Here is a 55,780-nt window from a genome sequence, read left to right on the forward strand (position 1 = left end):
CGGGCCGACGGTGCGGTGCACGCCGTCGAAGCGGAAGTCGTAGCCGGCCACGCTCTCGCTCTGGCCCGGCGTGAGGCGCACGTCGTGGGTGACGCTGAGCGACTCGGACAGCAGCACGCCGATCACGAACACGCCCACGCCGAGGTGCGCCAGCAACATGCCGGCCATCTCGGCGGGATAGCGACGACCGCGCGGCATTTCACGCCAGCGCTTCAGCGCGTACAGCAGCACGCCCACGGCGATCCACACCGCCGATGCCACGCCCACGATGGCTTTCAGTTGCCCCTGCACGAAGAACGCCGCCACGATGGCGCAAGCCACCGCGGCGATGCCGGCGCGCAACATCACCTGCTTCAGCACGCCGCCATCGGCCTTGCCCCAGTGCAGGAACGGCCCGAGTGGCAGCAGCGCCACCACCGGCGCCATCAGCAGTGGGAACAGCAAGCCGAAGTAGGGCGGCCCCACCGAGATGCGGCCGAGATGCAGCGCATCGCCGATCAGCGGGAACAGCGTGCCCAGCAGCACCATCGCCGACGCCGTGGCCAGCAGCAGGTTGCCGATCAGCAGCGCCGTTTCGCGCGAAACGACATTGAACGGCTTGCCGCCGGCCACCTTGGGCGCACGCAGCGCATAGAGCAGCAGTGAGCCACCCACCACGATGGTGAGGAAGGCCAGAATGAACACGCCACGGCGCGGATCGGAGGCGAACGCGTGCACCGAAGTGAGCACGCCCGAGCGCACCAGGAAGGTGCCCAGCAGCGACAGCGAGAACGCGAAGATCGACAGCAGCAGCGTCCACGCGCGCAGGCCGCCGCGCTTCTCGGTGATCGCCTGAGCATGGATCAGCGCCGCGCCGACCAGCCACGGCATGAAGCTGGCGTTCTCCACTGGGTCCCAGAACCACCAGCCGCCCCAGCCCAGCTCGGCGTAGGCCCACCAGCTGCCGGCCACGATGCCGAGGGTGAGGAAGCCCCACGCCGCGTTCGTCCACGGCCGTGCCCAGCGCACCCACGCCTGCTCCACTTCGCCACCGAGCAGGGCCGCGATGGAGAACGCGAACGCCACCGAGAAACCCACATAGCCCATGTAGAGCACGGGCGGGTGGAAGGTCATGCCCGGGTCCTGCAGCACCGGATTGAGGTCGCCGCCGTCGGCCGGCATCGGCAGCAAGCGCACGAACGGATCGGAGGTGAACAGGATGAAGGCGAGGAAGCCGATCGCGATCAAACCCATCACGCCGATCACGCGCGCGGCGAACGCTTCGGGCAGGCGATGGCTGAGCGCGGCCAGCGCCACCGTCCACAGGTTGAGGATCAGGATCCACAGCAGTAATGAGCCTTCGTGCGCGCCCCAGACCGCGGCGATGCGGTAGTACCAGGGCAGCGCGAGGTTGGAGTTGTCGGCCACGTACTGCACCGAGAAATCGAAATGCAGGAAGGCGTACACGAGGATGCCGAACGCCATCGCCACGAACACCGCCTGGCCGGCCGCGGCCGGGCGCGCCACTGCCATCAGCGCGCGGTTGCCGCGCCATGCACCGACCAGCGGCAACACGCCCTGCGCGATGGCGAGCAGGAAGGCGAGCACCAGTGCGAGCTGACCGAGTTCGGGCGTCATGGGCTCTTGTCCTGCGCGGCGGCTTCCTTCACCTTCGCGTCTGCATGCGCCTTGGCCATCGCCTCCTTCAGTTCCTTCGGCATGTAGGTTTCGTCGTGCTTGGCCAGCACTTCGGTGGCGACGAAGCGCGCGCCGTCCATGTGCCCGGTGGCGATCACCGACTGGTTGTCGCGGAACAGGTCGGGCAGGATGCCGGTGTATTCCACCGGCATGGCGCCGCCGGCATCGACCACGGTGAAAGTGACCTGCAGCGAGTCCTTGCTGCGCTGGATCGAGCCGGCCTTGACCATGCCGCCGAGGCGGAAGGTCTTGTACTGCGTAGCCTGCCCCGACTGCACCTGGCTGGGCGTGAACAGGTAGTTCATGTTCTGCTGCAAGGCGTACACAACCAGGCTGACCGCCAGCATGGCGGCAACCGCGATCACGATCACGAGGGTGAGCCTGCGCTTGCGGGTGGGGTTCATCGGCATGCAGTGGTCCGGCGAGGTCAGGGCGCAGGCGTGGAAGAAGGAGAGCGGCGTTCGCGTGCGACCTGCCGCGCCAGCCGGCCGCGCAGTTCGCGCAGGATGCGGCGGCGGCGCAGCCGCGGCGCCACGTTGTCGGCGATCAGCACGACGAAGAACACGGCGTAGGCAGGCCATACATAGCCTGCGTAACCACCCATCCTGAAGAAAGCGGCGGCTTCGCCGCTCAGGGCGAAGAAGTGCGAGAGCGTGCTCATCGGGCTGCCTCTGCTTGCGCGATCTCGCGCACCCAGTCCTTGCCGGACTCCAGCGCAAGGATGTCGGTGCGCGCGCGCCGGCACAGGCTGGCGGCGTAATAGCACTTGGTGGCCAGCGTCATCGCCAGCAGCGGCCACAGCATCTCCCACGGCATCTTGGAGTGGCCGAAGATACTCACCGTGCTGCCCTGGTGCAGCGTGTTCCACCACACCACCGAGTAGTGCACGATGGGCACGTTAATCACGCCGATGATGGCGAGGAAGCTCGCCGCCCGCGCGCCCTGGCGGCGATCCTCGAAGGCGTGGTACAGCCCGATCACGCCGAGGTAGAGGAACAGCAGCACCAGTTCCGAGGTGAGCCGCGCGTCCCAGGTCCACCACGTGCCCCACATCGGCTTGCCCCACAGCGAACCGGTGGCCAGGGTGATGAAGGCGAAGGCCGCGCCGATCGGCGCCGATTCCATCGCCACCACCTCGGCCAGCTTCAATCGCCATACCAGGGCGATGAAACCGGATACGCCCATCACGGCGTAGACGAACATGCTCATCCACGCGCTGGGCACGTGGATGAAGATGATCCGGTAGGCGTCGCCCTGCTGGTAGTCAGGCGGCGCCAGCACCAGGCCACCGTAGAGCCCGATCACGCCGAACAGCAGCGCCAGCCCCATCGCCCACGGCCGCACCGCGCCGGCGAAGCGGTAGAACGTCGGCGGCGAGCCGAGCTTGTGCAACCAGAGTGGAATCCACTTCGCCATGTCACGAGTCCAGCGCAATGCGTAAGGCCGCCGCGCACGCCAGCGGCGCCAGCACCACGGCGAGGATGAGTGCGGCGGTCAGCCACGCGACCGGAGCGAACCACGGAAGCCCCTCTTGGGCGGCTGTCACCGCGCCGGCCGCGAAGATCACCACCGGCACGCACAGCGGCAGCAACATCAGTGCCAGCAGCATACCAGAGCGCCGCGTGCCGGCCGTCAGCGCCACCAGCACCGCGCCGAGCAGGCTGAGCAGCGGCGTCGCCAGCAGCAGCGCCAGCAGCAGCGCCGGCATCGCCGCCGCGGGCAGGTGCAGCATGCCGGCCAGCAAGGGTGCGATCACGATCAGCGGCAACGCCGTGGTGATCCAGTGCGCGAGGATCTTCATCCCCAGCATCAGCGCCAGCGGCTGTGGCGCCAGCACCAGTTGCTCCAGCGAGCCGTCCTCGATGTCGCTGGCGAACATCGCGTCCAGCGCCAACAGCATCGCCAGCAGCACCGTCACCAGCACCACGCCGCCAGCGATCCGCTGCAGCAACGCCAAGTCCGGCCCCAGCGCAAACGGAAACAGCACCACCACGATCACCGCGTACAGCACCGGCATCGCCAGATCCCCGCGCCGCCGCCAGGCCAGCATGAGGTCGCGGCGAAGCATGGCGGCGCAAGCGCGAGGAAGCGGGGCATTCATGGCGTAATCCCCGGCGATACCGCAGCCCGTATCACCTCAGTTCCCAGATACGGCGCGGCGTGGCTGGTGTGCAGGACGTCTCGTCGGGCGTAGTTCCCATCTCCTCGGCACCGCCTGCTTGTAGTTCCGGCGTATTGAACCAGTCCATTTCTCTTGGCTACTTCTCTTGACTCCGGGTATCCTGCCCGTCGCCCTTCGGGCCGGCTTCGCCGTTCGCCACCGCGCCCAGCGGTGGCGTGGGCCAGCAAAGAGAAGTAACTCGAGCGCCGGCAGGCGGCCGAAAGACCGCCGCAGGCGAGCCAAGATGCGAAAGCGAAAGGTCGTCGCGAGCACCCGCCTCTAACCCTAACCCTCTCCCCAAAGGGGACAGGGGATTTGCTCGCGCGACCGAGGTTGCGCACCTGCTTGCGGCAGACAATTGAACGTTCGTCGCAAGCGACTCCACGAGCGACTACATGCGATGTTCCACGAACACGCTTACCCATGCATGCGTATCCGCTGCGGCTCCCCGCCATGAAACCCCGCCACCCCATGGCTGCTCGCCAATGCCGCGCCCCCCTCGGCGACGTGCCGCTCCAGCAGCCGATTGACCAATGCAATGCCCTGCCGGTCGAGATTCGCGTAAGGCTCGTCAAGCAGCCACAGCGCCGCTGGTTGCAGCAGCAGGCGCGCCAGCGCGGCACGCTTCTTCTGCCCCGCGGAAAGACGCCGCACCGGCTCGTCCTCGTAACCGCGCAGGCCCACTTCACCCAGCGCCGCATCCGGCGTGACGCCGGCGCGGCAACCGTGCAAGCCGGCGGCGAAGGCCAGGTTCTCGCGTGGGCTCAACTCGTGCTTCTGACCCAGCTGGTGGCCCAGGAAAAGGATCTCGTTCGCGCAGGCGTCGCGTTGCAGCGGTGCGCCGCGCCAGCGCAATTCCCCTTCGCTGACGTGCAGCAGGCCGGCCAGCAGGCGCAGCAAGGTGGTCTTGCCGCTGCCGTTGTCGCCCTCGATCAGCGCCAGCTCGCCCGCGTGCAGGCGGAAATCCAGCGGCGCGAACACCGGCTCGTCCTGGCGGTGGAAGCTCAGGCGATGCGCTTCGAGCAGGGGCGTGGCGGCGGAGGATGCGGTCATCTGCCGCATTCTCCGCAATGGCTGGCGAGCTTGTCCATGCGGCGGACTGCCGCCGTAAAGCCGTTCAACCCAGCATGCGCAATTCGGCGGGACCGTCGGCCTCGCCGTGCACGTAGGACAGTTGCGCGTGTTCGCGCATCAACGCGTCCAGCGTGCGCAGATCCGCACCGATCACGAACAGGCTGGGCTCGCTCCAGCCGGTCTGGCCCACGCCGATGGCGGGGTAGACGGCGACCTGCGGCAGCTTGTCCAGGGCATCGACCAGCGCCTGCTGCGCGGCGAGGTTTTCCGCCTGCGGGCGGCGGCGCGCCTGCGGATTCCATGCCGTGATGAAACCCCACGGCTGCCCGCCGACGACGGCCGCCAGTTCGGCCGGCAGCGGCAGGTCGATACGGATCGCCGCCCAGCGCACCGTGTCGAGCACCACGTGGTAGGTGGTGTTGCGGAAGTCTTCGAGCAGGAACTCATTCATGGCGTAGTTGCGCGGGCAGGGGCGTAAGCCGAGCTTGCAGCATGCGCGCCGCCGCGTCGAGGTCGACGGCGTTCGCATCCGGTGCCTCGCGCAGGATTTCCTCCAGCAGCGCATCCTGCATGCGGCCGCGTTCCAGCGCGTAGCTGTAAGGCAGGTGCGTGAAGGTGACCATGCGATAGCGCGCCATGAAGTGCTGCGGCGCGCGTTCGGCCAGCTTCGCGCCCAGTGCGCGCCTGGCCAGGTAATGCGGATCGGCCACCGAGTCGCGCATCTCCACGTAGTTTTCCAGTGCCATCGCGGCGATCGCGTTGGCGTTGGGTTGGCGGATGCGCTGGAACTCGGCGAACACGTCTGTGCTGTCGCCAGGCGCGGCGGCGAGCAGTTCGGTCAGCGTCACCGTGTCCTCGAAGCCGCAGTTCATGCCCTGGCCGTGGAACGGCACGATGGCATGTGCGGCGTCGCCGATGAGCAGGGCGCGTCCGTCCAGGTGCCAGCGGTCGAGGTGCAGCGTGGAGAGTGTGCCCACCGGGTGTTCCGCGTAATCCGCGTCGAAGCGGGGAATCAGCGGCAGCAGATCGGGGAAGTCCGTGGCGAAGAACGCGCGCGCCGCTGTGGCATCGGGCTGGGTGGCAAAGCTTGGGTGCGCGCCGTGTGCCGGCAGGAACAGCGTTACGGTGAAACTGCCTTCGGCGTTCGGCAGCGCGATGCACATGTAGCCGCCTCGCGGCCAGATGTGCAGCGCGTGCGGTTCGATCGCGAAGCGCCCTGCGCCGCCGGCTTGCTGTACCAACGCGGCGGGCAAGGTGTCGGCGGCGGGAATTTCCAGTTCCTTGTAGCCATGGCCGAGGGGCTCGATGCGCTCACCCAGAGGTGCATAGGTGTTCATCGCCGTGCGCAGCGCGGAGCCTGCGCCATCGGCCCCGATCAGCAGGTCGACACCGTGCTCGCGTTTGATACCCGCCTCGTCGGCGAGCCGGATGCGGCGGCCGTCGAAATCCGCGTCCACCAGCGACTGGCCGAAGTGGAAGTGCACGCCGGACGCCTCGGCGGCATCCAGCAGCAGCATGTTCAGCGCGCCGCGCGACACCGACCAGATCACCTCGCTGTCGTCCACACCGTAGCGCTGCAGTCCGCTCGCCCCATCCTGTGCATGCACCATGCGTCCGCGCATCATCACGGCGCGCTCCAGCACCGTGTCGGCCAGCCCCGCCGTACGCAACGCTTGCAGGCCGCGCTCGGCCAGGGCGAGGTTGATCGAACGACCGCCAAGAAATCCTGCGAGACGCGGATCAGGCCGCTTCTCGAACACCTCCACCGCAAAGCCGTGCTTTGCTAGTTGCCGAGCCTGCAGCGCGCCCACCAGGCCGCCGCCGATCAGGGTGATGCGAGGACGTTGCGTCATGTCGCGTTCCGGATGAAGGATCGCGACACTGTTCCGCAAGCGGCGGGGGACTGCAATACGCGGCGCCTCAGCGCCTGCTCGAAGCCTCCGCGCTGCGGCCGCGGCAAAGCGACCGAAGGGCCGGGCTGTTTGCCCGCGTGCCTGCGTCAGCACTTGGACGTGGACGGACGTCCACTCCTCGATTCCTCAAGAATCCATCCATGGACTCTCCCCGCATGCCTTCGTTCTTCCTCGGCCCGCAGGCACAGAGCTCCCGGCGCGGGCCACGCAGAAGCTTTGAGCAGGCGCCTAAAAGCTCATGAAGTACCCGCCGTTCACCGGCAGGTTGACGCCGGTGAGGTAGCCGGCGTCGTCGGCGGTGAGGAAGGTCACGGCACGGGCGATGTCGGCCGGCTGGCCCAGCCGGCCCACCGGGATGCCGGCGATGATCTGGGCGCGGATCTCTGCGGGCACGGCAGCCACCATCGGCGTGTCGCAGTAGCCGGGCGAGACGGTGTTGACGGTGACGCCCTTGCGCGCGGTTTCCCGCGCCAGCGCCATGCTGAAGCCGTGCACGCCGGCCTTGGCGGCGGAGTAGTTGACCTGGCCGAACTGGCCGGTCTGGCCGTTCACCGAACTGATGTTGACGATGCGGCCGAAGCCGCGCGCGGTCATGCCTTCCACCACGGCGTGGCTGGTGTTGAACACGCCGTCGAGGTTCACGCGCATCAGGTCGTGCCACTGCGCGGGCGTCATCTTGCGCAGGCTGGCGTCGCGGGTGATACCGGCGGCGTTGACCAGGATGTCCACGCCGCCGTGCTCGCGCTCGTGGCGGCCGATCATCGCCACACAGGCCTCGTGGTCGCTGACGTCCAGTGCCTCGTAGCGGATGGCGTCGCCGAACACGGCGGTGGCCTCGCCGAAGGCCGCGAGGCGTGCCTCGCTGGCGGGCAGGTCGGCCGCGATCACGCGGCGGCCGGCCTGTGCCAGCTGGCGGCAGATCTCGGTTCCCAGGCCACCGAGTCCGCCGGTGACGAGGGCCAGACGAGTGGCAGAAGATGCGCTCATGGAGGTTCCGTTGCTTTTGCGATCATCCGTGATCGCCGGAATCGAACGGGCAGCCCATCCATGGCCGCGCTTTGAGGTGTTTTTGCGATCATCCCTGATCGCGTGAGTCACACGGGCAGCCATCCATGGCTGCACTTTTCAAATGAAAACGCGCCGCTTTGGGCGGCGCGCTCACGGGACGGAATGGCGGGGATCAGCCGGATTTCTTGCCGCGACCGGCGCCCTGCGGGGTGATCTGCGCGGCGGCGTCGAGCAGGCCGCGCTGCATGGTCTTCCACGCGTCCATGTTGCGCTCGGTCAGTTCGTTCACCATGGCCCAAGGGGTCTGCCCCATCAGGCTGTTGAGCTGGGTGCGGAACTGCTGCTGCTGGTCGAGGAAGACCTGCAGGCTGCGCTCCAGGTAGGGACCCATGAAGCCCTGCAGCGAATCGCCGTAGAAGCGGATGATCTGGCTGAGCAGTTGGGGCGACAGCATCGGCTGCCCCTTCTCTTCATGCTCGGAGATGATCTGCAATAGCACGGAGCGGGTGAGGTCCTCGCCGGTCTTCGCATCGCGGACTTCGAAGTCCTCGTTGTCCAGCACCAGCTGACGCACCTCTTCCAGCGTGATGTAGCTGGAGATCTCGGTGTCGTAGAGCCGACGGTTCGGATACTTCTTGATGGTGCGTTTGTTTTGTGCCATGCGGCGAAACTAGCAGAAGATATTGCGCCGCACCAGTAGACCACTGGCATGCATGTTCGAAAATTGGTCTGCTCTGCGATGGCCGTGGCGCCGCGATGTGCGCCACGGTGGTCTGCAGCAGACGGCGGCGGATCAGTGGCCGACCGCCCCGCCGGCGCTGCCGAACGGGGGCTTGGCGAACCACAGGATGGGGATCAGCAGCAGGAACAGCACCGCGCAGCCCCAGAACACGTCGTTCACCGCCAGGGTGAGCGCCTCGCGGTTCACCAGCTGGTCGATCAGGCCCAGGCTCTGTGTGTGCGGCATGCCGTGCTGCGCGAGGCCTTGCAGGAACTGCGTCGCCGCGGGGTTGGCGTTGCTGACGTCCTCGGTGAGGTTGGCATGATGCAGCTCGCCGCGGTGCTGCCACAGCGTCACCGTGATCGCGGTGGACATGCTGGAACCCATGGTGCGGCAGAAATTGGACAGGCCCGAGGCACTGGCGATCTCCGAGGCGGGCAGGCCGGACAAGTAGATCTGGTTCAGCGGTATGAAGAAGCAGGGAATGGCCATGCCCATCACGAAGCGCGGCACCACCAGCGTGCCGAACGACGCGTTGCTGTCGAAGCCGGCGAACCAGTACGAGGTGAACGCGAAGACGATGAAGGCGAAGGTCACCACCGCGCGCAGGTCCAGCCGGTGCATGTTCTTGCCCAGGATCGGCGACAGCAGGAAGGCCAGCACGCCCACCGGTGCGGTGGCCAGCCCCGCCCAGGTCGCGGTGTAGCCCAGGTCGAGCTGCAGCCACAGCGGAAACACCACGTTGATGCCGAAGAACGCGAACATGCCCAGCGTCAGCGCCACCACGCCAACGGTGAAATTGCGCTGCTTGAACAGCGAGAGGTCGATCACCGGGTGCTTGGCGTGGATCTCCCACATCACGAGGAAGGTAAGGCAGACCAGGGCGACCAGGCCCAGCGTAAGGATCAACGGCGAGGCGAACCAGTCGTGGTCGTTGCCGTTGTCCAGCATGAACTGCAGGCAGCCCACGCCCACCACCAGCAGTACCAGACCTACCGCGTCGATCGGCGCCTTGAAGGTCTTGGTCTCGCGTTTATGCAGGATCGACCAGGTGATCACCGCCGCGGCCAGGCCTACCGGTAGGTTGATGTAGAAAATCCACGGCCACGAGAAATTGTCGGTGATCCAGCCGCCCAGGATCGGGCCGAAGATCGGTGCCACCACCACGGTCATGGCCCACAGCGCCAGCGCGACGCCTTGCTTTTCCTTCGGATAGCTGGTCAACAGCAGGGTCAGCGACAGCGCCACCATCGGGCCGGAGCCCGCACCCTGCATCAGGCGGCAGACCACCAGCATCGGCATGCTGGTGGCCAGGCCGCACAGCATGGAGAACACCACGAACAGCAGCACCGACACCACGAAGGTGCGCACCTCGCCGAAGCGTCGCGCCACCCAGCCGGTGAGCGGCTGCATGATCGCGCTGGCCAGCGCGTAGGAGCTGATCGTCCAGGTGCCTTCGTTGGGGCTTACGCCGAGGCTGCCGGAGATGTGCGGCACGGCCACGTTGACGATGGTCATGTCCAGCACCTCCATGAAGGTGCTGAACGCGACGGCGATGGTGAGCAGCGCCAGCGGGCCGCCGTGCAGCGGCTTCAGCGGTGCGTCGTTTTCGGGCGTGGTGGCCATGCGGGGCTCGCGCTGGTGTCGGGTGCGAAGGGGATCAGCGCGACGTGCCGCTGGCGCCTAGGTTGGCCGCGATCACCTTGTCGGCCTCGGCATCGGCCTGGCTGGCGATGTTGTCGTACACGCTGGTCTCGGCGGCGGGCTGCGCCGGACCGGCGGCCAGCACCTTGCCCTGGTCCTGACTGATGTCCACGGTGACATCGGCGGACAGGCCCACGCGCAGCGGATGCTGGTCGAGCTCCTTGTCGTCCAGTGCGATGCGCACGGGCACGCGCTGCACCACCTTGATCCAGTTGCCGGTGGCGTTCTGCGCGGGCAGCAGCGAGAACACGCTGCCGGTACCGGCGCCCAGGCCGATCACCTTGCCGTGGTATTCCACCTTGCCGCCGTAGAGGTCGGTGGTGATGGTCGCCGGCTGGCCGATGCGGATGTGGCCCAACTGGTTTTCCTTGAAGTTGGCGTCCACCCACAGGTTGTGCAGCGGGATCACGCTCATCAACGGCTGGCCGGGCGTGACGCTGTTGCCGAGCTGCACGCTGCGCTGGGCCACGTAGCCGGAGACAGGCGCCACGATGGTGTTGCGTTGCGCGGCCACCCAGGCGGCGCGGAAGTTGGCGCGCGCCTGCTGCACCGCCGGGTTGTTGGCGGTGTCGGTGCCGGCGATGGCCGCATGCGCTGACTGCGCCTGCGCCTGCGCCGCATCCAGCGCCGCCTGCGCGGCGGCCACGGCATCGCGCAGGTGCTGCACGATCTCGGGCGATTCCGCTTGCGCTGCGACCAGCGGCAGATGGCGCTTGAGATCGGCCTCGGCCTTGCTCAGGTCGATCTTGCGCGCGGCAACCGCGGCGTCGGCGCCGCTGGCGCTGTCGGTCTGGCCGCGCACCTGGCGCACGGCGAGCGCGAGCGCGCTGCGCGCCTGCCGCAGGCGCACGTCGGCGTCGGTGGCATCGAGCTTCACCAGCACCTGGCCGGCATCGACGTGCTGCGTGTCGTCAGTGAGCACCGCGACCACCGTGCCGGGCACCTGTGCGGAGATGCCCACCTGGTTGCCGCCCACATAGGCGTTGTCGGTGTTCTCGCGGGTAGAAAACACGAATTCCCAGAGCAGGAACCAAGCCAGCGCGGCGAGCACGAAGACCACCGTCACGATCAGCAATGCGCGGCGACGCTTGGGTGGATCCTTGGCGGCAAGGCCGCTGTCGTTTTGCTGGGCGGACTCGGTGGCGCTCATGGGCTTGGGCTCCGGTGGCTGTTCGTGGAAGAGGGATTCGTGCCGACGTCGGCGGGCAGGCGATAGCCACCGCCGAGCGCCTTGATGAGGTCGAGATCGGTGCCCAGCGCCTGTGCATGCAGGGCGATGGCCTGATCCCGCTGCTGCAGCCACTGGGCCTGCGCGGCAAGGCTTTCGCGGGCATCAGTCACGCCACGCTGCAGGCGCGACCGCGCTGTGTTGCCAAGTTGTTCGGTGGTGTCGACCTGCTGTTGCTGCTGTTGGCGGGTCGTGGCCAACTGCTCGGCGGCCAGCGCCTGACTGGCGACTTCGCGGACGGCGTGGAACACGCTGGCGTCGTACTGCGCCACCGCGTCGTCGAGCTGGGCGCGGCTGATGCCGTAAGCGGCTTTGAGGCGACCGCCCTCGAAGATCGGCAGATGCAGCGCAGGCGTGAGGCCGAAGACGCGACTGCCTGCGCTGAACACGTTGCCGAGGTTGCCCGAACCGCCGCCGCCGAACAGCGCCGGCGTGGCCTGGTTGGTGCTGGACAACCCGACCATCGCGGTGATGCTGATGTCGGGGAAGAACTGCGCGCGTGCTTCGTCGGTCTGTTTCAGCGCCGACTCCACCTGCCAGCGGCTGGCTGCGATGTCGGGACGGCGCGCGATCAGGTCGAGCTTCGCATCGGCGGGCAGGCCGCTGCGAACCGCCGGGAGTGGACGCGGCGACAGCGCAGGCAATTGTTCGGGCGAGACGCCAAGCAGGGCGGCCAGCGCCACCTTGCGGATCTTCGCCGAGCTTTCCAGCGCCGTTTGCGCCTGCTCCGCGCCAGCAATGCGCGCGCGCGCCTCCTGCACGCTGTCGGGCAGATCCACGCCCTGCCGCACGCGCAGTTCGGCGATTTGCAGCAGACGCTGCTGCACGGCCAGCGACTGCCTGGCCAACGCCAGCCGTGCCTCGTCGGCCAGCCACCCGAAATAGGTGCCGGCAACCGCGTTCTGCAGTGTCAGTGCGGCTTCGCTGCGCTGTGCTTCGGCGGCGTGCGCCTGGTCCAGGGCGCTTTCGATGGCGGCGCGCTTCTTGCCCCACCAGTCGAAGTCGTACTCGAACTGCACGCCGAGGTCGGCCTGGTTGTACCAGGTAAAGCCGAGCAGTTGCGGCGGCATCAAGCCATGTTCGCTCAGACGCTGGCGGGCGACCTGCGCGTTGCCGTTGATGCTCAGTCCCGCCTGTGCGGCGGCAAGCTTCACCGATTGCTCGGCGGTGTGTACGCGGCTTTGCGCCTGTCTGAGGTCGGGCGACTGGCTCAGCGCGGTGGCCATCAGGTCGTCAAGTTGCGGATCGTCGTAGCCGCGCCACCAGTCGGTGGCCGGCCAACCGGCGACGGGAGCGCCTTGCAGGCCGGCCAGCGGCACGTCGTCGCGTAGCGCGGGATGCTGCAGTTTCGGCGGCGCGAATGCGCAGCCACCGAGCGTCAGTGCGACGGCGAGTGCCAGTGCCGCGCGCGGGAAGGGCGGGGCGAAGGTCATCTTGGACTCCTTCATGACGCGCTCTCGGCGTCGAGCTGGTCGAGGTTCTTGGCGAGCTTGCGCAGAAGGCGGCTGAGCTGGCTCCGTTCGGCGGCGCTGAAACCGGCGAACATCGCCTCCACGCGCGGGAACATCGGCGGCAACATTTTCTGCACGAAGCGCCGGCCCGCGGCGGTGATGCGGATCACCACGCGGCGGCGATCTTCAGCGCTGGCGCCGCGCGAGATCAGGCCGCGTTTCACCAGCGCATTGCCGATGCGGGTCATGTTGGTGCTGCCTTGCGAGGTGAATTCACATAGCTCGCCCGGAGTGGAGCTGCCGTCAGGGCTGCTGTACAGGATCATCAGTGTGAGGAATTCGCTGTCGATGAGTTGTTGCGACTTGAGCTTCTCGTCCAGCGCCTCATCCATGCGCCCACCCACCATCAGCATCAGCCGGCACAGACGGGCCTGTTCCACAGGAAGACCAGGAATGGCCTCGAGCATTCGCTCGATGCCTTCGTCCATCATCGCGATGCATTTACTCAGGTGCGCCATTTCATTGGATCATATTTCACTGATGAAATAAATTGTGACGCATGCGGGAACGTCGCGCAAGCGTCGCGTCACATGTCAGGCTCGATCCGGATCGGGCAGGCGGAACAGGCGGCGGGTATTCGCAGCGGTGACAGCGGCCAAGTCGCACTCCGCTTCGCCACGCAGTGCGGCCACGCATCGCAATACATCCGCCACGCGTGCCGGCTCGTTGCGCTGGCCCCGATGGCCCGCATCGGGCTGATCCGGGGCATCGCTTTCCAGCAACAGGAATTCGCTGGGCATGTCGGCGACGATGCGACGCAGGCGTTGCGCGCGGTCGTAAGTCACCGGGCCGCCGATGCCGACCAGGAAGCCGAGCTGCCAGAGTCTTCGCGCCTGTTCCTCGCTGCCGGAGAAGCTGTGCACCACGCCGCGGACGCCGGGATGGCGGCGCAAGGTCAGGATGACCTCCTCGAGTGCCTGTCGTGCATGCACGATCACCGGCAGGTCGAGCTCCCGGGCCAGCGCCAGTTGCCGGTCAAAGTAGTGGCGCTGCAGCACGGGGTCGAGCTCGGCCAGGTGGAAATCCAGGCCGATCTCGCCGATGGCGATGGCGGCGTTCGACGTGCACCACGACGACAATGCGTCGACGTCGCTGAGCGCATGCTGGTGGAGATACAGAGGGTGCAGGCCGTAGGCGGGGAACAGCGCAAGTGGTTGGGTCGCACAGAGGTCGCGGATGCGCGGCCAGCTCGCCGCGTCCACGGCGGGTATCACCAGTTGCAGGACGCCTGCGCCCCGCGCCCGTTGCAGCACCTGTGCGCGATCGGGGTCGAACGCATGGTGGTCGAGGTGGGCGTGGCTGTCGGCAAGCATGACGCGCGTCCGGTTTTCCATGCGATGTGTGCCACGGCTGGCGCTAAATCAACGTGGGGCTAGTGTAACGTTGCGGTCTGACGCTATTCAGACTTGTGAAGGTTCAATGTCGTCGAGCGCCGCAAGAAGTTGCATGCGCATGGTGGCGCGACCGGAACACAAACAGAGGAAAAAAATCATGAAAAAACTGATGGTCAATGCACTCAGCATCGGTATCGTGGCCGCGCTGGCCGTCGGCCTGTCGGCCTGCAACCGCAGCGCAGATGCCGGCACCCAGGTGGCGCAAGCAGCTTCCGCGCCGGCTCCGGCGGCACCCGTGCCGGCTGGCCCGCAGTACGCCCAGGTGGTCAGCGTGACGCCGGTGCGCTCGACGAGCGCGTCACAGCAGGTTTGCCATGACGTGGTGGTCAACCAGACCGCGCCGCCGAAGGATCAGCACAACATCGCCGGCACCGCGATCGGCGCCGTGGCCGGTGGCCTGCTTGGCCATGTGGTTGGCGGCGGCAGGGGCAATACCCTGACCACGGTGGCCGGTGCGGCGGCGGGTGGTTACGCCGGCAACCGCATCGAGAACGCGCACCACCAGCCGCAGGTGACGCAGTCGGTCCAGCGCCAGTGCAACACGGTCGCCGGCAGCGACAAGATCATCGGCTACGACGTGCAGTACGTGTTCAACGGCGTAACCCGCACCACGCGCATGGATCACGATCCGGGCGATCGCGTGCAGGTGCAGGAAGGCGTGACGGCCGTTTCGGACGCCCGTTGATTCCGTGAGTCTCGAAGGAGCAGCGCGATGAATGCATTCATGCGTGGCATTGTTCCGGCGGCGGTGCTTGCGGCTGGTCTGCTGTTGTCCGCCTGCGTCACCGGCCCCGGCTACGGCAATGGCGGCTACCACCCGGGATATGGCCAGGGTCCTGGCGGCGGCTACGGTCGCTGCCAGCAGGGCTGCGGCGTAGTGCAGGACGTACGGCCCGTGTACATCAACAGCGGAAATCCGAATGGCGGCACGCTGGGCGCGGTGATCGGCGCGGTAGCCGGCGGCGTGCTCGGTAGCACCATCGGCAAGGGTGATGGCCGTACGGCCGCCACGGTGGTCGGTGCCGTGGCCGGTGGCGTCGTGGGCAACCAGATCGGACAGAACGCCGGTGGCGGCAGCAATGCCTGGCGCATCGTGATCCGGCTGGACAACGGCCAGTACGCCACGGTGACGCAGCGCGACGATCCGCGCGTGCGTAACGGCGATTACGTGCAGATAGCCAACGGACAGGTCTATCCGATGTGACGGATCGCTGTTCGTTAAATAGACGTCTGGACGTCCAAATGAAAAGGCCCTCGCAAGAGGGCCTTTTTTTTCCATGGTGCAAAATCAGCGTGGCGCTGCTTTGGGCGAAAAGTGCAGCCAAGGATGGCCGTCCGTTTGATTTTTGCGATCACGGATGATCGCAAAAGCATTCCACTCAGTTCACCGCGTAGAACGTGTGGTCGCCGATGGTGATGCCGGTCTTGTTGCGCGACCATGCCGGCGCCACTGCGGCCGTGGCGAAATGGTCGGCGTGCGGCACCAGCATCCGGCGCTTGTTTGCGGGCAGCTGCCAGTCGTGGATCGTTTGGCCCGCGATTTCCCACGCCTTGTGGAATGACTCGAGGCTGTTGATCTGGAACGAGCCTGGTGTGGTGGTGGTGGCGAACTGGTGCGGCGCCATCACGACCTCGCACACCGTGCCGCCCCATTGGCCGCGTTCGCGGCGGCGCATCGCCACTTCGGCAACGGCCATCTGGCCGTCGATGGGTTGGCTACGCGCCTCCAGGTACACCGTCGTCGCCAGGCAGGCCTGGTTTGCGACGGGTTGTGGCATCAGGGTAGTCAGCCACAACAACATGGAAAGTTTCATTTCTGCCTCCAGCGTGCTGTACGCGCGGACGATGCGTTGTCCTTTGCGCCGTTGCGATGGACGGGCGGGCAGGCCGTTCCACCTGGATTGAATCGCACAACCGAAACTTGTGGCTGGGCGAAGTGCCACGGGATTGTGGCGCTCGAATGGCGGTATCTCTGTGCCGATCGAAGAATGTTGTCGCGGCGTTGCGCGGTGCCGATAGCCGTGTAGCCTGCGACGTTTTCCGCACTCAGGCGGTTGTTCCATCCGACGGTCTTCGCCGGGTCGCGCCGATTCGGAATCTTCCGGTTCGTCGCGTGTTTCTGCGGCACCGAAATGAGGGGTGCCTAGTGAAAGGTTCGACGGAGCCTAGCGGCGGATTTTTTCCGCGGCAAGTGCCTGGTCACGTCGATTCATTGCAAACTCACTCAAATTGAACGCGAAAGTGAACGATTGTTCACGTGAGCGCGACGATGCACATCAATTCTCCCATCGATGCTCTACACGCAACGCGAGATCGCCATCGAGTTGAAGCGCAGCATCGTTTGCATGCGTCGATGTGATGTCGTCGTTCAACACGGCGAGTGCGTCGGCGTGTTTGTCGTGCGCAACAACATCAAGCAGCACGCCTACGTCGTGGCCTTCGCGATGCAACACGATGCCTGGCATCGCATCGCGTGCCAGCTGCACCTTGCACAGGTGGCGTTTGTGTCCGCCTCGCCAGTGCAGTCGCGCCACGATCTCCTGGCCCGGGTAGCAGCCTTTGTCGATGGCGACGGCATGCAGGCGATGCAGCGACAGCGCGGGTGGCAGCAAGTCATCGAACGTGGAAGTCGGCAGCCACGGCCAGCCGAGTTGCAGTTGTGGCAATCGCCACCGCGCATCGCTTTCGCCATCCGCGGCGATGCGCATGCTGTGCGAGCCGCAGCCGAGCACGATGCTGTCGGATGCGGTGCGTGCTTCGTGCAACGGCAATGCGGCATCGGTGGACAGCGTATGCCAAGACGAAATCGTAATGGTGAGCCGAGAGCGGAACACGTATCGACGCAGCGCTTCGCACAATGCGCCCGCTTCGCCTCCGCGCAACAACAACAACAGACGTTGTTCATCCAGTCGCGCGAGATGGAACAGCGCACGCACACGGCCCTGTGCGCTCAGCCATGCACTGAACTGCCATGTGCCGACGGCAAGCGCCTGGACATCGCTGCTGAATTGCGCATGCGCGAAGGCGAGTGCATCCGGACCTTCGATCAATAGGGTTTCGGCGGGGTAGGGAATCGGCATAGACGGTCCAAGATGAGGTCGCCAGCAGCCGAGCGCAAGTCATCGCGACCTTCGTCAAGGTTGTGCGGCATTGCGGCAAGTATTAATCTCCCGCCGCTTGCGATGACCATGTCCGACACTTCCCGCCCAACCGAATCCAGTCCCGCTTCCGCTCCCGCGGAAACCGTGGCCGTGCCCGCGCGTCCGGCGGGGGAGAAGGCGGCGACGGAGCGGCCGGCGCTCGATCCCACCCGCTACGGCGATTGGGAGAAGAACGGGCGCTGCATCGATTTCTGATGCGTTTCGCGGCGGCATCTGCCGTCGCGCGAAGGCGGTTTGGCTTGGCAGGCAGCTTCAGCGATTCCACTTCAGGATAGCCGCCATGGCAGACACGCGACGACCGCTCTCTCCGCATATACAGATCTATAAGTGGCAAGTGCAGATGGTGACCTCCATCCTGCATCGCGCCACCGGCATCGCGTTGGCCGTAGGCACGCTCGTGGTGGTGTGGGGCCTGCTCGCGCTGGCTGCCGGCGAAGCCGCTTTCGACCAGTTCAAGGTCTGCATGGGCAGTCCGTTGGGCCTGATCCTGCTGGTGGGCTGGAGCTGGGCGCTGTTCTACCACTTGTGCAACGGCATCCGTCATCTGTTGCAGGACACCGGCGCGGGTTATGCGATTCCGCAGTTCGTGCGTTCGAGCTGGCTGTCGGTGATCGTCAGCCTGGTACTGGTCGTCATCGTCTGGGCCTGCGTGCTGACCTGTGGAGGTGCCGCATGAGCGCGAACGCAAAAGACCTGCGCAACCCGCTGAAGCGTGCACGCGGTTTCGGTTCCGCGCAGTCGGGCGTGGGCCACTGGTGGACGCAGCGCGTCACCGCCGTCGCGCTGATTCTGCTCGGCCTGTGGTTCGTGTTCACCGTGCTGTCGCTGTTGCATGCCGACTACGCCACGGCCAGGGCCGCGGTAGCGAAGCCGTGGAACGCGCTGCTGCTGATCCTGTTCGTGGTCACCATGTTCTGGCACGCCGTGCTCGGTTTGCAGGTGGTGATCGAAGACTACGTGCACACCCGCTGGAAGGAAGTGGTCCTGCTGGTGGCGATCAAGTTCCTCGCGGTGCTGGGCGCGCTCGCGGGCGTGCTGGCCGTGCTGCGCATCGCATTGGGAGTTTGAGACCGTGGAAAGCTACAAGATCCAGCAGCACAAGTTCGACGTGATCGTGGTCGGCGCCGGTGGCGCGGGCCTGCGTGCCACTTTCGGCCTGGCCGAGAAGGGCCTGAAGACCGCGTGCATCACCAAGGTGTTTCCCACGCGCTCGCACACCGTGGCGGCGCAGGGCGGCATCGCCGCCGCGCTCGGCAACATGGGCGAGGACGACTGGCGTTTCCATTTCTACGACACCATCAAGGGTTCGGACTGGCTGGGCGACCAGGACGCGATCGAGTACATGTGCCGCGAGGCCATCCCGTCGATCTACGAACTGGAGCACTACGGCGTGCCGTTCTCGCGCACGGACGAAGGCCGCATCTACCAGCGCCCGTTCGGCGGCATGACCACGCACTACGGCAAGGGCACCGCGCAGCGTACCTGCGCCGCCGCCGACCGCACCGGCCACGCCATCCTGCACACGCTGTACCAGCAGGCGCTGGCGCACGACGCCACCTTCTTCATCGAATACTTCGCCATCGACCTCATTTTTGACGACGAGGGCGTCTGCCGCGGCGTGCTCGCGCTGGACATGAACGAGGGTACGTTGCACCTGTTCCGCGGCCAGGCCGTGGTGCTGGCCACCGGCGGCTATGGCCGCGCCTATTTCAGCGCCACTTCGGCACACACCTGCACCGGCGACGGCGGCGGCATGGTGCTGCGCGCAGGCCTGGCGCTGCAGGACCTGGAGTTCGTGCAGTTCCATCCCACCGGCATCTACGGCGCGGGCTGCCTGATCACCGAGGGCGTGCGCGGCGAAGGCGGCTACCTCACCAACTCCAACGGCGAGCGCTTCATGGAGCGTTACGCGCCCAGCGCCAAGGATCTGGCCTCGCGCGACGTGGTCAGCCGCGCCATCACCATCGAGGTGCGCGAGGGCCGCGGCGTGGGCGAGCACAAGGACCACGCCTTCCTCAACCTGATGCACCTCGGCCCCGAAGTGATCCATGAGCGCCTGCCGGGCATCGCCGAATCGGCGCGCATCTTCGCCGGCGTCGACGTGACCAAGGAGCCGATTCCGATCCTGCCCACCGTGCACTACAACATGGGCGGCATCCCGACCAACTACCACGGCGAAGTGGTGCAGAAGAAGGGCGACGACGTGGACGCCGTGGTGCCTGGCCTGTTCGCCATCGGCGAGGCGGCCTGCGTGTCCGTGCACGGCGCCAACCGCCTGGGTTCCAACTCGCTGCTCGATCTGGTGGTGTTCGGCCGCGCGGTATCGCATCGCTGCTCCGAGATCATTAAACCGGGTGCGGCGCACAAAGACCTGCCGGCCAGTGCGCTGGACAAGGCGCTGGCCCGCTTCGACGGCCTGCGCAATGCGAACGGCGAACTGCCGACCGCGAAGATCCGCCTCGACATGCAGCGCACCATGCAGTCCGACGCCGCGGTGTTCCGCACCGGCGAGACGCTGAAGGAAGGTTGCGCCAAGATCGACGCGGTGCACGCCTCGTTCAAGCACGTGCGCACCAGCGACCGTTCGCTGGTGTGGAATTCCGACCTGATCGAGACGCTGGAGCTGGCCAACCTGCTCGACCAGGCGGTGGGCACCATGCACTCTGCCGAGCAGCGTACGGAAAGCCGTGGCGCCCATGCGCGCGAGGATTTCCCCGACCGCGACGACCACAACTGGCAGAAGCACACCATGGTCAAGGTGGACGAGAACGGCAAGGCCGACTTCGACTTCCGCCCGGTGCACATGTACACCCTGACCGACGAGGTCGAGGTGGTGCCACCGAAGAAGCGCGTTTACTGATGTCGAAAACATCCGCCACCGTGCTCCCCGGTTGTGTTGCGGCCGCGGCCTTGTTGGCCTCGGGCAGTGCGGCTGCGGGTTGGCAATCAGGAGACACGCGACTCCCCGGCACGCCGGTGGTGGCGCATGCTCCTGATGGATGGGTGTGCTCGGCGGATGGTGGCTCTTTTTTCGAAGGCACGACCGCCAGCTTGCTGTCATGCCTCCCAAAGGGAGGCGGCATCAGTTTTGACCTTCAGAAAATAGTGGGGAGCCATCGCCCTGCATCTATTGAGGCCTACATGAGAGAACTGCTGCCCAGGGCTGCCTCGCAGCCCAGTTCTTTTGCAAGCTTGCCGCAACGATTCGAGGTTGCCGGTCGCCCTGCAGTGGAATCGGCATCACGTGGCCGCGCCTTTCTGGACACTTTCGGTATCGGTAACGCGAAAAGTTCGACCGTAGAGATGATTTCCGATACCGCCGTGGTCGAGGATCATGGCGAGTTCTACCAGTGTTCGTTCTCGGCAATGCCCATGCAATACACGGATGCCGTGCGCCAGACCTACCGAAATTTTTGTAACTCCATCACCTTCGACGGGCCTTAACGCCTTCGGGAATCGCTGTCATGGCAGAGTTTTCGCTACCCCAAAATTCCAAGATCCAGCCCGGCAAGCACTTCCCGGCGAAAGACGCGAAGAAGCCGCGTACCTTCCGCATCTACCGCTGGAGCCCGGACGACGGCCAGAACCCGCGCATCGACACCTACGAGGTGGACATGGCCGCGTGCGGCCCGATGGTTCTGGACGCGCTGCTGAAGATCAAGAACGAGATCGACCCAACGCTTACGCTGCGTCGCTCGTGCCGCGAGGGCATCTGCGGTTCGTGCGCGATGAACATCGACGGCACCAACACGCTGGCGTGCATCTGCGCCGTCGACAGCGTGGCCAAGGGCGACGTGAAGATCTACCCGCTGCCGCACATGCCGGTGGTCAAGGACCTGGTGCCCGACCTCACGCACTTCTACGCCCAGTTCGCCTCGATCAAGCCCTGGCTGCGCACGCAGAGCGCCACGCCGGACCGCGAACGCCTGCAGTCGCCGGAAGACCGCAAGAAGCTGGACGGCCTGTACGAGTGCATCCTGTGCGCCTGCTGCTCCACCAGCTGCCCCAGCTACTGGTGGAACGGCGACCGCTACCTCGGCCCGGCCGTCCTGCTACAGGCCTACCGCTGGATCGTGGACAGCCGCGACGAAGACACCGGCGGCCGCCTGGACGACCTGGAAGATCCGTTCAAGCTGTACCGCTGCCACACCATCATGAACTGCGCGCGCACCTGCCCGAAGGGCCTCAACCCGGCCAAGGCGATCGCGGAGATCAAGAAGCTGATGGTGGAGCGCCGGGCATAAGAAACGCCGCTGCGAAGCGGCGGCGTTTTCCTTCTCCCCACTGGGGAGAAGGTACCCGCAGGGCGGACGAGGGGCGGGTGCTCGCGGGAACATCGATCAAAGCTTTACGCCCGACGTGGCCATGTCGCAAGATCGGCCCCTCACCCCAACCCTCTCCCCGGCGGGGAGAGGGTGCAAAGGAGGCGCTTCGCGCGCATTGATCCCATGGACGCAGCCCGCATCAAACGCCTCCGCTGGCGCACCCGCCGCGGTACCCGCGAACTCGACGCGCTGTTCGGCGGCTGGCTGGACGAAGCCTTTCCGCATGCCGACGAGGCGCAACAGCAAGCCTTCGACGAACTGCTCGACGTGCAGGACCCGGACCTGTGGGACTGGGTGATGGGCCATGCCCGCGCGCCGCGCGAAGACTGGCAGGCGATCATCGATGACATCCGCGCCCGCCATCGGCTTTGAATACCTCCCTTCGCGCTGGCTGCCGCGCCTGTTGTGGTCGCTGGCAGCGTTGGTCCTGCTTGCGATCGCTTCGTGTGGCCTGCCTTGGTGGCTGAAACTGCCGTTGGCGGTGCTGACGGTCTTGTTGGTGTTCCGTGCCGTGCGCCGCCATCGCGCTTCGCCGGTGAAGGCGGCCGGCTGGAGCAGTGAAGGCGGCTGGAGCCTGCACCTGGCCGATCGCAGCGACACGCCGGGCCGCCTTGCTTCGTTTCGCGTGCTGGGCGAATGCCTCCTGTTGCGCCTGCGGTCGGCCCCGCTCGGCGAGCAGGTGCTGCTGTTGGCACCCGACAACAGCGACGCGGACATCCGTCGCCGCCTGCGCATGCGTCTGGCCACGGTGCAGGCCGGCAAAGGTGCGGCCCGCATCTGAATCGCAGGTTCCTGTCGGCACTTTGCGGTGCCTGCGCTGTCTCAGCGAATGCCGGATAATGCCGGATCCACCGGGCGAGCCGCCCACCCACACAGCGACCCGTCCATGTTCCGACCGCTAGAGCTTTTCATCGGCCTGCGCTATACCCGCGCCAAGCGTCGCAACCAGTTCATCTCCTTCATTTCGGCCGTCTCCATCGTCTGCATCTCGATCAGCGTGATCGCGCTGATTACGGTGATGTCGGTAATGAACGGCTTCGGCTATCAGATGAAGACGCGCATCCTTGGCGCGATCTCGCATGCCACCATCTCAGGCATCGGCCAGAGCATGGAGGACTGGCCGCGAGCACTGAAAATCGCTCAGGCCAATCCGCACGTGAAGGGCGCCGCACCCTACGTGGAAATCCAGGCGCTGCTGCAAGGCCGTGCGACGGCCGGCGCGATGGTGCGTGGCATCGATCCTGCGCTGGAACCCAAGGTGGTCGATATCGGCCAGCACATGGTGCACGGCAAACTCGATGCACTCACGCCGGGCAGCTGGAACATTGTGCTGGGTCAGGACCTCGCCACCCAGCTTGGAGTGGGCGTGGGCGACCAGGTGGTGATGGCGGTGTCGGAAATGCGCGCCACCCCGTTCGGCGGCGTGCCGCGCATGCGTGGCTTCCACGTGGTGGGTACCTTCAGCATGGGCATGGAGCAGTTCGATTCCGGCCTCGTATTGGTCAACATCAAGGACGCTGAGAAACTCAACAGCCAGGACGGCCCCAGTGGCATCCGCCTGAAACTGGACGATCTCTTCAATGCCCGCCCGGTGGCGCGCGAACTGGCCGAACAGCTGGGCCAGATCTATCAGGTGCGGACCTGGGACCAGGACAACGCCAATCTGTTCTCCGCGTTGTCGATGGAGAAGCTGGTGATGTTCATCATCCTCTCGCTGATCATCCTGGTGGCAGTGATCAACCTGATCTCGATGTTGATGATGCTGGTTACCGACAAGCAGGCCGACATCGCCATCCTGCGTACCTTGGGCGCAACGCCGCGCAGCATCATGGGCATGTTCATGGTGCAGGGTGTGTTGGTGGGGCTGGTCGGGATCGGTTTTGGCGTGGGTCTGGGTTCGCTGCTGTCGTGGAAGCTGCCGGGCATCGTGAAAGTGATCGAGCACGTGTTCCACGTGCAGTTCCTCTCGCCGGACGTGTACTACATCAGCGAGGTGCCCAGCCGGCTGGACTGGAGCGACGTGGGTTGGGTGGCGTTGATCACCTTCGCGTTCTCGCTGCTGGCGACCCTGTATCCCGCGTGGCGAGCCTCGCGCACGCAGCCGGCGCAGGCATTGCGCTATGAGTGAGAAACATCCGATGGTACCGAACACGCCCGTGCTGCGCGCCACCCGCGTGGCCAAGACCTACGCCGAAGGCGGCCTGCGCACCGAGGTGCTCACCGACGTCAGCTTCGAGCTGAAGCGCGGCGAGACCATGGCCATCGTGGGCGCTTCCGGCACCGGCAAGAGCACCCTGCTGCACATCCTGGGTGGGCTGGACACGCTGAGTGCTGGCGAGGTGGAGGTGGATGGCCGCCAGCTCTCCGTACTGTCCGACGCCGAGCGTGGCCGCGTGCGCAACCGTTCGCTGGGCTTCGTCTACCAGTTCCACCACTTGCTGCCAGAGTTCACCGCGCTGGAAAACGTGTGCATGCCGCTGCTGATCCGCGGCACAGCGGTCGCCGACGCGAGCAAGCAGGCGTCGGCACTGCTGGAGCGGGTAGGGCTTGGCGCGCGCATGGGCCACAAGCCAGCCGAACTCTCCGGCGGCGAACGCCAGCGTTGCGCGGTGGCACGCGCGCTGGTGACCAAGCCGGCCTGCGTGCTGGGCGACGAGCCCACGGGCAACCTCGACGAAGGCAATGCGGCGCAGGTCTACGAGCTGATGCTGGAGCTCAACCGCGAGGTGGGTACCAGCTTCATCCTGGTCACGCACGACACGCGGTTGGCAGCGCGGATGGATCGTACGCTGGTGTTGCATGAAGGGGTGCTGCGGGAGCAGGCGCGCGGGTGAGGTTTGCTGTCTCACCCTCTTGGTGAGAGCGCGTCAGATGGCCATAGCCGGAGATGGCGCGGATGGCTGAATGCAGGGTGCCGGCGACGCGATGGGTGGCTGTATCGTGGCTGCGAGATCGGAGCTTTGTGTCACGGGTGTTTGTGCAGCCTTGATCGTGTCGCTGGCGCCGTACTTGTCCGCTTCAAAGGGCGAACCGGCTCTCTGAGCGATGAAAATCTTGCTGTTGTCGTCGCCTAGAGCCACTTGGTCGATGCGCGTCATGCCTTCCCGCTTGGCTTCGACGACGAGCGCGGCGGCTATGTTGTGGCTTAGCCCGTCAACCTTGCGGCCATGCTGTGCATCGAGCTTGCTCACGCCTGCCAGCGCCTGCTCGTACAGGGTGTGATCGGGATTGCGGGGATCATCCAGAGGATGGAGAGCGTCCTGTCGAACTTGCGACTGTAGCGCCGAGTGCATGGCTTGCTGCGTCAGCGGACCCGCTTTGCCATCCACGGCGAGATGATGTTCGTGCTGGAAACGTTCCACGGCATGGCGAGTCCGGATGCCGAAGTCGCCGTCGGCTTTGAGGGGCTGGCCTTGATCTTGGCCGTAGCCCAACTTTGCGAGATCAGCTTGCAGGATGGCGACAGCCGGGGCGTGGGTGCCTTGCTCCAAGATCACTTGTTGATGTGGCTGACTACCCGGCGAGCGGTATCCGGTTGCTTCCAGTGTTTGCGCTTCCTTGATGGCGTTCTGCATGGTTGGGCTATTGAACACGCGCACCAAGCCTTCGGCGTAATGTGGATCGGTGGCATAACCAGCCTGTTGCAAGGCGATCGCTTCTTTTTCAAGGTTGCCCCTGGTGCCTTCGTCAAACAGGCCGGCTTTGGCGTAGCGTGGGTTGTCGCGCAGAAACTCGACACGATCCCGCAATGCCTCCTCGTCGGAGCCATACACACGGAAGGACTGATCCTTCCAGACCTTCTGGCCGCCTTCGATCTCCCAGACATTGAATGTCTTGCTCGGTCCGTACCAGCTGGGATCGGCCTTGATGTTGAAGATATTGTGGGTGCCCGGAAGCTGGTGTTGTCCCCAACCGGTTTCCTGTGCGGCTTGGGCCAAAATGGTTTGCCAAGCCATGCCGGTTTCATTGGAGACTTCAACAGCGGCTGGATACAACCCGGCAATGAAGCTTTCCTTCTCGTTCATGCTGCGCTTTCCTTCAAGGATGCAGGTTCATCGGCGCCTTCAGGGAGAAGTCCACCGAGCTGTCCCGGTCGGAAAGCAGTGCGTATTTTCCTGTGACGATCAGACGGTTGTCCTGCAAGACGAAGTGCTGGTCGCCGCCATCAACCCATGTCGTGTGGGCTGCGCTGACGTTTGGTGCATCGATTGGCATTGAAGTCACGACAGCACCGGTGGAACGGTTGAGCGCGACGATTTCAAGCAGCGTCTGCGACATGGTCTGTTCGGGTTGCGTGTCGCCCTGCACCAGCACATAGAGCGTGGATGGCGTGCCGACGCAATGCGTTGCCCTGGCTTGGTAGGTGTGGGTGGGTGAAGGCAAGGTGACATGCCATGTCGCCGTGCCGGACGAATTTTCGAGATAGACCACGGGCTTTTCGTTCATGCCGTCGTCGTCAGTCTGCGCGCCGGCTAGGCAGTTCTGCCCGGCGCCGATGCTTGGCTTTGCATAGAGGCTGACGTTGGCGGGGAGGGCGACGTTGGTGCCCGCGGCACACACGCCTGTACCCAAGAGGCAAGCAAGCACGGAGGTCAAGGGGCGAGTGGTTTTCATGTCGGGCCAATGGAGTGCGCGCAGGTAGAAGTCGAAGTAAGGTCGGTCATGTTGCCCCAACAAAGAGTGAAATAAGCTCGATCCCATCCTGGCGAAGTGAGTGTCAGTTTCATCCTGGTCTCGGATGACACGCGGCTGGCGGCGCGGACGGATCGTACGCTGGTGTTGCATGCAGGGGTGTTGCGGGAGCAGATGCGCGGCAATATTTGCCCTTCTCCCTTCGTGGTTAGGAGCATCAGAAAACCATAGCCGGAGATGGCGCGGATGGCTGAATGCAGGGTGCCGGCGACGCGATGGGTGGCTGTATCGTGGCTGCGAGATCGGAGCTTTGTGCCACGGGTGTTTGTGCAGCCTTGATCGTGTCGCTGGCACCGTACTTGTCCGCTTCAAAGGGCGAGCCGGCTCTCTGAGCGATGAAAATCTTGCTGTTGTCGTCGCCTAGAGCCACTTGGTCGATGCGCGTCATGCCTTCCCGCTTGGCTTCGACAACGAGCGCGGCGGCTATGTTGTGGCTTAGCCCGTCAACCTTGCGGCCATGCTGTGCATCGAGCTTGCTCACGCCTGCCAGCGCCTGCTCGTACAGGGTGTGATCGGGATTGCGGGGGTCATCCAGAGGATGGAGAGCGTCCTGTCGAACTTGCGACTGTAGCGCCGAGTGCATGGCCTGCTGCGTCAGCGGACCCGCTTTGCCATCCACGGCGAGATGATGTTCGTGCTGGAAACGTTCCACGGCATGGCGAGTCCGGATGCCGAAGTCGCCGTCGGCTTTGAGGGGCTGGCCTTGATCTTGGCCGTAGCCCAAATTTGCAAGGTCGGTTTGCAGGGTGGTGACGGCTGAGCCGTGCGAGCCTTGTTCAAGGCTTGTACTGGCGAGGGTGTTGGGATGTGAGTTCCCATGATGGGAATGATGAGTAGCTACACCAGACTCATGTTTGGCTAATGAAGGGCCACGGGGAGTCACACCGTAATTCTTTTCATGCTCGCGAACGAAGGTTTCGTAACGATTGACGTAAGGTATGACCTCTCTTTCGGAGAGTGCGAGGCCGCCATGTTCCTCGGTCGGGCCATCATGGTGGTATTTGTAGATATATGCTTCGCCTCGATCACGCGATCGGGCCAATGCCGCGTTTTCTTGGTAGTGCGCCACCAGGGCGTCGGCTTGCATTCGTAGGTCGCTACGGTTGTCATCGTTGATGCCATAGCTCGTGCCCGTTTTGTCGATGAACTGTCCGAGACCGGTGGCGGAAGTCGTGCCTGCGGCGGCGTCGAGATTGAAGCCGGATTCGACGCGGGCGATAGCCAACACGTAGGCAGTCTCGCGAGGGTTCAAGCCAGCGCGCTCGGAAGATGCGATCAGGGCATCGATCACTTGTGATTGCGCTTCGGGAGAGGCATCGCCCCAGATACGCGAATTTCCCGCAGGCCGGCCGGCTGAGCGATCGATCGGGTCATCGTAATGGCTCCACGTGACCACTTGATCATCCCGGTAAGGCTGTCCCCGAGATTGAATTATTGACGGGTAGATGTTTCCTTTGCTCATAGACGTTCTCCTTGTCTGTGACGATCATGGGTGCGGGGCTGTCGGCTTTCGTTCAGTGCGATTGAATGTATTGAACTCGTGGACGGCCCAGTCCCAGCTTGCGATTCATCGCGTTGAACTCTCTGTTGTTTGGAAATTGCTGCCGCCCATCAGGAAGGCTGTTGTCGGTCAGGATGGCAGGAGTGCTATGCGTAAGAAGATTCCCTTGCGTGTTGTAGATATGGAACCACTCACAGAACTCGCATCCTTCTGGCAACTGTCCGTACTGAACAACGAAATAAGGCGTCCCATCGGTGGCTTTGGAGCAGGTCAGGCCTACGGCTGTGTATTGTTCCAGCCCTTGCGGTGAATGGATGTCCAACGCCTTGAAGGTACCGTGGTCGTGGGAAATCAGTTGCAGCGAGGTAGCGTGGCATTGTTCTGTCGTGCAGCGCAGGATCATTGCCGAATGGCCGCAAGACACCTGGAGGTTTTGAGTTTGGGCGGTTGCTGCCGGGGCCGTGTCTATGCATAGAAAGCCAAGAATCATCAGCATGATGAAAGTTGATATGGATTTCACGATTCTTTAGTCCTTGGTCGGATGGAGTAATCAGACAGCTCGGTTGCAACCTCATGCAAGGGCGATGCTTGACGAGTTCGGGCATGGTGTCCAGACGATGGTGAAGTAAAGCTGATTCGCGCTCGCGATGAGGCAAAGTCCTACAAACCTTTCATCCGATGTCATGACGTTGCCGCGTTAGCCTCGATCAATCCATCCGGCATCGGGCGGGGCATGGCGCTGGCGTTCGACAAACCTTTCACCGCGACGTTGGCGGCGCCTGTGCTGCTGATTGGCGTGCTGCTGGTGCAATGGCTGCCGGCGTTGCCGCCACGCTGGCTGTCGATGCTGTTGCTGCCGCCTGTTGCCATGAGCTTCTGGTGCTGGCCGCGCTGGCGGTTGCCGTCGTGTGGTTGCGCGGGCGTGCTGTGGGCGATGCTGTGCGGTGCGGGGGCGATGGATGCGCGGATGCCGCGCGATCTGGAGGGGCGTGATTTCGTGGTGACCGGGCGCGTCGCGGAATTGCCGCTGGTGCGCGAGGACGCCACGCGCTTCGTGCTGTCCGTCGATGGCGCGACGCTGGACGGCAAACCCGTGCCTTTGCGCGGACGCACGATGGTGTCGTGGTACGACGATGCGCCGCTGCTCGCTCCCTGCGAACGCTGGCGCCTGTTGTTGCGGCTGAAGCGACCGCGTGGCCTGCTGGACCCCGGCGCTTCGGATGGCGAGCGCATGGCTTTGCAGCGACGCATCGTGGCTACCGGCTACGTGCGCCAGGATTCCGCCAACGCACCGATGGGCCGCGCGACGTGGTGCGTGGATGGTGTGCGAAATGCGGTCTCGCGCGGCATCGCTGTGCGTGTGGGCGATCCGCATGACGCCGCGCTGCTGCAGGCATTCTCGGTGGGCGACACGCGCGGCTTGAGCCAGGAGGACTGGGAAGTCGCGCGTGCCAACGGCATCCCGCACCTGATCGCGATTTCCGGATTCCACGTGAGCGTGGTGGCGGTGATCGGTGCATGGCTGGCCGGATCGCTGTACCTGTTGTGGCCGAGGCTGGCCTTGCGCATGCCGCGCGTGCAGGCGCAGGCCGCTGCTGCCTTGCTGGCGGCCGTGGCATACGGTGCGCTCGCCGGCTTTGGCCTGCCCACCGTGCGCACGCTGCTGATGATCGCAGTGGTCGCGCTGGCGCGCTGTTCGAGGCGCGGCGGCCATGGTGCGCATTCGCTGGCGCTGGCCATGATCGCGATCCTCGTGTTCGATCCCTTGTCGGTACTGGCGGCGGGTTTCTGGTTGTCGTTCACCGGCGTGGCCTTGTTGATGCTGTGCCTGCAGGCGCGCGGCCGCGGTTTGCGCGCCTTCCTGCACGAGCTCACGGCGGCCCAGCTGCTGATGACGGTGTCGCTGCTGCCGCTGACGCTGTGGTTCTTCGGCGAGGCCTCGCTGGTGGGAGCGCTTTCCAATCTCGTCGCGGTGCCGTTCGTGAGTTTCGTCATCGTGCCATGCGTCTTGCTGGGCACCGTGCTGCTGGGCCTGTGTCCGCCTTTGGCCGCGCCTGTGCTGGAGCTGGCGGCAGCGCTCGCGCACGCACAGTGGTGGCTGCTGGAACGCATGGCGGCGTGGCCGGGTGCGCATTGGTATCTGCCCGAGGTACGACCGTGGTCGTTGCTGCTGGCCACGCTGGGTGCGTTGTGGCTTTTCATGCCGCGCGGCATGCCGTTGCGCGCACTGGGCCTCATGCTGTTCCTGCCGCTGTTGTGGCCGTCGTTGCCGGAGCCGGCTGCAGGTGCGTTCGAGGCGTGGGTGCTGGATGTGGGGCAGGGACTGTCGGTATTGCTGCGCACACGCGGGCATGCGCTGCTGTACGACACCGGCGCGCGCTATCCCTCCGGCTATGACCTGGGCGAGGCGGCGGTGCTGCCTTCGGTCCGTGCCTTGGGCGTCGCACGGCTGGACGTGCTGATGGTGAGCCATGCCGACAACGACCATGCCGGCGGTGCCGATGCGGTGGTGGCCGCATTCCCCGAGGCATGGCGCTATGCAGGCGAACCCGAGCGCATGCACGTGCCGATGCGGGCTTGTACCGCTGGGCAGTCGTGGGTGTGGGACGGCGTGCATTTCCGCGTGCTGAGCCCCACGCCTCAGACGGCTGGCAAGGGCAATGACCGTTCCTGCGTGCTGCTGGTGGCGGGTGCCGGTGGTTCACTCCTGCTCACCGGGGACATCAGTTCCAAAGTCGAACCGGCCGTGGCCAACGCGTTGGGCGATGGCCCGTCGCCGGTGCTGCTGGTGCCGCACCACGGCAGCAAGGCGTCGTCCGGCGGGGATTTCATCGATGCGGTGGCCCCGCCGTTCGCCGTTGTCTCCGCCGGCTGGCGCAATCGCTTCGGCCATCCCAAGCCGGAAGTGCTCGCACGCTACGCGGAGTCGGGCGTGCCAGTACTGAATACCGCCGACAGCGGCGCGATCGCGCTGGACTTTCCCCGCGACGGGCCGGCCCGGGTGGCGGTGCGCTGGCGGTTGCGCGATCCGCGCTATTGGCGCGAACGCCCTTGAGCGCAGGTTCCGGACTGCCACGCCCGCCACGGAACGGCATGGGCCGGCTGCTATGATGCGGCCTCTCGTTTTGGATGCCCGGTGGAACGAACGTGCTCGATATCCTGATGGCTGGCGGTTGGGCGATGCTGCCCATTCTGGTGTGTTCGCTGGTGGCGCTGGCGATCGTGCTGGAGCGTTGCTGGACGTTGCGGCGCAATGCCGTGCTGCCGCCGGGACTGGGCGAGGAGGTGCGTCAATGGGCGCATGCCGGCCAGCTTGACCCGAGCCATCTGCAGGCGCTGTCCAGCAGCTCGCCGCTGGGCGAGCTGCTGGCGTCGGCGCTGGCGGTGCGTGGCCAGTCGCGCGACATCATCAAGGAGCGCATCGAGGACACCGGTCGCCACGTGGTGCATTCGATGGAGCGTTACCTCAGCACGCTGGGCACCATCGCGCTGATCGGTCCGCTGCTGGGCCTGTTCGGCACGGTGATCGGCCTGATCCGCATGTTCATGCAGGTGATGGCGGGCGGCATCGGCGATCCGGCGAAGATGGCCGGCGGCATCGGTGAGGCGCTGATCTGCACGGCTTCCGGCCTCACCGTGGCGATTCCCGCCTACGTGCTGCACCGCTGGCTGCGCTCGCGCATCCTGGGCTATTGCGTGCAGATGGAAAAGCAGGCCACCGCGCTGCTGGACGAATTGACCCTGCCCGCGCCGGCCACCGCGCCGCGCGTGCGCCGCACCGCCACGCCCGCCGCGCCGAACGCAGGCTGATTCCATGCGCATCGGCAACGACCACCGCCGGGACGAGTTCGAGATCAACGTGGTGCCGTTGATCGACGTGCTGCTCACCCTGCTGATGTTCTTCGTGCTCACCAGCACCTTCGTCCAGCACGCGCGGATGCAGGTCACCCTGCCCAATGCCAGCGCGCAGGATCGCGACATGAACGCGCCCGCGCTCACCATCACGGTGGACCGCGAGGGCCGCTACTGGGTGGGCAGCGACGCGGTGCCGGGCGAAGGCATCGACATCCTCAAGCAGGTGATCGAGCGCAACGCGAACGGCGACCACGACCGTCCGGTGGCGATACGCGCCGACGCGCTGTCCTCGCACCAGAGCGTGGTGACCGCGATGGACGCGCTGGGCCAGCTCGGCTTCACGCACCTGTCCATCGCCACCACGCCGACGCAGCCGGACAAGGCGCAATGAGCGGCGGCAAAACCAGAGTCTGGGACGCGCATACCTGGGCCGTCTACAAGCGCCTGCTCAAGTACACGCGCCGCTACTGGGCCATCGGTGTGCTCACGATGCTGTGCATGGCGGTGGACAGCGGCAGCCTGACGATATTCACCAAACTCATCAAGGTCATCGTCGACCAGTTGTTCGCGAAGAAAGATCCATACCTCATCTTTTGGATGCCGATCTGGATCATCGGCATCTTCATGATTCGCGGCGTAGCCATCTTCATTGGCAATTACGGCATTTCCTACATCAGCCGCAACGTGGTGCAGGGAATCCAGAGTGATGTCTTCGCGGCCTATCTGCGGTTGCCGGCGAGCTTCTTTGGCCGCGAGGCATCAGGTCACCAGATTTCGCGCGTCACCTATACCTGCGAGCAGGTAGCATCTGCGTCCACCGATGCATTGAAGACAGCGATCACCGAGACCTGCATGGCGATCGGCATGATGTACGTGATGATCAGCACCAGCGCCTACCTGACCATTGCGTTGCTGGTGATGATCCCGCCCATCGTGCTCATCGCCACAGCGGTAAGTCGGCGCTACCGGTTCATCAGTCGGCGCATCCAGGGCATGATGGGCTCGGTGGTCGGCGTGGTGAACGAATCGGTCGGAGCGCACCGCGAGGTACGTGTCTACGGAGGCCAGCGTCAAACGGCTGCCGGCTTCGACGCAGTAATCAACCGCACGCGCCAGTTGAATCTCAAGATCGCCGCCACCAGCGCTACCTCCAGTGCCTCGATCCAGACCGTGGCGGCCATGGCGTTGGCGTTGCTGGTGTATCTCGGGACAAGGCCGTGGGAGATCGACAAGATATCGTCCGGCACATTCATCACCGTGCTCACAGCGATGGGCGGCATGCTGCCATCGTTGAAGCGGCTCACCAACGTACAGGCAAACATCCAGCGTGGCGTATCTGCTGCCGAGGACCTGTTCGAGGTCATGGATATGCCCGCCGAGTTGGACAGCGGCAAGATCCTGCTGGAACGCTCACATGGCGAGCTGCGTTTCGAGGCTGTGCACCTGACCTATCCGCGCGGCGAGCGCGAGGCACTATGTGGCATCGACCTGTATTGCAGGGCTGGCACGGTCACCGCCCTGGTGGGGCGTTCCGGCAGCGGCAAGAGCAGCTTGGTCAGCCTGTTGCCGCGCTTCAACGAGCCCAGTAGCGGACGGATCGTCCTGGATGGCGAAAACTACGAAAGCTACGTGCTCGCCTCGCTGCGCCGACAGATCGCGTGGGTAGGGCAGAACGTGGTGCTGTTCGACGACACCGTGGCCAACAACATCGCCTATGGTGAGCTGGCGGGTGCCAGCGAGGCCGAGATCGTGGCCGCGGCGGAAGCGGCCAATGCGATGGAGTTCATCGCGCGCCTGCCGCAAGGCATCCACACTTCCATTGGCGAAAGCGGCAACACGCTCTCCGGCGGCCAGCGCCAGCGCATCGCGATCGCCCGCGCCATCCTCAAGAACGCGCCGATCCTGGTGCTGGACGAGGCCACCAGCGCGCTGGACACCGAATCCGAACGCCTGATCCAGCAGGCGCTGCAGAAGTTGATGCGCGACCGCACCACGCTGGTGATCGCGCATCGCCTTTCCACCATCGAAGGTGCCGACCAGATCGCAGTGATGGAGCAGGGGCGCATCGTGGAGCGCGGCAGCCATGCCGAGTTGCTGGCGATGGGCGGCCACTATGCCGCGCTGCATCGCATGCAGTTCCACGACGCGAACCTCGGCAGCGACTGAGAACCTGCACATGGCGCTCGCGGACGAACTCGTCGAGGCCTGGTATGGCAACCGCCGCTGCCCGTGGTGGACGCAGCCGCTGGCCGGCTTGTATGGCGCGATCACCGTCTTGCGTCGAGCGCTGTACCGCATCGGTGTATTGCGCAGCGTGCGCCTGGGTGTGCCGGTGGTCGTGATCGGCAATCTCACCGCTGGCGGCACGGGCAAGACGCCGCTCACCATCGTACTGGCGGACGCGCTGCGCGCACGCGGCTTTCGTCCTGGCGTGGCAAGTCGCGGCTACGGCGGCAAGCAGCGCGGGGCCGCTTTGCTGGGTGACATACCCGATCCGGCCGAGGTGGGCGACGAGCCTTGTCTGATCCATGCCAGCGGCGTGCCGGTGGCAGTGGGGCGCGATCGTCCCGCAGCGGCGCGGCTGCTGGTGGCGGATGGATGCAACGTGGTTATCGCGGACGATGGCTTGCAGCACTACCGCCTCGTCCGTGACGTGGAGATCTGCGTGATCGACGGCGTGCGGCGTTTCGGCAACGGCCGCCTGCTCCCGGCCGGCCCCTTGCGCGAGCCGTTGCGCCGGTTGGCGCAAGTGGATTTACGCGTGTGCAACGGCAGTACGCCGCAGGAAGGCGAGTACAGCATGCGGCTTGCCGGCGGCGAGGCCGTGACGCTGGATGGCATGCATCGGCGGTTGCTTGCGGATTTCGCGGGCATGCGGGTGCATGCGGTGGCCGCCATCGGCAACCCCGCGCGTTTCTTCGCCGGCTTGCGCGATGCGGGCATCGAGGTGGTCGAGCATGCGTTCCCCGACCATCATGCCTTCGTCGCCACCGAGCTTGCCTTCGGCGACGAACTGCCGGTGCTGATGACCGACAAGGACGCGGTGAAGTGCCGCGGCTTCGCGCAGACGCATTGGTGGCGCGTACCGGTGCACGCCGAGCTTCCGGTGGAGTTTTTCGAAGCGGTGCTGGCGAGGCTGCCTGGGCGCGTGTAGCGCACCCTGGGCGCGATTGCTCTGGCGCTGGTCGAAGTCGAAGCGCAAGGCAATCGCGCACTGGGTGCGCCCCTACACAGGGCGGCCGCCGATCCAGACTTGCCGTACGAGCTGGCCGCCGATCCAGTAGCACAGCTCGGCGGCTTGTCTTGCGTGCCACGCCACCAGGTCGGCGCGCTGGCCCACGGCCAGCGTGCCACGGTCGGCGACGCCGAGCGCGCGGGCCGCATTCGCGGTGACGCCGCGAAGCGCCTCCTCGGGCGTGAGGCGGAACAGCGTGCAGGCCATGTTCGCAGCCAGGCGCAGCGAGAGCAGGGGCGAGGTGCCGGGGTTGCAGTCGGTGGCAACGGCAATGGGTACGCCGTGTTCGCGCAACGCGGCCACTGGCGGCAGATGCGTCTCGCGCAGCGCATAGAATGCGCCGGGCAGCAGCACGGCTACGGTGCCCGCCTTCGCCATCGCTGCGATGCCGGTTTCGCCGAGGTGTTCCAGATGATCGGCGGAGAGGCCGTGGTAGCTCGCCACCAGGGCCGCGCCACCCTGGTCGGAGAGTTGCTCCGCATGCAGCTTCACCGGCAGGCCGAGCTGCGTGGCGCGCTCGAACAGCTGGCGCGTTTCGGCGGGCGTGAAGGCGATCTTCTCGCAGAACGCATCCACGGCGTCGACCAGCCGTTCGGCGGCCAGCGCGGGCAGCATGTCGTCGCAGACCAGCGCCACGTAGTCGTCGCGGCGCTCCTTGTATTCGGGCGGCAACGCGTGCAGCCCGAGGAAGCTGGTGCGCACCGTGATGCCGAGCGTTTCGCCGATGCGCCGCGCCACGCGCAACATGCGTCGTTCGGCCTCCGGATCAAGCCCGTAACCGGACTTGATCTCCAGTGTGGTGACGCCGTCGGCGAGCAGGGCGCGGGCACGCGGCAACGATTGGGCAAACAGTTCGTCCTCGGTTGCGGCGCGCGTGCTGCGCACGCTGGACACGATGCCACCACCGGCGCGGGCAATCTCTTCGTAGCTGGCGCCATTGAGGCGCATGTCGAATTCGTTGGCGCGGTTATCGCCGAACACCAGATGGGTGTGGCAATCGACCAGCCCGGGCGTGAGCAGGGCACCGCCGAGGTCTTCGACATGCGCGGCGTCGGCGCCTGGCGGAAGTTCGTGCATGGGGCCGATCCACGCGATGCGGCCGTCGGCACACGCCAGTGCGCCATCCTCGATCAGGCCGAACGGTGCATCGCCGGCGAAGCTCGCCAGGTTGGCGTGGACGAACAACAGATCCCAACGGTTCGTGATCATGCTTCGGAGTGCCTGTTGTCGGAATCGTCGCTGGCGTCGTCGTCGGCCTCGGCAGCCGGTTCCGCGTAGGCGCTGGTATCACCGGCAGCAGACTGCCGGGCGGCGTGTGCCGCCTGGTGTTGTTCGAAATCGCGCACCAGGCGCTCGGCGAAATCCTTGTACACCGGCGTGGGGGAAAAGATCGATGCCGCCGCGCGGGCGAGCAGGCAGGCAGCCATGATGGGTATCACCATGGCCTGGTTGTCGGTCAGCTCCATCGCGATCACCGCGGAGGTGAGCGGCGCGCCGGTGACGCCGGACAGGTAGGCGCTCATGCCCAGCAGCACCACGGCGGCAGCGGGCGCATTCGGCAGGAAATGGGCGATGTTGTGGCCGAGGCCGGCGCCCACGGCCAGCGCCGGCGAGAAGATGCCGCCCGGAATGCCTGCCCAGTAGGACACCACGTTCGCCAGCAGCTTGGCGACGCCGAAGCTTTCGCCGGGCATCTGTGCGGCCCCTTGCACGATGGCGCGGGCCTGGTCGTAGCCGGTGCCGTAGACGTTGCCGTGCGAGAGCATGCCGATCAGCGCCAACACGAGCCCGCAAAGGGCGGCGAACGGCACCGGCCAGCGCGTGCGCAGGCGGCCGACCATCGCCAGCGGGCCATGGCGGCTGAGCAGGATCAAGCGCGCGAACAGGCCGCCCAGCAATCCGCAGATCACTCCGCACAGCAGCACCGCCAGCCAGGCATGACCCAGCGGCAGATCGGTCTGCACGGTGCCGAAGTACGCGTAGTTGCCCATGATGCCCAGCGACACCACGCCGCCTACGAACACCGCGGTGAGCAGCAGGCCGCTGAAACGGTGCTCGAAGGTGCCGGCCAGTTCCTCGATCGCGAAGATCACGCCGGCCAGCGGCGTGTTGAAGGCCGCCGCGATGCCGCAGGCGCCGCCGGCGAGGATGAAGCGCGAGATCGCCTTGGCATCGGTGAAGCCGAAGCGTCGGCCCAGCGAGTAGAACAGCCCCGCACCCACGTGCACGGTGGGGCCTTCGCGGCCGATCGAGGCGCCCACCGCCAGGGCGATCAGGGTCAGCGCCATCTTGCTCGCCGCAATCGGCAGGGCCAGCATCCGCGCCCGGAAACCCTCATCTTCCACATGCAGGGTGGCGATCGCCTGCGGGATGCCGCTGCCGCGCGCCGCGCGCAGCCGGCCTTCGGTGACCCAGGACAACAGGCCGAATGCCAGCGGGGTGAGGATCAGCGGTATCCAGGTGCCGTGCGCCAGTAGGCGCAGGAACAACGCGTACGACCAGCTGCTGGCCTTGGCGAACAGGATCGCCGCCAGCGCCACCAGCACGGCTCCGCTCCACAACGCGATGCGGCGTTTCCACTGGTGCGGCGCGAAGAATTCGTGCCCCAGCACGGCCTGCAGACGCGGGTTGGATGATTTTGGCGGCAGGGATGGTTCCGGCATCCGGCAATTATCGCAGAGCGCGCCGCAGTACCGTCATCACTTCGTTTTCGGCAGCCAGCGCGTCTCGTACAGGTCGAAACGACGATCCTTGAGATTCTGCACGGCGCCGGCGTTGCGGGCGCTGGCCAGGCTTTCCAGGTGCAGGTCGGCGAACAGCACGGTTTCGCTGTTCGGGGTGGAGTCGGCGGCGATGCCGTCGCGCGCGAACGGGAAGTCGCTGGGGGTGAGGATGCAGCTCTGGCCGTACTGGATGTCGAAATTGTTGACGCCAGGCAGGTTGCCCACGTTGCCGGAGAGCACGACGTAGCACTGGTTCTCCACCGCGCGGGCCTGCGCGCAGTAGCGCACGCGCAGGTAACCTTCGCGGACGTCGGTACAGAACGGCACGAACAGGATCAGCGCACCCTGGTCCACCAGGTGCCGGGCCACCTCGGGGAATTCGCTGTCGTAGCAGATCATCACGCCGATCGGACCGCAGTCGGTCTGCACCGTGGCGGCGCCGTCCCCGCCCGAGATATTCCAGGTAATGCGCTCGCTGGGCGTGGGATGCAGTTTTTCGCGCTCGTGGATCGAGCCGTCGCGCAGGCATACGTAACAGACGTTATGGATGTCGCCGTTGGCCTGCTCGGTGGGATGGGTGCCGGCGATGATGTTGATGTTGAAGTGCACGGCCAACCGACCGAACAGTTCCTTCACCTGCGGCGTGTACTGGCTGAGCTTGCGGATCGTTTCGGTGGGCGGCAGCTCGGTGTTCTCGATCGACAGCAGCTGCAGCGTGATCAGTTCGGGGAACACCACGAAATCCGCGTTGTAGTCGGCGGCGATGTCGGTGAAGTACTCGACCTGGGTGGCGAACTCCTCGAATGAGGCGATGCGCCGCTGCAGGTATTGCACCGAGGCCACGCGCACCGTGGTGGGCAACTGGCGCGCAGAAGAGGGCGAGGGAATGTCGGGCTGGTCGAGCAGCATCGGGTTGCGCCACATCAGGTGCACCGCATAGCCCAGCGAATCGTGATCCGATGGCACGTAATTGCGCAGCAGGCCGACAACTTCGAAATCGTTGGCCAGCTGGAAGCTCAACGTGAGATCGCGGCGGCGGCCTTCCTGCACGGCCTGCACGTAGCCCTCCGCGCTGCCGTAGCGCTGGATGTTGCGCGCCAGCCCGGGGATGCGTCCGCCGAACACGATGCCGCGCAGCTTCAGGTCCATGCACAACCGCTTGCGCGCCTGGTACAGGCGCTGGCCGATGCGCATGCGGCGGTAGTCGGGATGCACCACGACCTCGATGCCGTACAGCCAGTTGCCGTCCGGCTTGTGGCGCGAGGCCATGCCGCCGGCGGTGATCTGCACCCAGGTGTGCGGCGCCAGCGCGGCGGCCTCGTCGATGCGGAAGGTCGCGCAGTAGCCCACCACCTTGCCTTCGTATTCCACGACGAACTGGCCCTGTGGGAAGTGCGTCTGCTGGGAGCGCAGCATTTCCGCCGAATAGCCGTTTTCCGGCGTGTAGATGCGCGCGGTGAGCTCGACCAGCGCCGGTACGTCGTCGGGCGCGGCCAGCCGCAGGCGCAGCTTGGGAATGCGTTCGCCGTTTTTCTTTGCCATGGGGGCATGCTGCGGTGGCGCGGGTGAAGCGGATGCGAGCGTGACGATTACAATGCACGCCTCACCTACGGGAGTCATTCATGAACCAGGTTGTGTGCTGCCTGTGGCGGGCGTTTCCATGAGTACCGTGGTGAGCGGCTGGAGCGGCCGCGTCGATCTGCCGGAAAGCCCGGCCACGCGACGCTGGCACCAATGGGTGCGCACACCGATGCCCGGTGCCACGCCTGGCGTGGCGGTGCTGGGCTTCGCCAGCGACGAGGGCGTGCGTCGCAACGGCGGTCGCGTGGGGGCGGCTGAGGGCCCGGCCGCGTTGCGCAAGATGCTTTCGAATCTGCCGCAGCTCGACGACACGCCGCTGTACGACGCGGGTGATGTCGACGTGGTCGATGGCGATCTGGAAGGTGCGCAGTCGCGCTATGCCGCGAAGCTTGCCGCCTTGCTCGATGCCGGCCATCTGCCGGTGGGCCTGGGCGGAGGGCACGAGATCGCGTTCGCCACTTACCAGGGTTTGGCCTTGCACCTGGGCGAGCGCCGCCCGCGCGTGGCCATCGTCAACTTCGACGCACACTTCGATCTGCGCAGGCAGGATCGCGCCAGTTCCGGCACGCCGTTCCTGCAGGCCATCGAACACGCCGCAGCCCATGGCTTGCCGCTGGATTACTGCGTGCTCGGCATCAGCGCCTCGGCGAACACGCGGGTGCTGTTCGACACCGCCGATCAGCTCGGCGTGTACTACGTGCGTGACGACGAACTCGGCCCGCTCGATCTGCCTGCGCGCATCACGCAACTGCAGGAGAAGCTGGCGGATGTCGATGCCATCTATCTCACGTTCTGCCTGGATGCATTGCCGCACGCCATGGCGCCCGGCGTCAGCGCACCCAGTGCGCGTGGCGTGGCCATGGACGTGGTCGAGCCGTTGCTGGATGCGATCGCGGCCACCGGCAAGCTGAAGGTGATGGACGTGGCGGAGCTCTCGCCCCCGCTTGATCGCGACAACGTCACGGCGCGTGTCGCCGCGCGGTTGATCCATCGCGTCACGCACGCCGTCGGACGAGCCGCAAAGGCTCGATGACACCGACGGTGGGCGCGTCCCGCGCCCCACGATGACATGCCCGTCTCCGGTGATTTTGCCTGCAGTCAGGTCGATAAGGCCTGGCTGAACCCGGTCCTCAACCACCGTCAGCCCGGTTTCGCGCGGGACGTTTCCAGCAACACATACCCAAGAGGAGGAGTGTTGCCATGCGTCGTCTCATGTCCGTCTGTCTGCTTGCCGTTGCCCTGCTTGGCGTCGGCACCACGCTTACCGGCTGCGTGATGGTTGCGCCGCGGCCCGCGCGCGTGTGGGTGCCGGGTTACTGGGGTTATGGCCACGTCTGGGTCGGTGGCCACTGGCGTTAATGCCGCGCCTTGCGCGGGTCGTGGCCGGGACGCTGCGTTGTCCCGGCCGCTGCCTGGCGCTGGCGCAGGAAGTCGATGAACACGCGCAGCTTCGGCGGTACCTGGAAGCGGCTGGGATAGTAGAGATGGAAGCCTTCGTAGGGCGGCAACCAATCGTCCAGCACGCTTTCCAGCCTGCCGTCGTCCAGCGCCTCGCGCGCGAAGGGTTCCAGCACGTTGGCCAGGCCGGCTCCTTCGATGGCGGCGCGTACACCCAGCGGGATGCTGTTGACGGTCAGCCGGCCCTCTACTGAAACGTCGAACCACTGGCCTTTGCGCGGCCCGCTCTTGTGGGCGAATTCCCAGCGATAGATCGCGCGATTGCTGATCTTGCGGAAATTGACGCAATCGTGCGCTCCCAGCTCGCGCGGTTGCATCGGCCGTCCATGCCGCGCGAAATATGCGGGCGAACCCACCACCACCGAGCGCATCGGGCCGTCCACCGGCACGGCCACCATGTCGCGCTGCAGGCTTTCCCCCAGGCGGATGCCGGCGTCGAAGCCGTCGGCGATCAGGTCGCTGAATCCGTTGTCGACGTGGATGTCCAGTCGCACGTCGGGCCAGCGCGCCATGAATTCGCCCAGCAAGGGGTCGAGCAGGGCGGTAGCCACCACGTCGGGCACCGTGATGCGCAGCAGGCCGGCGGGGCGGTCGCCGTGCTGGCGTAGCGCGTCCATGGCTGCATCCAGCTCGTTCAATGCGGGTGCGATCCGCTGCAGCAGCGCGTGGCCCGCTTCGCTGAGCCCCACCCGCCGGGTGGTGCGGTGGAGCAGACGCGTGCCCAGCTGTGTTTCCAACTGGCGCAGGGTCTGGCTCAGCGCGGAAGCGGTGACGTCCAGCGCTGCGGCGGCGCGGGTGAAGCTGCCTTGTTCGGCGATGGCGCGGAAGGCGCGTAGGGCATAGTCGTCGCGCATGAGCGGATTCCTGATTGATTAGCTGAACTTCAAATAGCATAAAGTTGTTGGTGGTTTTTCGTAGTAATCACAAGGCGCAGACTGGCTCCCGTCAACCACCACGGGAGTTCGCCATGTCGCTCGATGCCTACTACACCCTCGGCCGTTCCGGCCTCCGCGTCAGCCGCCTCGCCCTGGGCGCCATGACGTTCGGCGAGAGCTGGGGCTGGGGCGCCGATGGCGGTGTCGCCCGCGCCATGTTCGATCGCTACCTCGCCGCGGGCGGCAACTTCATCGATACCGCCGACCTCTACACCGAAGGCGAGAGCGAGCGTCTGCTCGGCAAGTTCATCGCCGAAAGCGGCAGCCGCGACCGGGTGGTGCTGACCACCAAGTTCAGCTACGCGGCGGAGCCGGGCAATCCCAATGCCGGCGGCAACGGGCGCAAGAACATCCTGCGTGCGGTCGACGGTTCGCTGCGGCGCCTCGGCACCGACTACATCGACCTCTACCTGCTGCATACCTGGGATCGCGTGACGCCGGCCGAGGAAGTGCTGCGCACGCTGGACGACCTGGTGCGCGCGGGCAAGATCCGCTACGCCGGCCTGTCGGACGTGCCGGCCTGGTACGCGGCGCAAATCCAGACGCTGGCATTGGCGCATCACCTGCAGCCGCTGGTGAACCTGCAACTGCAGTATTCGCTGGTCGAGCGCAACATCGAGCGGGAATATGCGCCGCTGGCGCAGGAGCTGGGCTACGGCATCACGGCATGGAGCCCGTTGGGCATGGGTCTGCTCTCGGGCAAGTACAAGCCCAGCGAAACCGGCGACGATGGCGCCGGGGACGGCCGCATCCAGGCACTCAAGGGCAGCGGACTGGTGTCGCTGCTGGACAAGTTCACGCCGCGCAACTGGGCCATCGTGGGCGCTGTCGAGCAGGTGGCGCGGGAGCATGGCTTGTCGATGGCGCAGGCGGCAATCCAGTGGGCCGTGCGCCGTCCGGCCATCGGTGCGGTGATCCTCGGTGCACGCACGCTGGAACAGTTCGAGGACAACCTCGCCGCGCTGGACCGGCCATTGCCTGACGAGGCTTTGCGCAGGCTGGACGAAGTCTCCGCGCTGCCGCAGCAGTTTCCCTACAGTTTTTTCGACCAGGCACAGCAGGAGCGCATCCATGGCGGCGTCGCGGTGGGCGACAAGCCGGACGGCTACCGCGCGCCGGTGCGCGTGGCGGCAGCCAGCGCCGTGCAGAGCCTGACCGTCACGAATGCACGCTGAGGAGATGCACATGTCCATCCAGGCACTGCAGGTCGATGTTGCCCATGCCAGCCTGCACGTCGAGCAGGCCGGCGGCGGCGAGGCAGTTGCCATGCTGCATGGCTTCCTGGTCGACAGCGGCCAGTGGGACCACGAGTTCGCCGCGTTGTCGCGCGACCGTCGCGTGGTGCGCTACGACGCACGCGGCTTCGGCCGTTCGACCGTCGAGTCGGGCGCCTATGCGCACCATGAGGACCTCGCCGCCGTGCTCGATGCCTGCGGGGTACGGCGCGCGGCGTTGCTGGCCTGTTCGGGCGGCGCAGCGACCGCGCTGGATTTCGCGCTGGCGCATCCGGAGCGGGTAAGCGCGATGGTGTTCGTCGGCGCCGGCTATTGGGGGCAGTTCGCCAGCACCACGCCGGCCGCACGGGCCTTCCTGCAGGCGCTCGGCAGCTACGACGCGGCAGGCATGATCGACAGCTCGTTGCGCGCTTTCACCGATGGTCCGCGCCGCCGGCCGGAAGACGTCGACGCCGTCGTGCGCCGTCGCACGCGCGAAATGACGGCGCACAACTTCCAGCGTGCCTCGAACTACTGGCGGCGTGCCGCGCTTGACCAGCGCGAGCCGCAACCTTCGGCGCTGGAACGCCTGCACGAGATCGCCGCGCCGACCTTGCTGATTTCCGGCACCGAGGATCAACCCGAGGCGGTCGCGCTGTCCGAACGCATGGCCGCCGGCATCCCCGTTGCACAATTCCTGCTACTGCAGGGCGCCGGTCACCACGCCAACATGGAGGTGCCCGACGCAGTGCTGGCCGAAACTCGCCGCTGGCTGGCGAAATACGCGGCAGGAAACGCAAGCGCTCAAGCAATACCGGGCACGTTTCGTAGTGAGCTCAATCGGGCCTCCCGTACCGGTACCGGATTCCAGGGTGCGTCGGAGTGACAAGCCTGAGATCCTCAGTACCCAGATACGGCGTGGCGTAGCCAAGCCGCCTACGCGTGGGCAGGGGGCGTTCCCGAATCCTCGACGCGGCCTGCTTGTGATCCGGCGTACCGAACCAGGCCGTTTCTCTGGTTCCTTCTCCAGAAACCGGGCGTCTCTTCTCTGCTCTTCGAGCCGGCTTCGCCGTTCGCCGTCGCTTCAACGGAGGCGCGGGCCGGCAAGGAGAAGGAGCTCAGACGCCGGCAGGTGTCCGAAATCGCCTTGTCCATCGCGACCATCTGGACTCACCCAATTGTGGAGAGAGCAGGCCGCCAAGGATGCCAGCCATAAAAAAGCCGCGTCGGCCAAGACCGACGCGGCTTCACGTTGCGCAGGGGGAGGAATCCTGCGCGGACGTTCTTACTGGCCGTTGCTGGAGGAGCCGGCGGCGGCCTTCTGCTGTGCCTTGAACTGCTGCCACTGCTGACGGCGAGCCTGCGCCTGCGCCTTCTGCGCGGCCAGCTGCGACTGCTGCGCCGGGGTCAGCACGTTGTAGATCTGCGCGCGGATGCTGGCCATCTGCTGCACGCGAGCCGTGGTGGCGGCGCCTTCGGCCTGGGCCAGCGACGCGGCAGCGGACTGGTAGCCGGCGTCGGTCGGGCTCATCGCCTCGAACGCTTCGTGCTGCTGGCGCAGCGCCTGGCGCTGGCTCTTGTTCTGCTCAAAGCTGCTCTTCATGATCTGCTTGATGCTGGCCTTCTGGGCATCGGTCAGGTTGAGCTTGTGCAGGTCCATCATGCCGTGATGGCCGCCATGGTGACCCCAGCCGCCGGGGCCGCCCGGGCCGGGGGCGCCTTGGGCCATGACAGCGAAGCTGCCGATAGCCAGTGCCGAGCTGAGGGCCAGGCCGAGAATGAGGTTCTTGCGCATGGTTGTCGCCTCTTGCGTTGGGGTAGTGGAACGTGTGGTTATTGGACGACATCCCGGCGTGTATGTTCTTTGCGGGAGCGTAAAGATGGGTAAAGCCATTGCCGCCGGCCACCGTGCACCGCTAAATAACCACCCATGACCCGCATCCTGATAGCCGACGACGACCGTGAACTCTGCGGCCTGCTTTCCGAGTACCTGCAACGCGAAGGCTTTGCCGTGGACCTGGCCCACGACGGCGAGGAGGCGCTGGCGCGGCTGCACAACGCGGCGCAGCGGCCCGACCTGTTGATCCTCGACGTGATGATGCCGGGGCGCGACGGCCTGGAAACGCTGCGCGAACTGCGCATGAAATACCGCCTCCCGGTGATCATGCTGTCCGCACGCGGCGAGCCGGTGGACCGCGTGGTGGGGCTGGAGCTGGGCGCGGACGACTACCTCTCCAAACCCTGCCTGCCGCGCGAACTGCTGGCCCGCGTGCGTGCGCAACTGCGCCGCCATGCACCGGGCGCGGCTGCCGCGGGCGAGCTGCAGGTGGGCGCGCTGAAGTTGCTGCCCGGCGAGCGTCGGGTGCTGATCGAGGATCAGGAGCTGTCGCTTACCGGGGCCGAGTTCCAGTTGCTGCTGGCGCTGGCGCAACGCGCGGGCGAGCTGGTGGACAAGTCCGCGCTCACGCGCCTCGCGCTGGGCCGCGAGCTGGAGCGCTACGACCGCAGCATCGACGTGCATGTGAGCCGCCTGCGCCACAAGCTGGCCGAGGCCTCCCCACAGTCGCCGCGCATCGATTCCGTGCGCGGCGCCGGCTACGTGCTGGTGGTGGCCGCGCCATGAATCCGTTCAAGAGTTCGCTGTACTGGCGGTTGCTGCTGTGGTTCTGCGCGGCGAACCTGCTGGTGCTGGTGCTGGGTGGCTTCCTCACCCGCCGCTTCGTGGAATACAGCACCGAGGTGGAGATCGACTGGAGCGCGCTGGCGCAGTCGGCCGAGCAGGCTTACGACCAGGGCGGCCCGTCCGCATTGGCGGACTGGATCGACAAACAGCATCGTGAGGGCGTGGAAGCCACGCTGTTCCAGGACGGGCAGCCGCTGCAGCCTATCCACCTGCCACCGCCGATCCGCGAGTCGTTGCCCGACATGCTGGCGGCCGACCGCAGCCTGGTGCTGCGGCCCTGGCGCAGGCTGTCCATGTACGTGGCGGTGGAGCCCGTGGTCGGTGCGGACGGCAGGCAGCGGCAACTGGTAGCGATCAGCCGCTCGCACACGCGGCTGCCGCCGCAGGCGCGCGAACAGATCCTGCTCGCCGTGCAATGCGCGCTGTCGCTGCTGTTCATCGGCCTGGTGGGCTGGTGGGTGGCGCGCAGCGTGGCCAAGCCGGTGCAGGCGTTGCGCAATGCGACGCAAAGAATGGCTGCAGGCGAGCTGTCCGCGCGTGTGGATCACCCCGGCGGTGCCGCACGCGACGAACTGGTCCAGCTTGCCGGCGATTTCGACGCCATGGCCGAACGTATCGAAGCACTGGTCGCGCACGACCGCCGCGTGCTGCAGGATCTTTCGCACGAACTCCGCTCGCCGCTGGCGCGCCTGCAGCTGATCCTCGACCTGGCCCAGCGCAGCGACGACCCCGCGGCGGCAGAGCGCTACTTCCGCCAGGCCGAACAGGAGATCGCCCGGCTCGACCGCATGACCGGCGACATGCTGGCGCTGTCGCGCATGGAGGGAGGCCTGCCGGGCATGGAACGCGAGCGGCTGGACTTTGCCGAGCTTGCGCACGACGGCCTGCAGCAGGCGTCGCTGGAAGCGGACGCGCGCCACATCCAACTGCAATGGCAGGCCGATGACGCGCCGCTCGAAGTGATCGGCAGTCCGGTGCTCCTGGAACGTGCGCTGGGCAACCTGATCTCGAACGCCATCAAGTACAGCCCCGAAGGCAGCAGCGTGGAAATCTCGGCGCATGCCGTCGATGGACAAGCGGAATGCCTGGTGCGCGACCACGGTCCCGGCGTACCCGAAGCCGAGCTGGCGTCGCTGTTCCGGCCGTTCTTCCGCGGCAGCAACGCTGCGCGCGCCGAAGGCCATGGCTTGGGCCTTGCCATCGCGCAACGCGTGGCCAAGGCACACGGCGGCGAAATCCTTGCGCGCAACGGCGACGGCGGCGGGTTGGAAGTGCGCTTGAGGTTGCCGGTAGCCAGCGGGTGAAGGGTTTCATGCGTCATTCCGACGGGAACGGGCGAAGCACTTTCCCGCGGTTCAAAAATATCCTGCGGGTCGTCGGCGCAACTGCCGTCGTTCTGTATTTCGCCCTGCCAGTCGCGCTCCTGCACTGGGATCTCGACCGCCTGATATTCAGTGCCCAGTCCAACGCCCCGACGCACGAGGACCAGCGGTTCGACGTTGCCGTATCGCCCGAGACTATCGTCGTGGTGCGCAGGTATGGCGGCGCTGGGCAGGCGTGCGCGTTTTTCTTTCCGGGCCAGCATGGCGGTATCGATACCTACGAAGGGACGCTTTTCCCGTTGATTCGAGAAGCTGGCGCCGACGTCTACGCCATTTCCTACCCAGGGCAGGATGGAGCGAAAGGGCATGCGCGCAGGGATCTCTTGCCCGGCCAGGTTGCGTTGGCGATAGCGCAGGTGAGCAGGGCGACTCGTTGCGACATGGGGCGCAGCGTCTTCGTCGGCCGGTCGCTCGGCGCAACCGTGGCGCTGGTGGAGGCATCGACATTCAGGCCCAAGGGCGTGCTCGTCGACGGGCTGGGGGCTGATCTGTCCAGCGTCGTCCGGGCATGGATCAGTCGGCATCCGGCGCTGGTCGGCTGGCAGATGCTCCCCGTGCGTGCGTTGTCGGGACGTCCGGACTATGACGCCACGCTGCTTTTCGGGCAGATTTCAGCCGTGCCCGTAGCGGTGTTCCAGGGAACCGCCGATACGGTGACACCCTATGCGCTTGCGCGGGATGCGACGCTGGGGCACTCGAATGTGACATTCACGACGGTGGCTGGCGGTACGCATCAAGACACGTACATGCTTGCCGGGGATGCATATGCCGGGAGCCTGCGTTCCTTGCTGGCCGGGAATACTTCGCGGAGTAGATGATTCTGTTGGACGCCACTGATTTGCCGATGCGCCGCAATGCCTTCGTCGCCGTGGGATTGGCGCTGTGCGCGGCGCTGTTCTTCACGATGACCTATGTGCTCAACCGCAGCCTGGTGACCGGCGGCGGCCATTGGGCGTGGGCGGTGATCCTGCGCTATCTCATCACCTTGCCCTTGCTGGCGTTGGCGCTGCCCTGGCGCGGCGGCCTGGGCGAGTTGCCGCGCGAGTTGCGCGTGCATTCGCGCATCTGGCTGGTGTGGAGCAGCGTGGGCTTCGTGCTGTTCGGCATACCGCTGACCTGGGCGGCCGGCAGCGGACCGGCGTGGCTGGTGGCGGGAAGCTTCCAGACCACGGTGTTGGCGGGACCGCTGCTGGCGCCGCTGATCTATCGGGACGCGCGCCGTCGCCTGGCGTGGCCCACGCTGGCGATCGGCGTGCTGATCGTGGCCGGCGTGTTCGCGCTGCAATGGGGCCATGCGCACGGCAACTTGAGCGCCGGCGACTGGTTGGCGGCGGCCGCGGTGGTGCTTTCCGCGTTCGCCTATCCGTTGGGCAACCGCATGCTGCTGTTGCATCTGGAAACCAGCGCGCACCGGGTGAATGCTCTGCAGCGCGTGTTCGGCATGACGCTGTGCAGCTGGCCGCTGTGGCTGGTGATCGCGGCGATCACGCTGTACACGGTGGGTTTGCCGGGTTGGCGCGAAGTATTGCTGGCGGGCGGCGTGGCCCTGTCCTCGGGTGTGATCGCCACCGTGCTGTTCTTCGCCGCCACCGACCGCGTGCGCACGCAGCCCACCGCGCTGGCCGCGGTGGAGGCGATGCAGGCGGCGGAGCTGTTGTTCACCACGGCGCTGGGCGCGGCCCTGCTTGGCGAGGCATGGCCGCACGGCTGGGCGCTGCTGGGCGCATTGGCCATTGTCGTGGGCATCGCACTGTTCGGCTGGGTGAGCGGACGCGATGCAGCGGGCGATGAGGCGGCCGTGCGCGCGCTGCGTGGCGACCGCAGCGCGTGAAACATGCCGCTTTCGCTCGTCATCCCGGCGCAGGCCGGGATCCAGTGGCAGCATGGCGCGGATCGGCGTCATCACCGCTGGATTCCGGCCCCCGCCCGAATGACGAATCCAAGGCTCAACTCGGCTGCTTGCCGTAGCGGTATTCCACCATCAGCCACAGCTTGCGCTGGTTCACGGTGAAGCTGTCGGCGCGGTAGTCGCCGTATTGCAGCTCCAGATTCAGGTGCGCGTCGAGATTGGCGAGCAGGCCGACATCGGTCTCGCTGCCGTAGCGCCTGCCGTCGCCGCTCGCGGGTTGGAAGTCGTGCTGGGTGACTTGCCAGCTCAGCCCCTGCCACGGCAGTTGGCCGAGCAGGCCGCCATAGCGATCGCGCAGGCCGTGCGGCGGAATGGAGAACACGCCGACCCAGCCGTCGAAGCTGTGTCCCGAACCGTAGGCGGTATTGAAGGCGTTGCGACCGTTGCCGCCCAGCAGTTCCTCGCCCGCGCGCGCCGAAATTGCCGGCAGGCCGTAGCTGAGTTCGACCAGGTGGTAGGGCAGGCTGAAATGCGCAGGGTTGTTGGCGTAGTCCTGCTGGTGTGCGCCCTCCAGTGTCCAGCTCAACCGTGTTTGCCCGATGGGTGCGTTGCCGATCCAGCGCAAGCCTTCGGTGCGCACGGAGTCGGCCGCCAGGGTGAGGTTTTTCACGAAGTAGGCATAGGCGGTCAGGCTGCCCAGCGGCAGCGCCTGGTCCACGTGCAGCAGCTTGCCGTCGAGCTTCCAGCGGCGCTGCTCGATATCGGGGAAGTCCGCGCCCACGGTGCGGTTGACCTGATCGATCCAACCCCAGCCGATCGTGGTGCTGCTGTCCGGCTTCACGTAGCCGGTGATGCCGTCGAAGCTCTGCGGGTTCTGGCGCCACAGGTTGGCGCTGAAGAAGCGCCGGTCGTCGAGGTTGAGGTACTGCCTGCCCGCGCGGATGCCGACGATGTCGTTCGCATAACCCACCCAGGCGTTGCTCACTTCGGTCGACGGCGGATCGGGCTCGGCGGGGTAGGGCGTGCGCTTGCCGGTGGTGTCGTTGTACTGGCGGCCGAACAGCGAAAGCACCTTGGTGCCTTCCGTGTAGGCGGAGAAGTCGGGCAGCGGCGTCCACAGGTAACCCAGTTGCAGGCGCAGGGTGTGTGCGTGGCCGGTGTCGGCCAGGTTGGCCTGGTGCAGCGTGCTGTCGCGGTAGCGCAATTCGATATACGGCACGCCGTCGTCGGCGCGAGCGAGCGGAGCCAGCAGCAGGCCGGCGAGCAGCAGCAGGGAACGTCTTCGCATTCGGAGCCTCGGTTTCCTTGGGGGGCGAGCCGAGTCTGTTCACGAATGGACGTCCAAAAAAATGAAGCCTTGGCATGTGGATATGACGAATGACGCATGCCGGGCTCGTGGTTTCATGTTATTTCGTTTTAAGTCGTTTTCTTGCGTAATGCTGAGCAACGGGTTACATATCAGGTTTCGACCATCGATCGAGGGGAATTCCCATGCGCCACTCACGAGCCCCGCATCATCCGGCGGCACTCGGCCTGCTGGCCTGCAGCCTGCTCGCCGGCAGCATCACCGCCGGCATGGCGCAGACGCAGACACTTGAGGACGGCGTGCAACTGCACTGGAACGCCGATCAGTACGGCAACCATCGCTACACCGTCGCCGTGGACAAGCCGGCGGCAGCGGTGCTGGCGACGATCCCCTGGCATCGGCGCGATCACCATCCCGAGAGCGTCGCCACCATCGTCGTCGGTCCGGACGGGCAGGCGGTGGGCAACGTGGTGCGCGAGCGCATCGGCCAGGCCGAAGGCGTGCTGGCGTTCGAAGCCAAACAGACCGGCACGTATGCGATCTATTACCTGCCCTATGTCGGCAGCGGTCGTTCGAACTACCCCACGGTGACCTACCGCACGCCGACGGATACCGCCGACGTCGCATGGGTGAAGCAGAACGGCCTCGACGATCCGCGCCGCGTGGCGAAGCTGCCGCAGGCGCGCGTGATCGGCTACGAGGCGGTGGACGATTTCGACGCCTATACCGACATGGAGCGCACCGCCTCGCCGGAGGAACTGCAGCATCTGCTGGCGGCGAATCCAGACCGGTCCTGGCTGCTGTTCCCGGAAACGCGCGAACACCCCATCCGCATGTTCACCCAGATCCCCGAACGCTGGGCTCAACGTGGCGAAGGCGGCCCGCTGACGGACGATGCCCTGCGCGGCGAGTATCTGAGTTTCCAGGTGGGCTTGTGGGCGGCGCGCGGCGCGGCGCAGAACGTGCGTGTGAGCTTCGACGATATGCACGGGCCGGGTGGCGCGACGATTCCGGCGGCGCGGCTCACCTGCTTCAATCTCGGCGGTACCGATTACGCCGGCAAGACCTTCGCCAATCGCCTCGACGTGGCGCAGGGTCGCGTGCAGCCGTTGTGGATGGGGCTGGATGTGCCGACCGACGCCAGTCCCGGCACCTATCGCGGCACGCTGACGATCAGCGCGGACGGCGTTGCGCCCCGGCAGGTTCCGCTGGCGATCACCGTGCATGCGAAGGAAGCGGTGGCGCATGGCGATGACGATCCGTTCAAGCTCACGCGCCTGCACTGGCTCAACTCCACGCTGGCGCAGAACGACGACCTGGTGAAGCCGTTCACCGCGGTGACGGTGCATGGCGCGAAACTCGGCATCCTCGGTCGCACGGTGACGCTGGCACCCAGCGGCCTGCCGGCACAGATCGACAGCTTCTTCGACGAGCGCATGACCGGCCTTGCCAAGACGCCGCGCGCGCTGTTGGCCGCGCCGATGCAATTGCTGGTGCAGGACGCTGACGGCGCGCACGCTTTGCGTGCTGCAGGCTCGCCGAACGTGACGGTCGACGGCCCCGGCAAGGTGCACTGGCAGGTGGCGGGCCAGGCCGGCGCGCTGCAGGGCAAGGTGACCGCCAGCCTGGAAATGGACGGCACGCTCAGCTATGCCATCGCGCTCACCGCCACGCAGGCGGTGAAGCTCGACGACATCCGCCTGGAGATTCCGCTGAGGAACGACGTGGCGCAGTACGAACTGGGCCTGGGCCGCACCGGTTCCGCCGCGCCGGACAGCTTCGCGTGGAAGTGGAACGTCGAGAACAACCAGGACGGCGCGTGGATCGGCGCGGTGAACGCGGGCCTGGAATTCCACCTGCGCGACGAAAATTACCGCCGCCCGCTCAACACCAACTTCTACCACCAGCAGCCGCTGCTGATGCCGGCTTCGTGGGACAACGCGGGGCAGGGCGGCATCACCTTCGCGCACGACGGTGCGCGCTACGTGGTCAAGGCATTCAGCGGCGCACGCACGATGGCGGCAGGGCAGACGCTGCACTACGACCTCGTGCTCCGCGTGACGCCGTTCAAGACCATCGACCCGGCGCAGCACTTCGCCGAGCGCTACTTCCACAAGTACGCCGACCTCGACCAGATCAAGGCCGAGGGTGCCAACGTGGTGAACATCCATCACGCCACGCCGATCAATCCGTGGATCAACTATCCGTTCCTCGAACCCGCCAAGATGAAGGCGTACATCGATGCGGCCCATGCACGCGGCATGGAGGTGAAGATCTACGACACCATCCGCGAGCTCACCGACCGCGCGCCCGAACTGCCGATGCTGGAAAGTCTCACCGGCTGCCGCCTCGGCGACGACGGCAACGCCGCGCCCGGACTGTGCAGCGAGATCGTCAGCCCCGGCAAGGGCGGCGGCTTCTCCTGGTTGCAGGAACATCTGGACGGCAACTACATCGCCGCCTGGCACGTGCCGGAGAACCGCGACGCGGCGGTGGTCGACGCCGGCCAGAGCCGCTGGCACAACTTCTACATCGAGGGGCTGGACTGGCTGGCGCGCAACATCGGCATCGACGGCCTTTACCTTGACGACGTGGCCTACGACCGCACCACCATGCTGCGCGTGCGCAAGGTGCTGGATGCGCATCGTCCGCATGCGCTGATCGACCTGCATTCCGCCAGCCAGTACGACGCGCGCGACGGCTACATCAACAGCGCGCTGCTCTACATGGAGCTGTTCCCGTACATCAACCGCCTGTGGTTCGGCGAGGAGTTTGACTACGAGCACACCTCGCCCCAGTACTGGCTCACCGAGATCTCCGGCATTCCCTACGGCCTGATGGGCGAGATGCTGCAGAACGGCGGCAATCCGTGGCGCGGCATGGTGTTCGGCATGACCAACCGCCTGCCGTGGACCGGCGGCGACCCGCGCCGCCTGTGGCAGCTGTGGGATGCGTTCGGCATCGAGCAGGCCGACATGGTCGGCTGGTGGGTGCACGACACGCCGGTGAAGACCAGCAATCCGGACGTGCTCGCCACCAGCTACGTGCGTAAGGGCGACAAGACGCTGGTGTCCATCGCCTCGTGGGCCCCCGCCACCGCGAAGGTGAAGCTCACAATCAACTGGAAGGCGCTGGGCCTGAATCCTGCACGCGTCCGCCTGGTCGCCCCCGCGGTGGAGGGCTTCCAGCCGGCCGCCACGTTCAAGCCGGGCGATGAAATCACCGTGGAGCCCGGCAAGGGCTGGCTGCTGGAGGTGGAGGCGCCGCCGGCGCACGGCACCGACGGCCAGGAGTGACGTCCGGCACCTGCGGCAGGGCGATCGTGCAACTAGCGTGACGCCCACGCTGCGCCGCGTCCGGTCGATGGACGCGGCATCGCGTGGGTGGGATGTCCGATCGCTTGTTCTCGACTTGCCGCATAAGGAGTTACGACGTGTCCGGTTCACGCTGCTGCATGCTCTGTCTGGCCCTGGTGGTTGCCCTGGGTCTCAACACCGCCACCGCCGCTACCGCTACCGCCGCACCGCCGGCGCTGGCCGCACCGCAGGTCTTCGCGCCGGGCATCGTCTCCGGTCCTGCCAACGACGAGGCGCCGACCTTCAGCCCCGACGGCAACACGCTGCTCTTCACCCGCAGCGGCGCCGGCGGCGGCACCATCATGGAATCGCATCGCGTGGACGGACATTGGTCCGCCCCGGTCATGGCATCGTTCTCCGGCGCCTGGCCGGATCTTGCGCCGGAGTTTTCGCCGGATGGCAGGTACGTGATCTATGTGTCGATCCATCGCATCGACAGCACGCCGGCGCACAACCAGGTAGGCCTGTGGCGCGTGGACCGCGCAGGCAACGACGGCTGGAGCAAGCCCCGGCGCCTGCCGGACGCGGTCAACATCAGCGACGCCGTGTGGAAGGCCAGCATGACGCGCGATGGCAGCATCTATTTCCTGTCGATCGACCCGGGCAAGGGCAAGCGCCTGTACGTCTCGCACTATGCGCACGGCGCCTATCAACCGGCGCAGCCGTTGCCGTTCAGCCACTACGGCGATAACGACGTGGATCCGGAGATCGCGCCCGACGGTTCGTACATGGTGTTCGCCAGCGATCACCGCCTGCCGGGCGACAGCAAAGACCACCTGTTCATCGTGTTCCGCCAGGGCGATGGCTGGGACACGCCGCAGGCCATCCGTTACGAGGGCGACGATGCGCCCGGCTTCAGCACCGACTACCTGCCGCACCTCGGGCCGGACCAGCGCACGCTGTATTTCACCAGCGACCGCAGCATGCCGGTGGCGCACTATCCGCACACGCCGGCGCAGGCGGCCGAATACCTGCAGCGCATCGAGCAGTGGGACAACGGCAACCTCAACGCATGGTCGGTGTCGCTGACGCCCCTGCTGGAAGCGCACAGAAACGCAGGCTGATCCACGTGCCGGCGATGTGCCGCTGCGCATCGTCGATCGTTCCACGCGGAGGTTCTATCCTCGCTGCATCACGTTCGGAAGGATGCGGCGGCGATGCACGATCTCCCTATCCCTGATGCGCCGGCTGCGGATTCGCAGGACTGGATCCGTCACGGCACGCCGGCGTTCCGCCGCACCAACCTCGCGCTGTTCGCCGCGGGCCTGGCCACGTTCGGCCTGCTGTACTGCGTGCAGCCGCTGATGCCGGAGTTCAGCCGCGACTACGGCGTCAGCGAGGCGGGCGCGGCGATGTCGCTGTCGCTCACCACCGGCGTGCTGGCCTTCGCGATGCTGTTCGCAGGCGGACTGTCCGACGCGTGGGGGCGCAAGCCGGTGATGGTGGCATCGTTGCTGTCGTCGGCGGTGCTGGTGCTGGCCAGTGCGGCGATGCCGGACTGGGCTTCGCTGCTGATGGTGCGCACCCTGCTCGGCCTCACGCTGAGTGGGTTGCCTGCGGTGGCGATGACCTACCTCAGCGAGGAAATGCACGTCGAGTCGATCGGCCTCGGCATGGGTCTGTACATCAGCGGTAGCGCGGTGGGCGGCATGGGCGGGCGGCTGGTCGCCGGTGTGCTCGCGGATTTCTTCGGCTGGCGCACGGGCGTGGCCGTGGTGGGCGTGATCGGCCTGGTCTGCGCGCTGGCATTCTGGCGCGCGTTGCCGCCGTCGCGGCGCTTCGTGCGCCAGCCGTGGGATGCACGCGCGCTTGCGGCGCGCTTCGCCGGCATGTTCCGCGACCGCGGCCTGCCGTGGTTGTTCGTCGAAGGCTTCCTGCTGCTGGGCGCCTTCGTCACCGTCTACAACTACCTCGGCTACCGTCTGCTGGCGCCGCCTTACAACCTCAGCCAGGCGGTGGTGGGGCTGATTTTCGGCATCTACCTGATCGGCACCTTCAGCTCGGCGTGGATGGGCTACCTCGCCGGCAAGCTGGGGCGGCGCAAGGTGCTGTGGACGGCGCTCGCGCTGATGCTGGCGGGCGTGCTGCTGACCCTGGCCGCGTCATTGTGGCTGATCGCGTTGGGCATCGTGG

55 protein-coding genes (2 of these 55 cut by a window edge) are annotated in these 55,780 nt (G+C 66.1%); 28 read left to right on the plus strand and 27 right to left on the minus strand.

The features are described from left to right. From IHE49_RS03105 to IHE49_RS03175, 15 genes are all read right to left on the minus strand, one after another. Positions 1–1,617, minus strand: partial view of a heme lyase CcmF/NrfE family subunit gene (locus IHE49_RS03105; protein WP_192154787.1) — the 5' portion only. Its footprint begins 363 nt before the window's first position; the window shows 1,617 of its 1,980 coding nt (coding positions 1–1,617); the start codon lies at positions 1,615–1,617; its stop codon lies beyond the left edge, outside the window. After that, positions 1,614–2,081 carry a cytochrome c maturation protein CcmE gene (gene ccmE / locus IHE49_RS03110; protein WP_192155436.1) on the minus strand — a complete coding sequence of 156 codons (468 nt, stop codon included), beginning with the start codon at positions 2,079–2,081 and terminating at the stop codon, positions 1,614–1,616. The genes IHE49_RS03105 and ccmE overlap by 4 nt, the downstream gene beginning before the upstream one ends. Before the next feature lie 23 nt (positions 2,082–2,104). Then, a complete protein-coding gene (gene ccmD / locus IHE49_RS03115) occupies positions 2,105–2,338 on the minus strand; it encodes a heme exporter protein CcmD (RefSeq protein WP_192154789.1) in 234 nt (77 codons plus the stop codon). Then, positions 2,335–3,093 (minus strand): heme ABC transporter permease, encoded by a 759-nt coding sequence (locus tag IHE49_RS03120; RefSeq protein WP_192154791.1) that lies wholly within the window; start codon positions 3,091–3,093, stop codon positions 2,335–2,337. Before IHE49_RS03120 ends, ccmD begins: the two co-directional genes overlap by 4 nt. 1 nt (position 3,094) lies before the next feature. Next, positions 3,095–3,778, minus strand: coding sequence for a heme exporter protein CcmB (gene ccmB, locus IHE49_RS03125; protein ID WP_192154793.1), 684 nt, complete (start codon positions 3,776–3,778; stop codon positions 3,095–3,097). A 477-nt stretch (positions 3,779–4,255) separates the two neighbouring features. Continuing rightward, positions 4,256–4,891, minus strand: a complete 636-nt coding sequence (gene ccmA, locus IHE49_RS03130; protein ID WP_192154796.1) for a cytochrome c biogenesis heme-transporting ATPase CcmA — start codon at positions 4,889–4,891, stop codon at positions 4,256–4,258. Positions 4,892–4,955: 64 nt separating this feature from the next. Then, positions 4,956–5,363 carry a DUF3293 domain-containing protein gene (locus tag IHE49_RS03135; RefSeq protein WP_192154798.1) on the minus strand — a complete coding sequence of 136 codons (408 nt, stop codon included), beginning with the start codon at positions 5,361–5,363 and terminating at the stop codon, positions 4,956–4,958. Continuing rightward, positions 5,356–6,765 carry an NAD(P)/FAD-dependent oxidoreductase gene (locus IHE49_RS03140; RefSeq protein WP_192154800.1) on the minus strand — a complete coding sequence of 470 codons (1,410 nt, stop codon included), beginning with the start codon at positions 6,763–6,765 and terminating at the stop codon, positions 5,356–5,358. Before IHE49_RS03140 ends, IHE49_RS03135 begins: the two co-directional genes overlap by 8 nt. 288 nt (positions 6,766–7,053) lie before the next feature. Next, a complete protein-coding gene (phbB, locus tag IHE49_RS03145) occupies positions 7,054–7,812 on the minus strand; it encodes an acetoacetyl-CoA reductase (protein WP_192154802.1) in 759 nt (252 codons plus the stop codon). Between the two features lie 193 nt (positions 7,813–8,005). Then, positions 8,006–8,494, minus strand: coding sequence for a polyhydroxyalkanoate synthesis repressor PhaR (gene phaR / locus IHE49_RS03150; protein WP_192154804.1), 489 nt, complete (start codon positions 8,492–8,494; stop codon positions 8,006–8,008). Between the two features lie 132 nt (positions 8,495–8,626). Next, positions 8,627–10,180 carry a DHA2 family efflux MFS transporter permease subunit gene (locus tag IHE49_RS03155; protein WP_192154806.1) on the minus strand — a complete coding sequence of 518 codons (1,554 nt, stop codon included), beginning with the start codon at positions 10,178–10,180 and terminating at the stop codon, positions 8,627–8,629. A 34-nt stretch (positions 10,181–10,214) separates the two neighbouring features. Further along, positions 10,215–11,408 carry an HlyD family efflux transporter periplasmic adaptor subunit gene (locus IHE49_RS03160; RefSeq protein WP_192154808.1) on the minus strand — a complete coding sequence of 398 codons (1,194 nt, stop codon included), beginning with the start codon at positions 11,406–11,408 and terminating at the stop codon, positions 10,215–10,217. Beyond that, positions 11,405–12,919 (minus strand): efflux transporter outer membrane subunit, encoded by a 1,515-nt coding sequence (locus IHE49_RS03165; protein ID WP_225578119.1) that lies wholly within the window; start codon positions 12,917–12,919, stop codon positions 11,405–11,407. The genes IHE49_RS03160 and IHE49_RS03165 overlap by 4 nt, the downstream gene beginning before the upstream one ends. A gap of 11 nt (positions 12,920–12,930) precedes the next feature. Continuing rightward, the gene (locus IHE49_RS03170; protein WP_192154812.1) at positions 12,931–13,455 is read right to left on the minus strand and encodes a MarR family transcriptional regulator; all 525 of its coding nucleotides are present in this window, start codon (positions 13,453–13,455) and stop codon (positions 12,931–12,933) included. Positions 13,456–13,530: 75 nt separating this feature from the next. After that, the gene (locus IHE49_RS03175; RefSeq protein ID WP_192154814.1) at positions 13,531–14,310 is read right to left on the minus strand and encodes a TatD family hydrolase; all 780 of its coding nucleotides are present in this window, start codon (positions 14,308–14,310) and stop codon (positions 13,531–13,533) included. A 178-nt stretch (positions 14,311–14,488) separates the two neighbouring features. Between IHE49_RS03175 and IHE49_RS03180 the strand changes: the two genes are divergently transcribed. After that, complete coding sequence (locus IHE49_RS03180) at positions 14,489–15,076, plus strand: glycine zipper 2TM domain-containing protein (RefSeq protein WP_192154816.1); 588 nt, start codon at positions 14,489–14,491, stop codon at positions 15,074–15,076. A 27-nt stretch (positions 15,077–15,103) separates the two neighbouring features. Continuing rightward, positions 15,104–15,595 carry a glycine zipper 2TM domain-containing protein gene (locus tag IHE49_RS03185; protein WP_225578120.1) on the plus strand — a complete coding sequence of 164 codons (492 nt, stop codon included), beginning with the start codon at positions 15,104–15,106 and terminating at the stop codon, positions 15,593–15,595. A gap of 175 nt (positions 15,596–15,770) precedes the next feature. Here IHE49_RS03185 and IHE49_RS03190 read toward each other — a convergent pair whose 3' ends face one another. Together IHE49_RS03190 and IHE49_RS03195 are read right to left on the minus strand one after the other, a co-directional pair. Beyond that, positions 15,771–16,205, minus strand: coding sequence for a cell wall hydrolase (locus tag IHE49_RS03190; RefSeq protein WP_225578121.1), 435 nt, complete (start codon positions 16,203–16,205; stop codon positions 15,771–15,773). Positions 16,206–16,667: 462 nt separating this feature from the next. Further along, positions 16,668–17,471: a folate-binding protein gene (locus IHE49_RS03195; protein ID WP_192154818.1), complete on the minus strand. Its 804-nt coding sequence runs from the start codon at positions 17,469–17,471 to the stop codon at positions 16,668–16,670. 108 nt (positions 17,472–17,579) lie between these two features. Between IHE49_RS03195 and IHE49_RS03200 the strand changes: the two genes are divergently transcribed. The 10 genes from IHE49_RS03200 to lolD all read left to right on the plus strand — a co-directional run bounded on the left by IHE49_RS03200 (position 17,580) and on the right by lolD (position 24,711). Next, positions 17,580–17,747 (plus strand): DUF1674 domain-containing protein, encoded by a 168-nt coding sequence (locus IHE49_RS03200; RefSeq protein ID WP_192104295.1) that lies wholly within the window; start codon positions 17,580–17,582, stop codon positions 17,745–17,747. Between the two features lie 85 nt (positions 17,748–17,832). Next, the gene (gene sdhC, locus IHE49_RS03205; protein WP_192154820.1) at positions 17,833–18,228 is read left to right on the plus strand and encodes a succinate dehydrogenase, cytochrome b556 subunit; all 396 of its coding nucleotides are present in this window, start codon (positions 17,833–17,835) and stop codon (positions 18,226–18,228) included. Further along, a complete protein-coding gene (gene sdhD, locus IHE49_RS03210) occupies positions 18,225–18,620 on the plus strand; it encodes a succinate dehydrogenase, hydrophobic membrane anchor protein (RefSeq protein ID WP_192154822.1) in 396 nt (131 codons plus the stop codon). Before sdhC ends, sdhD begins: the two co-directional genes overlap by 4 nt. Positions 18,621–18,624: 4 nt before the next feature. Then, entirely contained in the window at positions 18,625–20,412 is a 1,788-nt protein-coding gene (gene sdhA / locus IHE49_RS03215; RefSeq protein WP_192154823.1) for a succinate dehydrogenase flavoprotein subunit, read from the plus strand. Then, positions 20,412–20,996: a hypothetical protein gene (locus IHE49_RS03220; protein WP_192154825.1), complete on the plus strand. Its 585-nt coding sequence runs from the start codon at positions 20,412–20,414 to the stop codon at positions 20,994–20,996. The genes sdhA and IHE49_RS03220 overlap by 1 nt, the downstream gene beginning before the upstream one ends. A 20-nt stretch (positions 20,997–21,016) precedes the next feature. Next, entirely contained in the window at positions 21,017–21,796 is a 780-nt protein-coding gene (locus IHE49_RS03225; RefSeq protein ID WP_192154828.1) for a succinate dehydrogenase iron-sulfur subunit, read from the plus strand. A 204-nt stretch (positions 21,797–22,000) separates the two neighbouring features. Then, positions 22,001–22,249: a succinate dehydrogenase assembly factor 2 gene (locus IHE49_RS03230; RefSeq protein WP_192154830.1), complete on the plus strand. Its 249-nt coding sequence runs from the start codon at positions 22,001–22,003 to the stop codon at positions 22,247–22,249. Beyond that, positions 22,221–22,658, plus strand: a complete 438-nt coding sequence (locus IHE49_RS03235; protein ID WP_192154832.1) for a hypothetical protein — start codon at positions 22,221–22,223, stop codon at positions 22,656–22,658. Before IHE49_RS03230 ends, IHE49_RS03235 begins: the two co-directional genes overlap by 29 nt. A 105-nt stretch (positions 22,659–22,763) precedes the next feature. After that, positions 22,764–24,005, plus strand: a complete 1,242-nt coding sequence (locus IHE49_RS03240; RefSeq protein WP_192154834.1) for a lipoprotein-releasing ABC transporter permease subunit — start codon at positions 22,764–22,766, stop codon at positions 24,003–24,005. Next, complete coding sequence (gene lolD / locus IHE49_RS03245; RefSeq protein ID WP_192154835.1) at positions 23,998–24,711, plus strand: lipoprotein-releasing ABC transporter ATP-binding protein LolD; 714 nt, start codon at positions 23,998–24,000, stop codon at positions 24,709–24,711. The genes IHE49_RS03240 and lolD overlap by 8 nt, the downstream gene beginning before the upstream one ends. A gap of 33 nt (positions 24,712–24,744) precedes the next feature. Here the strand turns inward: lolD and IHE49_RS03250 are convergent, their stop codons facing one another. The 4 genes from IHE49_RS03250 to IHE49_RS03265 form a co-directional block, all read right to left on the minus strand. Beyond that, the gene (locus IHE49_RS03250) at positions 24,745–25,902 is read right to left on the minus strand and encodes an XVIPCD domain-containing protein (RefSeq protein ID WP_192154836.1); all 1,158 of its coding nucleotides are present in this window, start codon (positions 25,900–25,902) and stop codon (positions 24,745–24,747) included. Positions 25,903–25,915: 13 nt separating this feature from the next. Continuing rightward, positions 25,916–26,662: a hypothetical protein gene (locus IHE49_RS03255; RefSeq protein ID WP_192154837.1), complete on the minus strand. Its 747-nt coding sequence runs from the start codon at positions 26,660–26,662 to the stop codon at positions 25,916–25,918. 64 nt (positions 26,663–26,726) lie between these two features. Then, positions 26,727–28,031 (minus strand): peptidoglycan-binding protein, encoded by a 1,305-nt coding sequence (locus IHE49_RS03260; protein ID WP_192154838.1) that lies wholly within the window; start codon positions 28,029–28,031, stop codon positions 26,727–26,729. Positions 28,032–28,083: 52 nt separating this feature from the next. Then, positions 28,084–28,590, minus strand: coding sequence for a hypothetical protein (locus tag IHE49_RS03265; protein WP_192154839.1), 507 nt, complete (start codon positions 28,588–28,590; stop codon positions 28,084–28,086). A 213-nt stretch (positions 28,591–28,803) separates the two neighbouring features. Here IHE49_RS03265 and IHE49_RS03270 point away from each other — a divergent pair, with 213 nt between their 5' ends. The 5 genes from IHE49_RS03270 to lpxK all read left to right on the plus strand — a co-directional run bounded on the left by IHE49_RS03270 (position 28,804) and on the right by lpxK (position 35,079). Next, positions 28,804–31,125: a DNA internalization-related competence protein ComEC/Rec2 gene (locus IHE49_RS03270; RefSeq protein WP_192154840.1), complete on the plus strand. Its 2,322-nt coding sequence runs from the start codon at positions 28,804–28,806 to the stop codon at positions 31,123–31,125. Between the two features lie 92 nt (positions 31,126–31,217). Then, positions 31,218–31,880 carry a MotA/TolQ/ExbB proton channel family protein gene (locus IHE49_RS03275; RefSeq protein ID WP_343227531.1) on the plus strand — a complete coding sequence of 221 codons (663 nt, stop codon included), beginning with the start codon at positions 31,218–31,220 and terminating at the stop codon, positions 31,878–31,880. A 4-nt stretch (positions 31,881–31,884) separates the two neighbouring features. Next, positions 31,885–32,316, plus strand: coding sequence for a biopolymer transporter ExbD (locus IHE49_RS03280; protein ID WP_192154842.1), 432 nt, complete (start codon positions 31,885–31,887; stop codon positions 32,314–32,316). Beyond that, positions 32,313–34,091 carry a lipid A export permease/ATP-binding protein MsbA gene (msbA, locus tag IHE49_RS03285; protein WP_192154844.1) on the plus strand — a complete coding sequence of 593 codons (1,779 nt, stop codon included), beginning with the start codon at positions 32,313–32,315 and terminating at the stop codon, positions 34,089–34,091. Before IHE49_RS03280 ends, msbA begins: the two co-directional genes overlap by 4 nt. 10 nt (positions 34,092–34,101) lie before the next feature. Continuing rightward, positions 34,102–35,079 (plus strand): tetraacyldisaccharide 4'-kinase, encoded by a 978-nt coding sequence (lpxK, locus tag IHE49_RS03290; protein ID WP_192154846.1) that lies wholly within the window; start codon positions 34,102–34,104, stop codon positions 35,077–35,079. A gap of 72 nt (positions 35,080–35,151) precedes the next feature. Here lpxK and hutI read toward each other — a convergent pair whose 3' ends face one another. From hutI to IHE49_RS03305, 3 genes are read right to left on the minus strand one after another with little or no spacing between them, the layout of a single operon-like run. Continuing rightward, entirely contained in the window at positions 35,152–36,369 is a 1,218-nt protein-coding gene (gene hutI, locus IHE49_RS03295; RefSeq protein WP_192154848.1) for an imidazolonepropionase, read from the minus strand. Beyond that, positions 36,366–37,823 (minus strand): chloride channel protein, encoded by a 1,458-nt coding sequence (locus IHE49_RS03300; protein ID WP_192154850.1) that lies wholly within the window; start codon positions 37,821–37,823, stop codon positions 36,366–36,368. Before IHE49_RS03300 ends, hutI begins: the two co-directional genes overlap by 4 nt. 36 nt (positions 37,824–37,859) lie before the next feature. Next, positions 37,860–39,425, minus strand: a complete 1,566-nt coding sequence (locus IHE49_RS03305; RefSeq protein ID WP_192154852.1) for a bifunctional GNAT family N-acetyltransferase/carbon-nitrogen hydrolase family protein — start codon at positions 39,423–39,425, stop codon at positions 37,860–37,862. Between the two features lie 118 nt (positions 39,426–39,543). On the opposite strand from IHE49_RS03305, the gene hutG reads away from it, so the two are divergent. Continuing rightward, a complete protein-coding gene (gene hutG, locus IHE49_RS03310) occupies positions 39,544–40,497 on the plus strand; it encodes a formimidoylglutamase (protein WP_192154854.1) in 954 nt (317 codons plus the stop codon). A gap of 167 nt (positions 40,498–40,664) precedes the next feature. After that, a complete protein-coding gene (locus tag IHE49_RS03315) occupies positions 40,665–40,823 on the plus strand; it encodes a hypothetical protein (protein WP_192154856.1) in 159 nt (52 codons plus the stop codon). Here IHE49_RS03315 and IHE49_RS03320 read toward each other — a convergent pair. Beyond that, positions 40,820–41,776, minus strand: a complete 957-nt coding sequence (locus IHE49_RS03320) for a LysR family transcriptional regulator (protein WP_192154857.1) — start codon at positions 41,774–41,776, stop codon at positions 40,820–40,822. The genes IHE49_RS03315 and IHE49_RS03320 overlap by 4 nt on opposite strands. A gap of 113 nt (positions 41,777–41,889) precedes the next feature. Here IHE49_RS03320 and IHE49_RS03325 point away from each other — a divergent pair, with 113 nt between their 5' ends. Continuing rightward, a complete protein-coding gene (locus tag IHE49_RS03325) occupies positions 41,890–43,032 on the plus strand; it encodes an aldo/keto reductase (RefSeq protein ID WP_192154859.1) in 1,143 nt (380 codons plus the stop codon). A gap of 10 nt (positions 43,033–43,042) precedes the next feature. Next, a complete protein-coding gene (locus tag IHE49_RS03330) occupies positions 43,043–43,957 on the plus strand; it encodes an alpha/beta fold hydrolase (RefSeq protein ID WP_192154861.1) in 915 nt (304 codons plus the stop codon). A 399-nt stretch (positions 43,958–44,356) separates the two neighbouring features. Here the strand turns inward: IHE49_RS03330 and IHE49_RS03335 are convergent, their stop codons facing one another. Continuing rightward, positions 44,357–44,866, minus strand: coding sequence for a Spy/CpxP family protein refolding chaperone (locus IHE49_RS03335; RefSeq protein ID WP_192154863.1), 510 nt, complete (start codon positions 44,864–44,866; stop codon positions 44,357–44,359). Positions 44,867–45,001: 135 nt separating this feature from the next. Here IHE49_RS03335 and IHE49_RS03340 point away from each other — a divergent pair, with 135 nt between their 5' ends. The 4 genes from IHE49_RS03340 to IHE49_RS03355 are packed head-to-tail and all read left to right on the plus strand — an operon-like array spanning position 45,002 to position 48,967. Continuing rightward, on the plus strand, positions 45,002–45,694 hold the full coding sequence (locus IHE49_RS03340) for a response regulator transcription factor (protein ID WP_192154865.1): 693 nt from the start codon (positions 45,002–45,004) through the stop codon (positions 45,692–45,694). After that, the gene (locus IHE49_RS03345; protein WP_192154867.1) at positions 45,691–47,058 is read left to right on the plus strand and encodes an ATP-binding protein; all 1,368 of its coding nucleotides are present in this window, start codon (positions 45,691–45,693) and stop codon (positions 47,056–47,058) included. The genes IHE49_RS03340 and IHE49_RS03345 overlap by 4 nt, the downstream gene beginning before the upstream one ends. A gap of 8 nt (positions 47,059–47,066) precedes the next feature. Further along, on the plus strand, positions 47,067–47,954 hold the full coding sequence (locus IHE49_RS03350) for an alpha/beta hydrolase (RefSeq protein WP_192154869.1): 888 nt from the start codon (positions 47,067–47,069) through the stop codon (positions 47,952–47,954). A gap of 26 nt (positions 47,955–47,980) precedes the next feature. Beyond that, on the plus strand, positions 47,981–48,967 hold the full coding sequence (locus tag IHE49_RS03355) for a multidrug resistance efflux transporter family protein (RefSeq protein WP_192154871.1): 987 nt from the start codon (positions 47,981–47,983) through the stop codon (positions 48,965–48,967). Positions 48,968–49,082: 115 nt separating this feature from the next. Here the strand turns inward: IHE49_RS03355 and IHE49_RS03360 are convergent, their stop codons facing one another. Further along, complete coding sequence (locus IHE49_RS03360) at positions 49,083–50,273, minus strand: alginate export family protein (RefSeq protein WP_192154873.1); 1,191 nt, start codon at positions 50,271–50,273, stop codon at positions 49,083–49,085. Between the two features lie 203 nt (positions 50,274–50,476). Here IHE49_RS03360 and IHE49_RS03365 point away from each other — a divergent pair, with 203 nt between their 5' ends. The 3 genes from IHE49_RS03365 to IHE49_RS03375 all read left to right on the plus strand — a co-directional run. After that, positions 50,477–53,587, plus strand: a complete 3,111-nt coding sequence (locus IHE49_RS03365) for a glycoside hydrolase domain-containing protein (protein ID WP_192154875.1) — start codon at positions 50,477–50,479, stop codon at positions 53,585–53,587. A gap of 137 nt (positions 53,588–53,724) precedes the next feature. Beyond that, positions 53,725–54,711: a PD40 domain-containing protein gene (locus IHE49_RS03370; RefSeq protein WP_192154877.1), complete on the plus strand. Its 987-nt coding sequence runs from the start codon at positions 53,725–53,727 to the stop codon at positions 54,709–54,711. Positions 54,712–54,804: 93 nt separating this feature from the next. Continuing rightward, on the plus strand, positions 54,805–55,780 hold the 5' portion of the coding sequence (locus tag IHE49_RS03375; protein WP_192154879.1) for an MFS transporter. It continues 299 nt past the right edge of the window; only the first 976 of its 1,275 coding nucleotides appear in the window; the start codon lies at positions 54,805–54,807; its stop codon lies beyond the right edge, outside the window.

This window comes from Rhodanobacter sp. 7MK24 (assembly GCF_014842995.1).
Classification (GTDB): domain Bacteria; phylum Pseudomonadota; class Gammaproteobacteria; order Xanthomonadales; family Rhodanobacteraceae; genus Rhodanobacter_A.

Coding starts and splice junctions, on each gene's coding strand:
- ccmE (WP_192155436.1), bottom strand. CDS start 2,081: ATGAACCCCACCCGCAAGCGCAGGCTCACCCTCGTGATCGTGATCGCG.
- ccmD (WP_192154789.1), bottom strand. CDS start 2,338: ATGAGCACGCTCTCGCACTTCTTCGCCCTGAGCGGCGAAGCCGCCGCT.
- IHE49_RS03120 (WP_192154791.1), bottom strand. CDS start 3,093: ATGGCGAAGTGGATTCCACTCTGGTTGCACAAGCTCGGCTCGCCGCCG.
- ccmB (WP_192154793.1), bottom strand. CDS start 3,778: ATGAATGCCCCGCTTCCTCGCGCTTGCGCCGCCATGCTTCGCCGCGAC.
- ccmA (WP_192154796.1), bottom strand. CDS start 4,891: ATGACCGCATCCTCCGCCGCCACGCCCCTGCTCGAAGCGCATCGCCTG.
- IHE49_RS03135 (WP_192154798.1), bottom strand. CDS start 5,363: ATGAATGAGTTCCTGCTCGAAGACTTCCGCAACACCACCTACCACGTG.
- IHE49_RS03140 (WP_192154800.1), bottom strand. CDS start 6,765: ATGACGCAACGTCCTCGCATCACCCTGATCGGCGGCGGCCTGGTGGGC.
- phbB (WP_192154802.1), bottom strand. CDS start 7,812: ATGAGCGCATCTTCTGCCACTCGTCTGGCCCTCGTCACCGGCGGACTC.
- phaR (WP_192154804.1), bottom strand. CDS start 8,494: ATGGCACAAAACAAACGCACCATCAAGAAGTATCCGAACCGTCGGCTC.
- IHE49_RS03155 (WP_192154806.1), bottom strand. CDS start 10,180: ATGGCCACCACGCCCGAAAACGACGCACCGCTGAAGCCGCTGCACGGC.
- IHE49_RS03160 (WP_192154808.1), bottom strand. CDS start 11,408: ATGAGCGCCACCGAGTCCGCCCAGCAAAACGACAGCGGCCTTGCCGCC.
- IHE49_RS03165 (WP_225578119.1), bottom strand. CDS start 12,919: ATGACCTTCGCCCCGCCCTTCCCGCGCGCGGCACTGGCACTCGCCGTC.
- IHE49_RS03170 (WP_192154812.1), bottom strand. CDS start 13,455: ATGGCGCACCTGAGTAAATGCATCGCGATGATGGACGAAGGCATCGAG.
- IHE49_RS03175 (WP_192154814.1), bottom strand. CDS start 14,310: ATGCTTGCCGACAGCCACGCCCACCTCGACCACCATGCGTTCGACCCC.
- IHE49_RS03180 (WP_192154816.1), top strand. CDS start 14,489: ATGAAAAAACTGATGGTCAATGCACTCAGCATCGGTATCGTGGCCGCG.
- IHE49_RS03185 (WP_225578120.1), top strand. CDS start 15,104: ATGAATGCATTCATGCGTGGCATTGTTCCGGCGGCGGTGCTTGCGGCT.
- IHE49_RS03190 (WP_225578121.1), bottom strand. CDS start 16,205: ATGAAACTTTCCATGTTGTTGTGGCTGACTACCCTGATGCCACAACCC.
- IHE49_RS03195 (WP_192154818.1), bottom strand. CDS start 17,471: ATGCCGATTCCCTACCCCGCCGAAACCCTATTGATCGAAGGTCCGGAT.
- IHE49_RS03200 (WP_192104295.1), top strand. CDS start 17,580: ATGTCCGACACTTCCCGCCCAACCGAATCCAGTCCCGCTTCCGCTCCC.
- sdhC (WP_192154820.1), top strand. CDS start 17,833: ATGGCAGACACGCGACGACCGCTCTCTCCGCATATACAGATCTATAAG.
- sdhD (WP_192154822.1), top strand. CDS start 18,225: ATGAGCGCGAACGCAAAAGACCTGCGCAACCCGCTGAAGCGTGCACGC.
- IHE49_RS03220 (WP_192154825.1), top strand. CDS start 20,412: ATGTCGAAAACATCCGCCACCGTGCTCCCCGGTTGTGTTGCGGCCGCG.
- IHE49_RS03225 (WP_192154828.1), top strand. CDS start 21,017: ATGGCAGAGTTTTCGCTACCCCAAAATTCCAAGATCCAGCCCGGCAAG.
- IHE49_RS03230 (WP_192154830.1), top strand. CDS start 22,001: ATGGACGCAGCCCGCATCAAACGCCTCCGCTGGCGCACCCGCCGCGGT.
- IHE49_RS03235 (WP_192154832.1), top strand. CDS start 22,221: ATGACATCCGCGCCCGCCATCGGCTTTGAATACCTCCCTTCGCGCTGG.
- IHE49_RS03240 (WP_192154834.1), top strand. CDS start 22,764: ATGTTCCGACCGCTAGAGCTTTTCATCGGCCTGCGCTATACCCGCGCC.
- lolD (WP_192154835.1), top strand. CDS start 23,998: ATGAGTGAGAAACATCCGATGGTACCGAACACGCCCGTGCTGCGCGCC.
- IHE49_RS03250 (WP_192154836.1), bottom strand. CDS start 25,902: ATGAACGAGAAGGAAAGCTTCATTGCCGGGTTGTATCCAGCCGCTGTT.
- IHE49_RS03255 (WP_192154837.1), bottom strand. CDS start 26,662: ATGCAACACCAGCGTACGATCCGTCCGCGCCGCCAGCCGCGTGTCATC.
- IHE49_RS03260 (WP_192154838.1), bottom strand. CDS start 28,031: ATGAGCAAAGGAAACATCTACCCGTCAATAATTCAATCTCGGGGACAG.
- IHE49_RS03270 (WP_192154840.1), top strand. CDS start 28,804: ATGGCGCTGGCGTTCGACAAACCTTTCACCGCGACGTTGGCGGCGCCT.
- IHE49_RS03280 (WP_192154842.1), top strand. CDS start 31,885: ATGCGCATCGGCAACGACCACCGCCGGGACGAGTTCGAGATCAACGTG.
- msbA (WP_192154844.1), top strand. CDS start 32,313: ATGAGCGGCGGCAAAACCAGAGTCTGGGACGCGCATACCTGGGCCGTC.
- lpxK (WP_192154846.1), top strand. CDS start 34,102: ATGGCGCTCGCGGACGAACTCGTCGAGGCCTGGTATGGCAACCGCCGC.
- hutI (WP_192154848.1), bottom strand. CDS start 36,369: ATGATCACGAACCGTTGGGATCTGTTGTTCGTCCACGCCAACCTGGCG.
- IHE49_RS03300 (WP_192154850.1), bottom strand. CDS start 37,823: ATGCCGGAACCATCCCTGCCGCCAAAATCATCCAACCCGCGTCTGCAG.
- IHE49_RS03305 (WP_192154852.1), bottom strand. CDS start 39,425: ATGGCAAAGAAAAACGGCGAACGCATTCCCAAGCTGCGCCTGCGGCTG.
- hutG (WP_192154854.1), top strand. CDS start 39,544: ATGAGTACCGTGGTGAGCGGCTGGAGCGGCCGCGTCGATCTGCCGGAA.
- IHE49_RS03315 (WP_192154856.1), top strand. CDS start 40,665: ATGCGTCGTCTCATGTCCGTCTGTCTGCTTGCCGTTGCCCTGCTTGGC.
- IHE49_RS03320 (WP_192154857.1), bottom strand. CDS start 41,776: ATGCGCGACGACTATGCCCTACGCGCCTTCCGCGCCATCGCCGAACAA.
- IHE49_RS03325 (WP_192154859.1), top strand. CDS start 41,890: ATGTCGCTCGATGCCTACTACACCCTCGGCCGTTCCGGCCTCCGCGTC.
- IHE49_RS03330 (WP_192154861.1), top strand. CDS start 43,043: ATGTCCATCCAGGCACTGCAGGTCGATGTTGCCCATGCCAGCCTGCAC.
- IHE49_RS03335 (WP_192154863.1), bottom strand. CDS start 44,866: ATGCGCAAGAACCTCATTCTCGGCCTGGCCCTCAGCTCGGCACTGGCT.
- IHE49_RS03340 (WP_192154865.1), top strand. CDS start 45,002: ATGACCCGCATCCTGATAGCCGACGACGACCGTGAACTCTGCGGCCTG.
- IHE49_RS03345 (WP_192154867.1), top strand. CDS start 45,691: ATGAATCCGTTCAAGAGTTCGCTGTACTGGCGGTTGCTGCTGTGGTTC.
- IHE49_RS03350 (WP_192154869.1), top strand. CDS start 47,067: ATGCGTCATTCCGACGGGAACGGGCGAAGCACTTTCCCGCGGTTCAAA.
- IHE49_RS03355 (WP_192154871.1), top strand. CDS start 47,981: ATGCGCCGCAATGCCTTCGTCGCCGTGGGATTGGCGCTGTGCGCGGCG.
- IHE49_RS03360 (WP_192154873.1), bottom strand. CDS start 50,273: ATGCGAAGACGTTCCCTGCTGCTGCTCGCCGGCCTGCTGCTGGCTCCG.
- IHE49_RS03365 (WP_192154875.1), top strand. CDS start 50,477: ATGCGCCACTCACGAGCCCCGCATCATCCGGCGGCACTCGGCCTGCTG.